Source organism: Flavobacterium sp. GNP011 (assembly GCF_056428925.1).
In genome coordinates this window covers 1-57,671 of the sequence record NZ_JBWJVJ010000017.1, presented here as the reverse complement: position 1 = coordinate 57,671, position 57,671 = coordinate 1, and the positions used below count along the sequence as shown (strand labels likewise).

General features: G+C 35.0%; 47 protein-coding genes, 1 tRNA gene and 1 pseudogene (1 of these 49 running past the window's edge). 12 read left to right on the top strand and 37 right to left on the bottom strand.

All coding sequences use genetic code 11. From position 1 onward, the window contains the following. The 10 genes from AC061E_RS13365 to AC061E_RS13320 form a co-directional block, all read right to left on the bottom strand. Positions 1 to 91: the beginning of a DUF4178 domain-containing protein gene (locus AC061E_RS13365; RefSeq protein WP_478286685.1), read on the bottom strand. It extends 1,124 nt beyond the left edge of the window; only the first 91 of its 1,215 coding nucleotides appear in the window; its start codon is at positions 89 to 91; the stop codon falls past the left edge of the window. A gap of 5 nt (positions 92 to 96) precedes the next feature. Further along, positions 97 to 459 carry an S-adenosylmethionine decarboxylase family protein gene (locus AC061E_RS13360; protein WP_158728591.1) on the bottom strand — a complete coding sequence of 121 codons (363 nt, stop codon included), beginning with the start codon at positions 457 to 459 and terminating at the stop codon, positions 97 to 99. A gap of 123 nt (positions 460 to 582) precedes the next feature. Beyond that, the gene (locus tag AC061E_RS13355; RefSeq protein WP_086453350.1) at positions 583 to 900 is read right to left on the bottom strand and encodes a 2Fe-2S iron-sulfur cluster-binding family protein; all 318 of its coding nucleotides are present in this window, start codon (positions 898 to 900) and stop codon (positions 583 to 585) included. A 167-nt stretch (positions 901 to 1,067) separates the two neighbouring features. Next, positions 1,068 to 1,307 carry a NifU family protein gene (locus AC061E_RS13350; RefSeq protein WP_073205171.1) on the bottom strand — a complete coding sequence of 80 codons (240 nt, stop codon included), beginning with the start codon at positions 1,305 to 1,307 and terminating at the stop codon, positions 1,068 to 1,070. Positions 1,308 to 1,376: 69 nt separating this feature from the next. Then, positions 1,377 to 2,504: an Mrp/NBP35 family ATP-binding protein gene (locus tag AC061E_RS13345; RefSeq protein ID WP_158728593.1), complete on the bottom strand. Its 1,128-nt coding sequence runs from the start codon at positions 2,502 to 2,504 to the stop codon at positions 1,377 to 1,379. Between the two features lie 169 nt (positions 2,505 to 2,673). Beyond that, entirely contained in the window at positions 2,674 to 3,003 is a 330-nt protein-coding gene (locus AC061E_RS13340) for an MGMT family protein (protein ID WP_478286684.1), read from the bottom strand. Between the two features lie 31 nt (positions 3,004 to 3,034). Further along, entirely contained in the window at positions 3,035 to 3,670 is a 636-nt protein-coding gene (locus AC061E_RS13335) for a LysE family transporter (protein WP_086453353.1), read from the bottom strand. A gap of 42 nt (positions 3,671 to 3,712) precedes the next feature. Next, positions 3,713 to 4,390: a tRNA (guanosine(46)-N7)-methyltransferase TrmB gene (trmB, locus tag AC061E_RS13330; protein ID WP_158728596.1), complete on the bottom strand. Its 678-nt coding sequence runs from the start codon at positions 4,388 to 4,390 to the stop codon at positions 3,713 to 3,715. 130 nt (positions 4,391 to 4,520) lie between these two features. Further along, positions 4,521 to 5,060: a nuclear transport factor 2 family protein gene (locus AC061E_RS13325; protein ID WP_478286683.1), complete on the bottom strand. Its 540-nt coding sequence runs from the start codon at positions 5,058 to 5,060 to the stop codon at positions 4,521 to 4,523. Next, positions 5,053 to 7,509, bottom strand: coding sequence for an AsmA family protein (locus tag AC061E_RS13320; protein ID WP_478286682.1), 2,457 nt, complete (start codon positions 7,507 to 7,509; stop codon positions 5,053 to 5,055). Before AC061E_RS13320 ends, AC061E_RS13325 begins: the two co-directional genes overlap by 8 nt. A 422-nt stretch (positions 7,510 to 7,931) precedes the next feature. Here AC061E_RS13320 and AC061E_RS13315 point away from each other — a divergent pair, with 422 nt between their 5' ends. Next, positions 7,932 to 9,506, top strand: a complete 1,575-nt coding sequence (locus AC061E_RS13315) for a L,D-transpeptidase family protein (RefSeq protein WP_478286681.1) — start codon at positions 7,932 to 7,934, stop codon at positions 9,504 to 9,506. Positions 9,507 to 9,602: 96 nt separating this feature from the next. Here the strand turns inward: AC061E_RS13315 and AC061E_RS13310 are convergent, their stop codons facing one another. The 11 genes from AC061E_RS13310 to AC061E_RS13260 all read right to left on the bottom strand — a co-directional run bounded on the left by AC061E_RS13310 (position 9,603) and on the right by AC061E_RS13260 (position 25,000). Then, positions 9,603 to 9,917 carry an HPF/RaiA family ribosome-associated protein gene (locus AC061E_RS13310; protein ID WP_086453357.1) on the bottom strand — a complete coding sequence of 105 codons (315 nt, stop codon included), beginning with the start codon at positions 9,915 to 9,917 and terminating at the stop codon, positions 9,603 to 9,605. A gap of 139 nt (positions 9,918 to 10,056) precedes the next feature. Further along, on the bottom strand, positions 10,057 to 13,197 hold the full coding sequence (locus tag AC061E_RS13305; RefSeq protein WP_478286680.1) for a DEAD/DEAH box helicase: 3,141 nt from the start codon (positions 13,195 to 13,197) through the stop codon (positions 10,057 to 10,059). Beyond that, on the bottom strand, positions 13,194 to 13,580 hold the full coding sequence (locus tag AC061E_RS13300) for a (deoxy)nucleoside triphosphate pyrophosphohydrolase (RefSeq protein WP_478286679.1): 387 nt from the start codon (positions 13,578 to 13,580) through the stop codon (positions 13,194 to 13,196). The genes AC061E_RS13305 and AC061E_RS13300 overlap by 4 nt, the downstream gene beginning before the upstream one ends. A gap of 326 nt (positions 13,581 to 13,906) precedes the next feature. Then, complete coding sequence (locus AC061E_RS13295) at positions 13,907 to 16,006, bottom strand: prolyl oligopeptidase family serine peptidase (RefSeq protein WP_478286706.1); 2,100 nt, start codon at positions 16,004 to 16,006, stop codon at positions 13,907 to 13,909. 150 nt (positions 16,007 to 16,156) lie between these two features. Next, positions 16,157 to 17,170, bottom strand: coding sequence for a PDDEXK nuclease domain-containing protein (locus tag AC061E_RS13290; protein WP_478286678.1), 1,014 nt, complete (start codon positions 17,168 to 17,170; stop codon positions 16,157 to 16,159). A 154-nt stretch (positions 17,171 to 17,324) separates the two neighbouring features. Beyond that, entirely contained in the window at positions 17,325 to 17,882 is a 558-nt protein-coding gene (locus AC061E_RS13285; protein ID WP_478286677.1) for a type 1 periplasmic binding fold superfamily protein, read from the bottom strand. Positions 17,883 to 17,904: 22 nt separating this feature from the next. After that, the gene (locus AC061E_RS13280) at positions 17,905 to 20,292 is read right to left on the bottom strand and encodes a TonB-dependent receptor (RefSeq protein ID WP_478286676.1); all 2,388 of its coding nucleotides are present in this window, start codon (positions 20,290 to 20,292) and stop codon (positions 17,905 to 17,907) included. Between the two features lie 74 nt (positions 20,293 to 20,366). Further along, a complete protein-coding gene (locus AC061E_RS13275; RefSeq protein ID WP_478286675.1) occupies positions 20,367 to 20,711 on the bottom strand; it encodes a hypothetical protein in 345 nt (114 codons plus the stop codon). A gap of 126 nt (positions 20,712 to 20,837) precedes the next feature. After that, complete coding sequence (locus AC061E_RS13270; RefSeq protein WP_478286674.1) at positions 20,838 to 21,827, bottom strand: aspartate-semialdehyde dehydrogenase; 990 nt, start codon at positions 21,825 to 21,827, stop codon at positions 20,838 to 20,840. A gap of 224 nt (positions 21,828 to 22,051) precedes the next feature. Beyond that, positions 22,052 to 22,465 (bottom strand): large conductance mechanosensitive channel protein MscL, encoded by a 414-nt coding sequence (mscL, locus tag AC061E_RS13265; protein WP_144891190.1) that lies wholly within the window; start codon positions 22,463 to 22,465, stop codon positions 22,052 to 22,054. A gap of 90 nt (positions 22,466 to 22,555) precedes the next feature. Further along, entirely contained in the window at positions 22,556 to 25,000 is a 2,445-nt protein-coding gene (locus AC061E_RS13260; RefSeq protein ID WP_478286673.1) for a bifunctional UDP-N-acetylmuramoyl-tripeptide:D-alanyl-D-alanine ligase/alanine racemase, read from the bottom strand. A gap of 180 nt (positions 25,001 to 25,180) precedes the next feature. Between AC061E_RS13260 and AC061E_RS13255 the strand changes: the two genes are divergently transcribed. After that, positions 25,181 to 25,786 carry a hypothetical protein gene (locus AC061E_RS13255; RefSeq protein ID WP_478286672.1) on the top strand — a complete coding sequence of 202 codons (606 nt, stop codon included), beginning with the start codon at positions 25,181 to 25,183 and terminating at the stop codon, positions 25,784 to 25,786. Here the strand turns inward: AC061E_RS13255 and AC061E_RS13250 are convergent. The 5 genes from AC061E_RS13250 to AC061E_RS13230 form a co-directional block, all read right to left on the bottom strand. Further along, positions 25,781 to 26,503 (bottom strand): porin family protein, encoded by a 723-nt coding sequence (locus AC061E_RS13250; RefSeq protein ID WP_478286671.1) that lies wholly within the window; start codon positions 26,501 to 26,503, stop codon positions 25,781 to 25,783. The genes AC061E_RS13255 and AC061E_RS13250 overlap by 6 nt on opposite strands. 926 nt (positions 26,504 to 27,429) lie before the next feature. Beyond that, positions 27,430 to 28,068 carry a hypothetical protein gene (locus tag AC061E_RS13245; RefSeq protein ID WP_478286670.1) on the bottom strand — a complete coding sequence of 213 codons (639 nt, stop codon included), beginning with the start codon at positions 28,066 to 28,068 and terminating at the stop codon, positions 27,430 to 27,432. 223 nt (positions 28,069 to 28,291) lie between these two features. Further along, on the bottom strand, positions 28,292 to 29,011 hold the full coding sequence (locus tag AC061E_RS13240; protein WP_478286669.1) for a hypothetical protein: 720 nt from the start codon (positions 29,009 to 29,011) through the stop codon (positions 28,292 to 28,294). Beyond that, entirely contained in the window at positions 29,011 to 31,461 is a 2,451-nt protein-coding gene (locus AC061E_RS13235; RefSeq protein ID WP_478286668.1) for a hypothetical protein, read from the bottom strand. Before AC061E_RS13235 ends, AC061E_RS13240 begins: the two co-directional genes overlap by 1 nt. A gap of 4 nt (positions 31,462 to 31,465) precedes the next feature. Continuing rightward, positions 31,466 to 32,581 (bottom strand): alpha-xenorhabdolysin family binary toxin subunit A, encoded by a 1,116-nt coding sequence (locus AC061E_RS13230; protein ID WP_478286667.1) that lies wholly within the window; start codon positions 32,579 to 32,581, stop codon positions 31,466 to 31,468. A 414-nt stretch (positions 32,582 to 32,995) separates the two neighbouring features. Between AC061E_RS13230 and AC061E_RS13225 the strand changes: the two are divergent. Beyond that, a pseudogene (locus AC061E_RS13225) lies at positions 32,996 to 33,736 on the top strand (IS1595 family transposase). 131 nt (positions 33,737 to 33,867) lie between these two features. Here AC061E_RS13225 and AC061E_RS13220 read toward each other — a convergent pair. From AC061E_RS13220 to AC061E_RS13200, 5 genes are all read right to left on the bottom strand, one after another. Then, positions 33,868 to 35,610, bottom strand: coding sequence for an alkaline phosphatase D family protein (locus AC061E_RS13220; protein WP_478286666.1), 1,743 nt, complete (start codon positions 35,608 to 35,610; stop codon positions 33,868 to 33,870). A 397-nt stretch (positions 35,611 to 36,007) separates the two neighbouring features. Then, positions 36,008 to 36,094, bottom strand: a tRNA-Ser gene (locus tag AC061E_RS13215). 55 nt (positions 36,095 to 36,149) lie between these two features. After that, positions 36,150 to 37,181 carry an asparaginase gene (locus AC061E_RS13210; protein ID WP_478286665.1) on the bottom strand — a complete coding sequence of 344 codons (1,032 nt, stop codon included), beginning with the start codon at positions 37,179 to 37,181 and terminating at the stop codon, positions 36,150 to 36,152. Continuing rightward, on the bottom strand, positions 37,168 to 38,304 hold the full coding sequence (locus tag AC061E_RS13205; RefSeq protein ID WP_478286664.1) for a 1-acyl-sn-glycerol-3-phosphate acyltransferase: 1,137 nt from the start codon (positions 38,302 to 38,304) through the stop codon (positions 37,168 to 37,170). The genes AC061E_RS13210 and AC061E_RS13205 overlap by 14 nt, the downstream gene beginning before the upstream one ends. A gap of 65 nt (positions 38,305 to 38,369) precedes the next feature. Next, the gene (locus AC061E_RS13200) at positions 38,370 to 39,137 is read right to left on the bottom strand and encodes a TatD family hydrolase (protein WP_478286705.1); all 768 of its coding nucleotides are present in this window, start codon (positions 39,135 to 39,137) and stop codon (positions 38,370 to 38,372) included. Positions 39,138 to 39,280: 143 nt separating this feature from the next. On the opposite strand from AC061E_RS13200, the gene AC061E_RS13195 reads away from it, so the two are divergent. Together AC061E_RS13195 and AC061E_RS13190 are read left to right on the top strand one after the other, a co-directional pair. Continuing rightward, complete coding sequence (locus tag AC061E_RS13195; RefSeq protein ID WP_478286663.1) at positions 39,281 to 39,721, top strand: retropepsin-like aspartic protease; 441 nt, start codon at positions 39,281 to 39,283, stop codon at positions 39,719 to 39,721. A 55-nt stretch (positions 39,722 to 39,776) separates the two neighbouring features. Continuing rightward, positions 39,777 to 41,285, top strand: a complete 1,509-nt coding sequence (locus AC061E_RS13190; RefSeq protein WP_478286662.1) for a T9SS type A sorting domain-containing protein — start codon at positions 39,777 to 39,779, stop codon at positions 41,283 to 41,285. Positions 41,286 to 41,365: 80 nt separating this feature from the next. On the opposite strand, the gene odhB is transcribed toward AC061E_RS13190, so the two are convergent. Together odhB and AC061E_RS13180 are read right to left on the bottom strand one after the other, a co-directional pair. Continuing rightward, positions 41,366 to 42,601: a 2-oxoglutarate dehydrogenase complex dihydrolipoyllysine-residue succinyltransferase gene (gene odhB, locus AC061E_RS13185; RefSeq protein WP_478286661.1), complete on the bottom strand. Its 1,236-nt coding sequence runs from the start codon at positions 42,599 to 42,601 to the stop codon at positions 41,366 to 41,368. Between the two features lie 83 nt (positions 42,602 to 42,684). Continuing rightward, the gene (locus tag AC061E_RS13180) at positions 42,685 to 45,456 is read right to left on the bottom strand and encodes a 2-oxoglutarate dehydrogenase E1 component (RefSeq protein ID WP_478286660.1); all 2,772 of its coding nucleotides are present in this window, start codon (positions 45,454 to 45,456) and stop codon (positions 42,685 to 42,687) included. Positions 45,457 to 45,581: 125 nt separating this feature from the next. On the opposite strand from AC061E_RS13180, the gene AC061E_RS13175 reads away from it, so the two are divergent. Further along, positions 45,582 to 46,118, top strand: coding sequence for a porin family protein (locus AC061E_RS13175; protein ID WP_478286659.1), 537 nt, complete (start codon positions 45,582 to 45,584; stop codon positions 46,116 to 46,118). Positions 46,119 to 46,150: 32 nt separating this feature from the next. Here the strand turns inward: AC061E_RS13175 and AC061E_RS13170 are convergent, their stop codons facing one another. Then, complete coding sequence (locus AC061E_RS13170; RefSeq protein WP_478286658.1) at positions 46,151 to 46,504, bottom strand: hypothetical protein; 354 nt, start codon at positions 46,502 to 46,504, stop codon at positions 46,151 to 46,153. Between the two features lie 116 nt (positions 46,505 to 46,620). After that, positions 46,621 to 47,595, bottom strand: a complete 975-nt coding sequence (locus AC061E_RS13165) for a polyprenyl synthetase family protein (RefSeq protein ID WP_478286657.1) — start codon at positions 47,593 to 47,595, stop codon at positions 46,621 to 46,623. A 255-nt stretch (positions 47,596 to 47,850) separates the two neighbouring features. On the opposite strand from AC061E_RS13165, the gene AC061E_RS13160 reads away from it, so the two are divergent. The 5 genes from AC061E_RS13160 to AC061E_RS13140 all read left to right on the top strand — a co-directional run bounded on the left by AC061E_RS13160 (position 47,851) and on the right by AC061E_RS13140 (position 54,659). Next, complete coding sequence (locus AC061E_RS13160; protein WP_478286656.1) at positions 47,851 to 48,372, top strand: YceI family protein; 522 nt, start codon at positions 47,851 to 47,853, stop codon at positions 48,370 to 48,372. Between the two features lie 62 nt (positions 48,373 to 48,434). Then, entirely contained in the window at positions 48,435 to 49,031 is a 597-nt protein-coding gene (locus AC061E_RS13155; protein WP_478286655.1) for a TetR/AcrR family transcriptional regulator, read from the top strand. Position 49,032: 1 nt separating this feature from the next. Further along, positions 49,033 to 50,373 carry a TolC family protein gene (locus tag AC061E_RS13150; protein WP_478286654.1) on the top strand — a complete coding sequence of 447 codons (1,341 nt, stop codon included), beginning with the start codon at positions 49,033 to 49,035 and terminating at the stop codon, positions 50,371 to 50,373. A 5-nt stretch (positions 50,374 to 50,378) separates the two neighbouring features. Beyond that, complete coding sequence (locus AC061E_RS13145) at positions 50,379 to 51,446, top strand: efflux RND transporter periplasmic adaptor subunit (RefSeq protein WP_478286653.1); 1,068 nt, start codon at positions 50,379 to 50,381, stop codon at positions 51,444 to 51,446. A 42-nt stretch (positions 51,447 to 51,488) separates the two neighbouring features. After that, positions 51,489 to 54,659 carry an efflux RND transporter permease subunit gene (locus tag AC061E_RS13140; RefSeq protein ID WP_478286652.1) on the top strand — a complete coding sequence of 1,057 codons (3,171 nt, stop codon included), beginning with the start codon at positions 51,489 to 51,491 and terminating at the stop codon, positions 54,657 to 54,659. A gap of 84 nt (positions 54,660 to 54,743) precedes the next feature. Here the strand turns inward: AC061E_RS13140 and AC061E_RS13135 are convergent, their stop codons facing one another. Further along, a complete protein-coding gene (locus AC061E_RS13135) occupies positions 54,744 to 55,184 on the bottom strand; it encodes a LexA family protein (RefSeq protein WP_086455031.1) in 441 nt (146 codons plus the stop codon). Further along, on the bottom strand, positions 55,175 to 56,449 hold the full coding sequence (locus AC061E_RS13130; RefSeq protein WP_478286651.1) for a Y-family DNA polymerase: 1,275 nt from the start codon (positions 56,447 to 56,449) through the stop codon (positions 55,175 to 55,177). The genes AC061E_RS13135 and AC061E_RS13130 overlap by 10 nt, the downstream gene beginning before the upstream one ends. Before the next feature lie 326 nt (positions 56,450 to 56,775). Between AC061E_RS13130 and AC061E_RS13125 the strand changes: the two genes are divergently transcribed. After that, on the top strand, positions 56,776 to 57,435 hold the full coding sequence (locus tag AC061E_RS13125; RefSeq protein WP_478286650.1) for a hypothetical protein: 660 nt from the start codon (positions 56,776 to 56,778) through the stop codon (positions 57,433 to 57,435). Positions 57,436 to 57,671 lie beyond the last annotated feature (236 nt).

The following is a 57,671-nucleotide window of genomic DNA, read 5'->3' as shown; positions in this document are numbered from 1 at the left end:
CATAAACGCAATTGGTACACGCATAGATTTTTACATCAAAGTTTAAATCTAATTGTGTGGTATGATTGCAATTTGTACAGGTAACTTCCATGCGTATTATCTGTTAATTTCGAAATCTTTTATTAGCACCCCATCAAAATAAGAAACATAGGCAGCCATTACATCTTTTACTTTTTGTGAATTGTCTTGTAAATAATTGCACAAATAGACATCTAAAGTCAGCTGGTTGTACTCAGGCCAAGTGTGAATACAAATGTGGGATTCTTTGAGGCAAAATGAAATGGTGAAACTTCTATTTTCGAAATCATGAACTACGACACCTACTTTTTCTAGCGAAAATTGAGTCAGAATTTCTTCTGTAACCTTAGTGAAACCGGCACTATCCGTTAATTTTTGAGAGTCCTGAACTTGCAAGGTAACTAGTTTATGCAATCCAGGGGAATAGGTCGTAAGGTCCATGTATTCGTAATGAAAATTTGAAATGTGATTTTTACTGTACGAATATATCTCTTTTATTTTGAATAAAAAAAAACCTCAAATAATTTTCATTATTTGAGGTTGTATGTTAGTGGTAACTTTTGCTTAATTTTCAGGAGCTAATTCTAATTCTAATCCTTCTAACTCTTCTGTAATTGGGATTTGGCATCCCAAACGGCTGTTTGATTTAACATAAAAAGCTTCTGATAACATGGCCTCTTCATCATCACCCATTTCTGGCAGGGCAACATCATTTAAAACATAGCATTGGCAAGAAGCACACATGGCCATACCGCCACAAGTTCCTTCTACAGGAAGTTCATAAGCTTTACAAAGCTCCATTATATTCATTGCCATATCTGTAGGAGCTTGTAATTCATGCACTACTCCTTCTCTATCTTTTATTTTGATTAATACATCCATGCTATTCTATTGTGTGTGTGTTACGATTATGTAGTTAGTTGCGCCCGCGTGAAGGATAGAAGCAATCCGCCAAAGCGGAGCGGATAGCCTGACCGTTTTATTGAAATAGGCTTCTCAGTTGTACTACTTGTAGCCTATTTTAATAAAAGGGTCACGCCATACTGATGTTATAAAATATTGACAACAGTTTCTATTTGAGGAGCAAATTTTTTGATGGTTGTTTCAACACCTGCTCGCAGCGTCATTTGGTTTACGCTACAACTGGTGCAAGCTCCTTCAAGACGAACCTTTACATGCTTGTCATCTTCAATGGAGATAAGTGTAATATCGCCCCCATCTGAATTCAAGAAAGGTCTTATTTCTTCGAGTGCTTTTTGAACTTCTATTGTTAATTCTTCTGTTGTCATTTTCTTTATTTAAAGATTGAAAGATTAGAAAATTGAAAGATTATAAATCATTTTCAAAGGATTCTAATATTATTTTTTTACCGCTGAGCAACCGGCCATTGTTGTTATTTTTACTGCTTCGGTGGCTGGTAAACTTTCGTTTCGAGCTACTACCTCACGCACTACATTGCGGGTTACCTCATCAAAAATGTGTTCTACTACTGAGGCCATTTGCATGGCTGCAGGACGACCGTAATCTCCTGCTTCGCGAATAGATTGTACAATTGGAATTTCCCCCAAAAAAGGTACGCCTAAATCCTCTGAAAGATTCTTAGCTCCTTCTTGACCAAAGATGTAGTATTTGTTTTCTGGTAACTCTTCGGGTGTGAAATACGCCATGTTTTCAATAATTCCTAAAACAGGAACGTTGATGGCTTCAGACAAGAACATGGATACTCCTTTTTTGGCATCAGCCAAAGCAACGGCTTGTGGTGTACTTACTACAACGGCACCGGTAATAGGCAATGATTGCACAATAGACAAGTGTATATCTCCTGTTCCTGGAGGCAAATCAATAAGCATAAAATCAAGTTCTCCCCAATCAGCATCAAAGATCATTTGGTTCAATGCTTTGGAAGCCATGGGTCCTCTCCAGATTACGGCTTGACTTGGTGCAGTAAAAAACCCAATAGATAGAATTTTTACCTCATAGCTTTCTACTGGTTTCATTTTAGACCTTCCATCAACAGTAACTGATATTGGTTTTTCATTCTCAACATCAAACATGATGGGCATAGACGGCCCGTAAATATCAGCATCTAAAATCCCTACTGAAAAACCCATTTTGGCTAGTGTAACAGCTAGGTTTGCTGTAACTGTTGATTTACCTACTCCTCCTTTTCCAGAGGCTACGGCAATAATATTTTTGATTCCTGGTATTGATTTTCCTTTAATTTCTGGCTTATCAGCTACTTCAACTTTAGTATTGATTTTAATTTTGGCTTCAGCCGAAACCAATTCAAGGATCGTTTTTTTGATATCATCTTCAGCGCGTTTTTTGATGTGCATCGCTGGTGTATGCAAGACTAAATCAACAACTACCTCATCTCCAAAAGTGATTACGTTTGTAATTGCACCACTCTCTACCATGTTTTTTCCTTCGCCAGCTATAGTAATTGTTTCTAAAGCTTTAAGAATGTCTTTTCTATCTAATTTCATTTCTCGTTAACTGTTTTCACTTGGTATTTGCACACCAGAATATTATCTTTATTTAAACTGATTTCAGATTACAAAGATAGGATGAAAAGTTAATATTTTAAAGCATTTGTATTGCATTTATTGATTTATCAATCAGTAGGAATTATAACTGATTTTCAGCTGAAAATTGTTACTCAACAGCGGTTTCGGGCTGCCAAAAATGATTCTTAAAATCAACAATTTGGTTGTCTATTACTACAATCCCCTCGTTTTCTAGAAGTTGTTGCATTAAACTAGTGCCATCAAAGTGCATTTTGCCAGTTAATAGTCCGTTTCTATTGACAACTCTGTGCGCTGGTACATCCTCAAGAGTGTGTGATGCATTCATTGCCCAACCCACCATTCTGGCTGATCGCGCTGCTCCTAGCGCTTTTGCAATAGCGCCGTATGAAGTTACTTTGCCGTAGGGTATTTGCCTTACGATATCATAAACACGTTCAAAGAAATTAGTATCAGTCATGATTGTGGAGTTCTAAAATTAGTCATTGGAACTAACCCCAATAGTATCGAACAATATTTACTAAGGTGACAAGAGATATCAAACCTGTAATACTGCCAATTATAGTATTCATGTTGCGCATGAGATAATCTGTCTTGTCTTGAATTTTTTGAAAAAAAGTGATGTAACAATAAAAGACTAAAAAAGATCCCAAAACAACCCCAGAAACAAAAATAAAGACATGGGTAGTGTCAAAATAAAATAAATTGTAGGAAGCAAGTGTAACCCCCACAAACACATAATACGGAATAGGGAAAAAATTAAGTGCAGAGAGGAGCATACCTAAGAAAAAACGTGTGGACGTACTTCGTTTCTTGATTTTGTCTTTTTTCTTAACCGGTTTTTTGGCTAAAAACAAAAAATAAATGGTGAGTAAAGCAAAAATTCCAAAACCTATTTCACGCAAGAGCACTATAACATCTGGACGTTCTTTGATGAATTGGGCGAAAAAAAGTGCCAAGGCTGCCTGAAAAAAGATCACAATTACAGCGCCTAATACAAACCAGTAGGCACTACTTTTTCCTTCCTTGATATTGACTTTGGCAGCGGTCATGTTGATTAAACCCGGAGGTGTAATCCCTACAAAAGCGGTAATAAAACCCAAAAACAAGGAAGTGATTAAATTCATAGTCAAAGTGCTAGTACAGAAATATCTGCATCAAATATAAAACTATTCTTTGATTTTGAATCGAATATATGTTATTGCTTTGTTAATTTCTAAGTATTGTTTTTCGTAAAAAGTTTGAAAAGCAGTTACTTCCTCTGGACTTCCTTCATTAACATACACATTGTGATTGGCATACAAAACCTCATGACCTTCGCCGTGTAGCAAGCCTAGCGTATATCCATGCATGAACTCACTATCGGTTTTTAAGTTAACAACACCGTCTTTTTTGAGGATTTTTTTATACAATTGCAAAAACTCTGAATTTGTCATTCGGTGTTTTGTTCGCTTGTATTTTATTTGTGGATCTGGAAAAGTGATCCAGATTTCATCTACTTCGTTTTCAGCAAAAATATGGTTGATGAGTTCAATTTGAGTTCGAATAAAAGCCACATTATATAAGCCAGTTTCAACCGCTGTTTTGGCTCCACGCCAAAAACGAGCGCCTTTGATATCAATACCTACAAAATTTTTGTTTGGATATCTTTCGGCAAGTCCCACAGAATATTCACCTTTTCCGCAACCTAGCTCCAGAACTAATGGATTGTCATTTTTAAAAAAATCTGTATTCCACTTTCCTTTCAACGGAAATAAATCGCCTACTACTTCTTCTCTCGTTGGTTGAAAAACGTTATTGAATGTCTCGTTTTCTTTGAACCTCTTTAATTTATTTTTGCTTCCCACTTTTTTTGAATATTTGGGCAAAATTAAGGAATTATATAAGATAGAATGTCAAAGTAGCAAAAAAATGAAAAATCAAGAGACAAACTCTCGATAACGAAACCTATTTTTGGATTAAAAAAAGAACTAGCTCTTAGTTTTTCATTCCTTTAGCCTTGAGCTTATCGATAATAATCGACTCGTTTGCTGCTTTCAATTCAATCACTTTGCTGGAATTTTCATTTGGAATGGTCATGGATAAAACATAATGCTGTATTTGCCATTGGTTATTCACTTTTACCAAAACACCAGATCCTCTGCAAACTTTCATTTGGGTGTCAAGCAATTCATCAAACCAAGCTGTAGTTCCGGTTTTATCAAAAAACAAATGTCGTTCCAGCGGTGTAAAACTCCAAGCTTTACCTTTATCAAAATGAGGTTTTGCATAGGCTTGAAAAGCTTTTTTATCCCAATTTTCTGTTGCATCGGTGCCAATAAAAACGGCATCATCGGTCATTAAACTAAAATAGTCTTTATAGTTTGCTTCTGCTGCGGCTTTGTGCCAATTATTGAGTACGGTATGAATGGCGTCTTTATCTTTTTGCTGTTGTGCTGTTGCAAAAGGTGCTCCACACACCAAAAAAACTACTACAAAAAGACATACAGACTTACTGAAAAAAATTGCTTTATTCATGATTTTTGTTCCATTTAATTTTAATTTTCCCATCGACATCTGCGGCTAGTAAGTGTAACACGATGCCTTTGGTACGTTTTTCTTCTCGCTCTTTATCCGTTAAAAGTAAGTGATCTTTTTTTGGATTACGCAATGGAATAGTCATAGCCAATCGAGTTCCTCTACCATACGAATATACTCCTTTTGCATCTAAATTCAGCACATTCGAACTCACTTTTAAAGCGTTTACCTGAATTTTTTCACCATTTATTTTAAAATCACCTGATAAATCACTGAAGGAAATAGTATTTACATCCCGAAAAGGAAAGGCGAACTTGGCAATGTTAGTAATAGGTTTAAAATCTATCAACGCTCCTTTTACCACTTCAAATTTTGCTACACCTGTCATGGAGTTGGTTTTAAGCTGCCCGCCAGCTTCCAACAGTCCTTGCACTGTAGCAGTTGCTGTAAGCTTCCCTTTGACATTGCGAGGTTCAAAAGATGTGATGCCAAAGTTGTTCAATCCTTCTAAAAATTGATTCAGATTTACTTTCTGTATTTTTGTTTCTGACTGCCATTTAAAATGATCTTTCTCTGGAGTCAATTGCCCTTCAAAATCTACAGTTCCTCCTGCACATTGCACGCTGCCATTATTTACACGTAAAGAATTATTTGACAATACAATTGTTGCTTTGGTTTGAGTTGCCACAAGTTTGCTGTACGTCATTTTATCTGCTTTTAGCTTTAGTACAACTTGGCATTTATCTATGACTTCATACAATTCTTTTGAGAAAGAATCCTTTGATTTTTCTTGAATAGCTGGTTTTTTACTGCTGCTTGTTAAGGCTCCTATACATTGTTTCACATCTAAAAAAGGAGCGTAAATGTCCCAATTCACAACCATTTTTTCAGGATTATCATAGTACAACGTCATGAAATTGTCTATACGACCGTCCATAAAAACCGAGTTGCGGTTGTCCTTGAAATTAATTTTTTTAATGAGCAACGCTTTCTCTGTAAAGTCAAGTTGTATATCGGTTTTAAGAAACATGAGATTTCGTGGGCCATAATTTACAATAGCATCTTTAACATAAACATTACCAGTAAACTTGGGTTTTTTAATGCGTAACTTTTGAACATCAAACTTAAAATCTAAATTCACTTTGGCTTGACCGCCAGAAAAATGCATCAATTCTTTATTGATGACTTGATTCAATTGTGTAATCGGGAAATTAGATCGAAAACTTCCAGCTGCTTCTGTTTTTTCTAAATTCAAAATGATTCCGATAGGAATTTCAAAAGGTATGGTTTTAAACTTTCCTTTCATATCGGTAATCGTAATGGCTGAATTAGCATCATTGAAACCCGCTCCTTTTTTATAATTATTGGTAAACGTAGCATCAAAGGTGCAAGCCGTAATTAGTCTATCAGGAAGTTTTAAATCATTGTTTTTTATTTTGGCTTGCACTATAATTTCCGGATCTCCAGTTTTACTCATGTCTCCATTGATGGTACATCCTACTTGAATGGGTTTTTTAAAATCAAATTGATTTACCTTTTCACTAATGTTATTGCTCAATAAACTCGAGGCTTCACGCCAAAGCAAGGTCGCGTTTAACGCAATTTTAAAAGGTGATGTATTAGGGTCTAAATTAAAACGGGCATCAACCTCAAAAAACGTATTTCCTATAGCCAGTTTCTTAGACACCACAGCAATGGAATTACTTTCGGCATTAAAATCTAAACCCAAAAGGCCTTCCACTTTTTTATTTTCTATAAAACTACCCCTTTGTGTGTTAAATGCCATGCTTCTTGCGTGTGTACTCAAATCAGCAAAGGCATGCCAATTATCTCCATTATATTGCACTTTGCTTTGCAAAGAAATGGAATCAAAATCAAACAGTTTGTGGTTTTCTTGATGCTCAGATATAAACCGAACTTGGCTTAAAATTATTTGATCAATGGATGGTGGCGATTTTTTATTCTCCTCTTTATTTTTGGGTTTAACCCGAAACAAAATAGTATTGTCTAAACCGTTTTTCCCTTTAAAAAGATGGATTTTGGCCTGCTGAATTTCAATTTTATCCATTTCGATTTGGTTTCCCAAAAGCGCTATTACATTCAATCGCAACTCGATTTTTTCAGCACGAAGCAGCGTCCTTTTGTGCGCTTGCCACATACTATCTTTTACTACAACTTGGCTTAAAGCCAATGTCATGCTAGGAAAACCCTTAAACAACTTATAATCTATGTCACCTATGACTACTGATGCAGTGCTTTTTTCATTGATTTTAGCATTTACAAGTGCTACAATTTCTTTTTTATGGCTTGTAAAATACCAGGAGAAGAGTCCAGTAACTAGACCCAATACAGCCACAAGTACCACTATAAAAACACCAACACCCTTTAAGATTTTCTTGTAAGGCAAGGCTTTGAGATGGTTTATTATATTTAAGATTTTTTTTTTCATACTACATGGTGCATTCCGTCAAAATAAAGGTACAGGATTATCAGCTTTATATCTTTGGCCACAGCCTGAAATACAAAACTATTTGGCACCAAAAAGCAATTCAATACTCACAACAGTACCAAACAACAAAATAGCGCCATAAAAACTAGATATTAGTTACAAGTATTTGCGCATTTGTTGTATAATTATTGGATTAAGCCTCTCGTTTTGTAAGCCTAATACAGTTAAACAAAACAAAAATTACTTTGCAAAACGTTTATTTACAGTAATTTACTATTTTTACTTTCTAAAAAAATAAAAAATAAAACACACAACAGTAGTCTTACCACAAGCTTGACACTATTTCATTGTGGTTGGTGAGGTTCTTATTTGCCTTAATTTTGCATCACAAAACCGCTGTTTTTAAAATATTATTTGGTCTTATGAAAAAACTGTACGTTACCGCAATCTGCCTTGTTTTTATCTTGTTGTTGACCTTTGTTTCTTGCAAGAAAAAGGAACTCGCCACAAACGCTACAAAAAGCACCCCTGTATTTGAAGCCACTTTTGATAGCACTCAAATTCAAACTTTTTTCACCAAGTTTCCCGCCTTGCAACAGTATCAAACCGAAGTGGCGCAATTGTACCGCAAACATCAGTTCAAGTACATTTGGTATGATAAAAACGGTATCAACGAGTTTGCTGGCGTTATGTACAATAAAGTCAACAACATCAGTGAAGAAGGCGTACGAGCCAAAATACCCTACAAGGAAAAACTAGACGCTTTGTTCACAAGTCCTGCCAAAACTAAAAAACCCAATATCAACACGGAGTTGCTGTGCTCTGCCATATATTTCTTTTATGTAGACAAAGTATTCCACGGTATTGATCCAGAGAAATCTAAAGAACTAGGATGGTTTCTACCAAGACAAAAACAATCCTATGTGGACTATTTGGATTCCTTATTAGTTGATCCTAAGTTGATTCATAAAAACGAAAAAGGTGCAATCAAGCAGTATTATTTATTAAAAAATGTTCTTGAAGAATATAGAAAAATAGAAAAAAAAGGCGGCTGGAAACCCATTCCTATTGACTCTACTGTTGCGTCCTACAAACCCGGAGACAGCGCAGCCACCATTCCAGCCATTCGCACCCGCTTGTTTATCACTAAAGATATTTCTACCGATTCTAAAAGTGCTGTTTATGACGATGAACTAGCTGAGGGAATACTGCACTTTAAGAAAAGAAGCGGCAATCTCTTGAACAAAACAATTTTACCAAAACACATTCGGTATATGAATGTGCCGGTTGAAAGTAGAATTAGGACCTTAATGATCAATATGGAACGCTGCAGATGGATATCAAAAGACATCACAAAATCCAAAGAACTGATTGTAGTTAACATTCCTGCCTATGAACTTACTTTTTTTAGAGACGGAAAACCCGAACTCCAGTCGAAAGTTGTTGTGGGCAAGACCCTGAATAAAACAGTGATTTTTAGCGCGCCCATGAAGTATATTGTTTTTAGACCGTACTGGAATGTACCGCAAAGCATCATTAAAAAAGAAATCTTACCCGCTATTGCCAAAAATCCCAATTACTTGGAGCAACACAATATGGAGTGGAAAGACAATCTGGTGCGACAAAAACCCGGAAATCATAATTCTCTAGGTCTTGTAAAATTTTTATTTCCCAATTCAAATTCAATTTACCTGCATGATACGCCCTCCAAAGGTTTGTTTGGCAGAGAAGACCGCGCTTTTAGCCATGGATGCATTCGGGTTGCAAAACCAAGACAACTAGCGGCAGCCATTATGAAAGACGACCCAAAATGGAATCCTGAAAAAATTAATGCCGCCATGGATACCGGCGATGAAAAATGGTACACGCTAAAAAATAAAATTCCGGTTTACATAGGTTATTTTACCGCTTGGGTAGATCCCGATGGTGTGATTCATTTTTACGAAGACGTGTATGAGCGTGATGAAGCGCTGGCCAACTTACTGTTTGATCAATAATCAGTTCCAGCAATGCTTTTACATATGCTACCAAAAAAAATGACACTATCTCCATAAGACAGTGTCATTTTTTTTAGTGTGCCAAAAGGCTATGGTTTAAAACGCTCTCTTTTTCTCGAAAGAAGTTTCTAGTACTTTTTTTATTTTATCAAGTGCGCCATGAAAAGCTTTTTCAGTAGTATCGGCGTGGTTTGTAACTGCTACAGGCTGCATGTTGATAGGTCTAGCCTCAATGGTACAGCGCTTGTCATTTACTCCGCCTTTATCACTATTTTCATCTCCTAAATGCACCTCAAGGCGAGTTACCTTTTCCTCAAAACGAGCTAAAGTAGTGGCTACCTCATCTTGAATATATGATTTTAAGCGTGCATGTCCCTCTACGTTATTGTCTGTGTTGATTTGTACTGTCATAATTTTTATTATTTAATGTTCTATTCTCAAATTTACCGATTGCTGTATGAAAAACCGAACACCTTAATAAAATATTGGGAAAATAAAGCCACGAAAATGATGAAATGAAATGGAATAGGTTAGCTGACAATCTTCTTAATTATCCTATTGACATTTTCGCAGATTCTTTCCACAAATAATTGGGTAATGGTTCATTGAGTTCCCATTTAATGCTCATCGGTTTTGAGCCTTCTGTTTCTATGAAATTTGCTTCACCGATAAAAACATAACCAAGCGTATTTCCATTTTCATCATTTGCTTTTTCTCTAACAAAAAGAAGTATTTTTTTATTCAATTCTGCATGATTTATGTATGATAAGCCTTTGACTGTTTCTGGACCATAAGCATTGTGTGATTGCCAATGAAATAATGTTTCACTGATTGCATAATCATCATACATCGTTGTTGGAGAAAAATTCTCCTCAGATTTAATTAAATTGATGAAAAGAATTTCAGTGTTTAAATTTTTATTTTCGGCCGCTCCTTCTCGGTTGGAAGATTTTTTATCAAATGTACTAAGCCCAAAAGCCACTAAGATTTGATCTCTTGTATAACGTGCATGTAACTTTAATGGTTGTTCGTAAGGAAGTTTAATGTCAATTTCTTTAAATCCAATTTTGTCAATTAAAATTTCTAATACTTCAATAATTTCATTTACTAATATTTTATTTTTTCCAATTTGATTTATACTTTGCTCTAAAGAATCAAAACCACCTGCACTTTGCCACACATCATAATGCAACATTAATAACATTATTTTTTCATTTTCATTAAAATCATTGATGTCAATATTAAAACCATTTTTTGCAATGTTCAAAATGAAATTGAAATAACTGGTAGAATTTGTAGACAACCATTTTTTTCCAATAGCTGAATAAATTTGTTTTTCATTTATCGATTCAAAATCATCTATTACACCTGCTCTTTGACATAGTCTTAACCAACTATCTTTTTTATAAATTGTTTCAATTGACAAATGATTCAAAATAATAAAATTTTCTAAAGATAATGGTAACGTCGTTTGATGTTGGAAGTTTCTGATCTTCGCAATCAGCTGATTTACATTTAAGGATGTTGCTTTCTTGATATTTTCAAGAATAGTTTCTTTTGCTTTCTTTTCTAAAATAACGGAACAACCCAATGGTAAATGCGGAAAATCATCTTCTATCTCCTTTTGTACAGATGTAGTAGTCTTGCCAATCAATGCTCTAAATTTACTTTCAAAATCATATTCAGGTCTTGAATTACCAACAAAATCTAAAACGGTTAAACAATCTTTTCCTTCTGCTAAACGTAAACCACGTCCCAATTGTTGAAGAAAAACTGTCAAACTTTCTGTTGGTCTTAAAAACAAAACAGTATCTATTTCGGGTATATCAACACCTTCGTTGAAAATATCTACGACAAATAAATAATTGAATTCTTTATTCTTGAATTGTGCTCTAATTCTATCTCTGTCACTTGAATTTTTGCTTGTCAAACATTCTGCTTTTAATCCCGCTAAATTGAATTTTTCGGTCATAAATATTGCATGTTCAACAGTTACACAAAATCCAATTGCTCGCACATCGTTTATGTCATTTGTGTACTTCTCAAGATTTGAAATTATTTGACCAACACGCACATCATTTTTTGTGTATAAACTCGTCAATTCACTGGCAACGTACTTTCCTTTTTCCCATTTAACATTTGTTAAGTCAATACTATCTGTAATTCCAAAATATTGGAACGGACTTAATAATTTCTTATTTAAAGCTTCGGGAAGTCTAATTTCAGCAGCAATACGATTACAGAAATCCTCTAAAATATCTTCACCATCCATTCTCTCTGGAGTCGCTGTTAACCCTAAGAGTACTTTTGGTTTAAAGTAATTTATTATCGGTCTATAAGTTGATGCAGATATATGATGTACTTCATCTACAATAATAAAATCGTAATACTCTGGTGAAAGTTTAATTTCTTTAAGTCGATTATTTAAAGTTTGAACCGAAGCAAAAACGTATTCATTTGAGTTTGGTTCTAATCCATCAACCCATAAATCGCCGAAATTATTGTCTTTTAAAATCCCTTGAAAAGTTGCTTTTGCTTGTTGTAAAATTTCTTTTCTATGAGCCACAAAAAGTAACTTTGATGATTGATTGTTATTTCTAAAATTTTTATAATCAAAAGCAGAAATAACTGTTTTCCCAGTTCCTGTTGCGGCAACTAAAAGATTTCTAAATCTATTGTGAACTGACCTTTCAACTTCTAATTTTTCTAATATTTCACTTTGATAATGAAACGGTTTTAAATCAAAATAAGATGTTGTAAAAGTATATTCTTTAGAAAATTTCCCTTGTTTTAAAGCTTCAACTAACTTTACAGAATGAATATTTTTATCATATAATTCAAATTCAGAATTTTGCCAATATGCCTCGAATGTTTTCTTGAATTTATCAATAATATGACCAACTTCTTTGGTTGTTATTTTTAAATTCCATTCTAATCCATCTGTTAATGCAGAACGAGAAAAATTTGAAGACCCAATATATCCAGTGTGGAAACCTGTTTTTCTTTGAAACAAATATGCTTTTGCATGTAACCTTTCATTTCCTGTGTTATAAGAAACTTTGACTTCAGTATTTTTTAAAGACGATAAAAACTCAACTGCTTTCGCATCAGTTGCGCCAATATATGTAGTTGTAATTACTCTAAGTTTTCCGCCTCGTTCGGTGAATTCTTTCAGTTCACGTTCCAGAATTCTAATTCCTTTCCATTTGATAAAAGAAACCAACAAATCAATTTCATCTGATGATAAAATTTCTTTTCTTAATTCACTTTCTAAAGTTGTTCCAGAATTCCCACCAGTAAAAAGTTCGCTATGAATTAATCTTGTGTATGGTGTAATTTCTTTTAGGTGTAAATCTAAATCTGTAAAATGACTATCAACTTTTGTAAAAACAGCTTTTAATATTTTCCCTTCTGTTTCAATTAAGTCATCTTCAAATTCTTCTTTTTTCAATTCTTCCTTCAAAAAAAGAATAATCTTATTAGCAATTTCAATTTGAGTTTCAAGAATATCTTCGCCTTTAATTAAGTTAAAAGCTTGTTTTATAGTCCTACCAATATGCTGCGATAATAATTGTGCTGCTTCTGCCTTATCAATGGAGGTTTTTTTAACTTGAAAAGTATCTTTATCTAGTTCGTTTAATTTATAGTTGATTAGTTTGGTTACTAATTCTTCGTATAATCCTTGGTTCATAATTCAAGTTTTAAAATTTCTTCAACGATAGGTAAATCTGCTTCTGCCCAATCTAAATTCAGCAGTTCTGATTTATCTAATAATTTATAATCTTTATGTTCGGATAAAATGATTTCTCCAGAAACATAATTTGCGATAAAAGGAATCAAGTTGATTTTAAAACTTCCGTAATCATAAACACTATTTGATAATTGTTTTACCACTTCTATTTCAATATTAATTTCTTCTAATATTTCTCTTTTAATGCAATCTATTTCACTTTCACTTTCTTCTAATTTACCACCAGGAAACTCCCATTTTAAAGGTAGTTTCATTTTTTCGCTTCTTTGAGTAACTAAAATTTTACCATCAAAATGTATAATTGCACACGTTACATGAATCATATTTTTAAAATTTACATTTGTACGAAAGATAGTAATATTCTATTTGATATTTTAACTTTATTTCCACAAAAAAAACGCTACTCTTTCGAATAGCGTTTTTTGAAATTTGTGTGGTTACGACTTCATTTCTCGTGAAGAAAATCGACTGAGGAGTTGAATGCCCTAGCCCTGATTACTTCACTATACTTTTATTTCCATAGGAGTTCAGTGAATTTCATTTGAAGTGAAAATCCTTTATTTCCGCCTTTTCGGCGGATATAAAGATTGTAACGGATAGCAGGATTAAGCTCCTAAAAAAGAGTAACCGCACCGTACCTCTGTTGCTTTTATTTACTTGCAGGGATGGTCATAATTCCCATGTTGTAGAGCGTAAAGGCTTGTATGTCTACGTTTTCTTGTATGGTTGCTGCTACTGATTTTCCGGCGCCGTGTCCTGCATTGATGTCAATGCGAATAAGGGTTGGGTTTGTTCCAGTTTGTTTTTCTTGCAACTCGGCAGCAAACTTAAAGCTGTGTGCCGGCACTACTCTATCATCATGATCTCCTGTTGTGACCATAGTGGCTGGGTACTGGGTTCCTATTTTTACGTTGTGTACCGGTGAATATCCTTGAATGTAGCTGAACATTTCTTTGCTGTCCTGAGCTGTTCCGTAATCATACGCCCAACCTGCTCCTGCGGTAAAGGTATGGTAGCGCAACATGTCCATCACACCTACTGCTGGCAAGGCTACCTTCATTAATTCTGGGCGTTGTGTCATGGTAGCGCCTACTAACAAACCTCCGTTTGACCCACCACGAATGGCTAAGTATTGTGAAGAGGTGTATTTTTGTGCAATTAAATATTCGGCTGCTGCAATGAAATCATCAAATACGTTTTGTTTTTGCATTTTGGTTCCTGCATCATGCCATTTTTTTCCGTATTCGCCACCACCGCGTAAGTTGGGTACGGCATACACGCCTCCGTTTTCCATCCAGATGGCATTGGCTATGCTAAAACTTGGTGTTAAACTTGCATTGAATCCGCCATATCCGTAAAGCATGGTTGGATTTGTCCCGTCAAGTTTTAATCCTTTTTTGTGTGTGATAATCATTGGGATTTTGGTACCGTCTTTTGAGGTATAAAACACTTGTTTAGACTCATACAGATCCGTATTGAAATCTACTTTTGGTTTTTCATACACGACAGAGGTTCCTGTTTGTGTATCTAAACTAAAAATAGAACCGGGTGTGATGTAATTTGTAAAGGAGAAATAAAGGTTTTTCTCTTTTTTCTTTCCGCCAAAACCGCCCGCTGTTCCTACTCCTGGAAGTTTGATTTCGCGTATCAATTTTCCTGTGTAATCATATTGTTTTACTAATGAAACGGCATCTTTCATGTAATTTGCAAAGAAATAACCCCCACCTGTTGATGGTGACAAAACGTTCTCTGTTTCTGGAATGAAGTCTTTCCAGTTTTCTGGTTTTGGATTCTTGATATCCACAGTAACGATGCGTTTGTTGGGCGCATTCAAATCAGTTTCTATGAATAATTTTCCGCCTTCATTTTCAATAATACTGTTGTCACTCTTGAAATTATCTACAATAGTCACAATAGGACTGTTGGGTTTTGTTAAATCTTTGATATACAACTCATTCCCATAGGTGGAGTTTGCCGCTGATATGACAAGGTAGCGGTCGTCCTCAGTCACGCCACCGCCTACGTAACGGCGTTTTTGGTCGGCACCAAAAATGATTTGATCGTCTTTTTGAGCTGTTCCTAATTTATGAAAATAGAGTTTGTGCTGATCTGTTTTTGCAGATAATTCACTTCCTTTTGGTTTGTCATAACTGGAATAGTAGAAACCTTCGTTTCCTCTCCAGGACACGCCGCTGAATTTCACATCGACAATGGTGTCTTCAATAATTGTATTGGTAATGGCATCCATGATGATTACTTTGCGCCAGTCGCTTCCACCTTCTGAAATGGCATAGGCTACTTTTGAACCGTCTTTGGAAAAATCTAATCCGCCAAGTGATGTGGTTCCGTCTTTAGAAAAGGTGTTGGGATCTAAGAAAACCGTTTCGGTTCCTTTGGCATCTTTTCTGTACAACACTGATTGGTTTTGCAAACCATTGTTTTTGTAGTAGTATGTGAAATTCCCTTCTTTGAAAGGCGCTCCTATTTTTTCGTAATTCCAAAGCTTTTCCATTCTTGCTTTTAACGCATCACGAAACGGAATTTGGTTGAGATATCCGTAGGTTACTTCGTTTTGAGCTTTGACCCAAGCACCGGTCTCAGCTGATTTGTCGTCTTCTAGCCATCGGTATGGATCTGGGACTTTTGCATCAAAATAAGCATCTACCGTAGTTCCTTTGTTGGTCGTTGGGTATGTTATTTTTTCGTTTTTATTTTGGCCAAAAGTTGCCATTGCAGAGGTTACAGCCATTATTAAAAAGGATTTCTTCATTAGTTAATTTTTTAGGTTGTTACAAAAATAGGGAAATAGTTAGTGTTCTAGACTTGACCAAGTCTTAAATAAAGTTAAAAAAAACGCTACTCTTTCGGGTAAAGTATTTTCTACAGTTCTATCGTTTCCTTAATTATTTTCTTTGGCTTCCTCAAAATTTTGCAATTCTATATTTACAGCTTCCAGCAACTGTTGCTCAGTAGGTAGGTATAGTTTATATTGACTGGCTACAATATTTTTCTCGTTTTCCGGCAACGTAAATTTTACAACGCCGTCATTTTTATTTGCACAAAGCAAAATACCAATAGTTGGATTTTCACGGGGCAGTTTTTCTACCCGATCGTAATAATTGACATACATTTGTAGTTGTCCTATATCCTGATGCGTAAGTTTATCTGTTTTGATTTCGATTATGACAAAGCATTGTAATATTCGATTATAAAAAACTAAGTCTGTAAAAAATTCATCGCCATCAATGTGTATTCTTTTTTGTCTTGCTACAAATGAAAATCCATTTCCTAGTTCCAATAAAAAATCTTGCAAATGAGTAATTATAGCACTTTCTAAATCTTTTTCATAGTAAGCCGCTTCCCGTTTTAGTCCCAAAAATTCAAGATACATTGGATCTTTTATGATCTCTTTAGCATCCGAAGGCAGTTTTTCATTTTTGGCAACAGCGAGTACGCTTTCTTTATCATTGCTCATTAAGAGGCGTTCGTATAAGCTACTGTTAATTTGGCGTTCGAGTTGTCTTGATGTCCAATTATTTTTTACGCTTTCTGCAATGTAAAATTCTCTTTTATACTGATTGTCAATTACCAAAAGGAATTTATATTGTGTCCAACTCAATTGCGTCCGCAGTGCGGACGCAATTGGAAACATTCTGTAAAACTGTCGGTATCTCTCTAATTGCCTAACTGAAAAACCACTCCCATATTCTGGCTGTAATTGTTGTGAAAGAAATTTAATTAAATAAGTCCCATAATCAGCACGGTCCTTTCCGTTTTGTTCCTCCTCAAAAATACGTTGCCCAATATGCCAGTACATCAAGGTTCTTTCATTGTCAACCGCCCTAATTGCTTTGTCTTTTGAAGCTGCTATAATGGCTTTAATATCAGGAATTACAGATTGGTTTTGTAGCATCGTTATTTTGGATTATAAAAATTTAACTCGATTACACATACAATAATACGAAAAAAAGAACTGAAATAGTAACCCGTACTTTTTGCACTTAAACCCAAAAAAAACGCTACTCTTTCGAATAGCGTTTTTTTGGGGGTTTAAATTGGTTTTAACCTTATTTAACTTGAACTGGGAAAGTCACCTGAGCATCTGTGGCACCGCCCGCATTAGTGATTGATCCAGTAGCTACACCTGCAGCGTCTTTGTTTGGTTCGTGTCTAAGTACTACTGTTAAGGTTCCAGTTGCTGGAGCTGCTGCTGTTCTTAATGAAAAAGTTAACCCAACAGGTTTTCCGTTTTTGTCCGCATCTGTATACGTGAAAACTCCTATTGTTGCAGGCGCTTGATAGAACAATTGGTGCTCATAACCCTCTTCTTTAACCTCGGCAGTGATGTTGTCTACTGGCGTAACCGACTCATTTAAGAACGTGGTACTTCCTGTATAAGTAGTATTCACAAGTAAATCGCCTGATACGGTTACAACGGGTGCATTTGGCCCATCGCCATCAAGATCTTTTGAGGTTAATGTTACCGTTTGATTTCCAGCCACAAGTGTTGTGGTCACTGTAGTTATTAATTCTTCCTCATTTACTGCAATAGGATCATCTTTTTCACAAGAGGTAAAAGAAAAAAGAGCTATTAATGCTACTGCTGCGAATTTTGAATTTTTCATGATTTGTTATTTTTTTAATTTTTTAATAATTGAATTTTAATTGAATTTGGAAGTTTCTACCCATTTCGTCAGCAAAAAAACGCTGTCTGTTTAAGTAGTCCCTGTACGTGGTGTTTGTTATATTTTGAACAGAAAACGCTAAGGTTGTCTGGGTTTTACCAATGCTTTTGAACTTAATTTCGGAGTAAAAATGAAACAATTGAAAACCATCTGGCGGCGTACTGATATCTACCTGAACCGGAAACAACTCATTGTTTACAATAATATTTGTTTCAAAATTATTATTAGGAAATCTGTTCTGCCTTAGGAGTGCTTCATACTTTAGCTCCAATTTTAGGTTCATCCAACTTGGTTTTGAAAACTGCACTTTTTGAGTCATGGCAAATGGCGGAATGTCTATCAAGGCTTCTCTATTTGAGATGTCTTTGCCGTTTACATAAGACATTGTAAAATCATGTTGCCAGTGGTTGTTTATTTTCCAATGCGTTTGCACATCAAAACCTGCTAATTGTGCATTAGTTTGCTGGTAATCCCACACCGGAAACGCACCACGAATGGTATTCTCAAAACCCACTGGACGCAAGAACATAAAATTACGAATGTAATTGATATATGGGTTTACCTCAACAGAAAAAGCGGTCCATTTTTTTTGCAGCGTTGTAGAAAACTTAGTAGATTGTTCTTTTCTTAATGCTAAGTCTCCTATCTCTATAACTCCAGTAGAATGATGCAAACCATCACTAAAAAACTCCGATGGGTTTGGATTTCTTGTAGCCAAACTAACATTGGCATACCAATTTAAATCTTTCTCAAACTCTTTGTGAAATCCTAAACTGCTTGATAAATTGTGAAAAGCAAAGCTGGGTTTTACGAGCCATTTATCTCCATCTTCACCAGTTATAAAACGAGAAAACTGCGATTGATAACCACGTTCATTCCATCTTGATTTTGAATAAAACTTGGCAGCGTCTACTTGAGAATAATCATACCGAAGTCCCGCATCAAAGACCAAACTTTCAGAAACGTCATAGGTTGCAATACCGTATGTTCCCCAATCTATTTTGTTGTATGTTGGGATCAAAGGGTTAACATTTGTAGTGACTACATTCGCAAAATTATTTTGAAATGCAGCTACCGTTCCCGTCTTTAATGTCCAGTCATGCAGTACTTTTTTATAATCAACATTAATGGCATGAGTTGCTAACTCAAGATCAAGTGCTGGCCGGTTTCTGTTTTCGCCTCTGCGCACGTCAAATTCGAACCTTTTGTTAAACTGAAAAGAATACTGTACCCCCAATGAAGCCGTTTCATTGAAAAAATAGTTATAATTCAGCTTTGCCAAGTGATGTTGTACTTCTTGCTTAGGATTTTTAATAGAATAGGTAAAATCATTGACCACAGAAGGAACTTTATTCGTTATTGCGTTGTACAAATCATTAACATTACCAATGTGTGAAGCGCTCAAAATCCCAATAGTAGTATTGTAATAGCTATAAAAACCAGCAAAGTCATACTTTTTACCTGTGAATTTTAAATCGCCAGAGAAATTTGTTTCCCTATTTCCTGTATTTGATAATACATAATCTGGAGCTTCTCTATCACCAACATATTTAAATGTCCCTAATACGTTCCAACTCCATCCCTTTTCGTTGCCTTTGTGCAAACTAGAACTAATAGAACCACCTCTACCATTTGAGGCTAGATTCACTATTGATTTCCCATAAAGTGTGTCTTTTTTTACCTGAATAGGCTCAATAATAACTAAGCCACCCACGGCATCACCACCATATTGCAAACCCGATGCGCCCTTGATTACCGTAATTTTTCCTGCAGCATTCACGTCAAAATTAGGAGCGTGTTCAGTACCCCATTCTTGGTCTTGCAAACGTACGTTGTTATTAATTACAGGAACGCGACTCCCAAACAACCCATTAATCATTGGTTTTACAACATTACTTCCTGTTTTTAAACTTGAAACACCCGCTACCTCTTTAAGTAAATCTCCTAGTGTTTGATTGCTATATTTTTCAATAGTTTCTGTTTTAATTTTTTGCTCCAATAAGGATTTATTGAGCGTATTTATTTTTTGCCTTACAATCACTTCTTGAAGATCATCGGCTTTTTCTTTTAAAACAAAATCAAATACTTGGTCACCTGACACCGTAACAAGCGTATCCACAGATTGAAAACCTATGTAAGAAACAAATATTTTTTGGCTACCCAAAGGCAGTTTTTTAATGACATAATTGCCCGCAGCATCTGAGGACACTGTCTTTTTACCAATATGTATGTGACTTCCAGAAAGTGGTATTCCAGCTGTAGTAGTTATTTTTCCGCGTACAGTGCTTTGCGCAAAACCTATCGTGCAAAACAAAGAGATACAGAAAAACAGAAAGTTTTTTGTTTGCATTTTTTTTGTTCAAAATATATAAACATCCCTTGCATTTCCAAGATATGAAAATGCTATTGTTGTGTGTACTAATTTTAAACTAAAGGGGGTGCTCTAAGCCCGAAAAGGCTTCCTTTAAAGTAGGAAATAGATACAATAGACTCCGCATCTATTGTGTTTTTAAAGTTGTCAAAATGAAAAGTGTCAAGAGATAAAAAATCTTGCGAAATAAAACCGCTTAATTTATAATCACACACGCCACACAATTCAAAACTGTGGTGCTGGTGTGTAATTTCGGGACCTTCTCCTTTTTCATGAACACATTCTACTTGTGCAAGTTGTTGTGCTATATGCTCATACTTGTGCAACGATTGAAACAGCATGGATACCAATACTGAAATCGTAAAAAGCAAACGCAATATAGAAAGTTTCTTTTTCATGAATCGCAAATATAACAATCCTTCACTAAAAAATCCATTTGTTTCAAAAAATTTACATTTTTAAAAACAAATGGATTATAAATTTTTGCACATTACAAAAGGTGCTTAGTAAATTCCTTAACAGGATTATACCAAATTATTAGCAACTAAATATTCAGCAATTTGAACGGTGTTTGTAGCAGCTCCTTTACGCAAGTTATCTGCAACGATCCACATGTTCAGAGTGTTTTCTTGACTTTCATCACGACGAATTCTACCCACAAAAACAGCGTCTTTCCCTTCGGCATAAAGTGGCATTGGATAAGTAAAAGCATCAATGTTATCTTGAAGAACAACTCCATCAGTGTGGTGTAAAATAGATCTCACCTCACTCACATCAAAGTCGTTTGTGAACTCCACATTCACAGCCTCACTGTGTCCACCTACAACAGGAACACGTACAGCGGTAGCCGTTACAGCAATAGTTCTGTCATCTAATATTTTTTGTGTTTCGCGAACCAATTTCATTTCTTCTTTGGTATAACCGTTTTCCTCAAAAGAGTCACATTGTGGAATCGCATTGCGGTGAATAGGATACTTGTAGGCCATTTCCCCTTGTACGCCTGCATATTCGTTTTCTAATTGTTGCACTGCCTTAACTCCCGTTCCAGTGATGGATTGGTACGTTGAAACAACCACACGTTTGATATTGTATTTACGGTGCAATGGCGCTAATACCAACACCATTTGAATAGTCGAACAGTTTGGATTGGCTATAATTTTATCAGCAGCAGTTAGCGCATCAGCATTAATCTCTGGAACAATCAATTTTTTGGTAGGATCCATTCTCCAAGCCGATGAGTTATCAATAACCGTAGTTCCCGCAGCAGCAAATTTTGGAGCCCACTCCAGAGAAGTTTCTCCTCCAGCTGAAAATAAAGCAATATCTGCTTTCATGTCAACAGCAGTTTGCAAGCCCACAACAGTATATTTTTGACCTTTAAAATCAATCTCTTTCCCTACAGAACGTTCTGATGCTACTGGAATTAATTCTGTTACTGGGAAGTTTCTTTCGGCTAAAACTTTCAACATGATCTCGCCTACCATTCCTGTGGCTCCTACAACTGCTATTTTCATCGTATGTGTTTTTTTCTAGGTTTACATTTGAAGAACAAAAGTAATTAATATTAAAAACATTTCAACACCGTTCACAAAAAATAACAAAATGTTACAAAACAAACTTTTTATTAAACGAGCTCCATTTGGCTAATGCCAAAACTTAGACACAGAATGAAATATACACAAAGAAAAACCGCCACAATTACGTGGCGGTTTAGTTAGAATATATAATGTAGCGGAAATTACTTTTTTAATAAATCTCTAATTTGAGTTAACAACTCTTCTTGAGTAGGACCAGCTGGAGCAGCTGCAACTTCTTCTTTCTTTTTAGCTTTTTCAGCAGCTCTTAACACTACAAAAATAAAGAAAGCAATAATTACAAAATTGATGATTGCTTGTACCAAATTACCATATGTAATTACGGCAGCACCAGCAGCTTTTGCAGCAGCTAAATCTGGATAAGAATTACCATTTAAAGCTACAAATTTTTGTGTAAAATCTATTCCACCTGTTACTAAACCAACTATTGGCATAATGACATCATCTACCGCTGAACCAATAATTTTACCAAAAGCACCACCCATTACAACAGCAGTAGCTAAACTTATCACATCGCCCTTCATCAAAGAAGCTTTGAAATCACTAAAAAATCCCATAATAATTTAAATTTAAGTTAATATTTGTTTGTGAGTACGAACTTAAATAAATTTTTAATGCAAATAAGCAAAAAATTAACAAAATTATAACTATTCTCTATAAAAGACACGTTTTACCCGTTGAGATACATTCGTTAATATTTCATACGGTATCGTATTGAGTTTTTCTGCAATTTCATTCACTCTGAGCTGCTCTCCAAAAAGCACCACTACATCTCCTTCTTTACAATCAATTCCAGTCACATCAACCATCAACATATCCATACACACACTACCCACAATGGCCGCTTTAGTATTTCGCACTAGTACATGACCTATACCATTGCCCAATCCTCTTGAAATTCCATCTGCGTAGCCAATAGGTATCGTGGCAATTACCGTGTCTTTTGAAGCAACAAATCGCCTGCCATACCCTACACTTTCTCCTGTTTTAATAGTACGTAATTGTGAAATTATGGATTTAAGTGTCCCAACATTTTCAAGTTTATGTTGTTCGTCACTATCATTTGAAACTCCATACAAACCAATTCCCAACCGAACCATGTCATATTGAGAATCCATAAAATTACTAATTCCAGATGTGTTCAAGATGTGTCGCAATGGAACATTCGGTAATTGAGCCATCAGTTTCGAAGATAATTGCTCAAAAAGTGTTATTTGTGATCGGGCAAAATCATGTTGAGAAGGATCATCACTGGTTGCTAAATGTGATAAAATACTTTTGACTTGCACTGTTTTGTTTCCTTGTAAAGCCAAAATCAATTCGTCTATTGTAGCCGCTTCAAAACCCAATCGATGCATTCCAGTATCCATCTTAATATGAATGGGGAAATTCTCCAATCCTTTTTGGTTGGCAATTTTTAAAAAGGCGTAAAGACCTTTTAAACTGTAAATCTCTGGTTCTAATTTATGTTTGATAATTGCTGAAAAACTGGTGCTTTCTGGATTAAGAACCATAATAGGAACTTTAATCCCACCTTTTTTCAATGCTATTCCCTCATCTGCAAAGGCCACACCTAGGTAGTTTACTTTATTAAACTCTAACAATTTTGCAATTTCAAGACCGCCATTACCATATCCAAAAGCCTTGACCATTACCATAATTTTTACATTTGGCTTAAGCTTAGCTTTGAAAAAATTTAGGTTGTGCGTGATGGCATTCAAATTGATTTCTAAAACAGTTTCATGTGTTTTCTCTTCGAGTAAATACACTATTTCTTCAAATTGAAATGCTCTAGCTCCTTTTATTAAAATGGTTTCATTATTAAAATCTAGTTGTACTTTATCGGCAATAAACTCGGCTGTCGTTTTGTAAAAAAGAGCATTGGTAAACTTATCTTGAAATCTACTAATAGTTTCACCAATTGCGATTACTCGATCAATATTATTGACCTTGATGAGGTGTGAAACTTTATCATACAACTCCTCAAGAGACAAACCGCTTTGAAAAATATCCGATAAAATCAAAGTCTTTTTCTTAGACTGTTTTTGATTTTCAAGAAAGTCCAATGCAATTTTCAATGACTGGAAATCACTACTATAACTATCATCAATAATATTGCAGTTGTTGATGCCATTTTTTAATTTCAGGCGCATTTCAACCGGATACAATTGCGATATACGCTCCTGAATAGTACTGAGCTCAACATGTAAAAACAACAAAACTAAAATACAAGAAATGGCATTTTCTATTGAAGCTTCATCAAAAAAAGGAATTTTAACATCGAAAACCACTTCTCCATAATGAATGTGCAAAATAGTATTGGAATCCTTCACTTCTTTAGTAACAAGTACGGTTGCTAAGGGATCTAAAAAACTCCAAGAGAATTTTTGTATGTCTGGCTGTAAGTGCTCTTCAACAGTTTCTTTTTTATTATAAATTAGTACTTCAGCATTTTGAAATAATAATAGTTTCTCTTTAATTTTTTCAATTGTATTAGTAAATCCTTCGTCATGAGCAGTACCTATATTGGTGAGCACTCCTATGGTAGGCTTGATGATTTTTTCTAAATTTTGCATTTCGCCACGAGTTGAAATACCAGCCTCAAAAATACCTAAATTGTGCTTTTCATTGATTGCCATTACAGACAAAGGCACGCCAACTTGTGAGTTATAACTTTTTGGACTGCGAATAATATTATAATCTGGGGCCAATAAAAAATTGAGCCACTCCTTAACAATAGTCTTTCCGTTGCTACCGGTTAACCCAATAACTGGAATTTGAAAAAGCGCTCTGTAATATGCTGCAAATTCTTGCAAGGCCGTCATCGTATTCGAAACGACATAAAAATTAGCTTTTCCTTCGCACTCTTTTGGGACAAAAGTGACTACAAAGTTTTGAACTCCCGATACAATAAGATCATCTATGTAGTCATGCGCGTCATGCTGCACGCCAACCAAAGCAAAAAAAAGTGTTTGAACTCCGTTTTGTAACGAACGACTATCAATAGAAACTGCATCTAAGTCATCATTATCAAAATCGCCATGACGCACGGATTGAATTGTTTGCAAACTTGCTAGAATTTTTTGACTCATAGTTATCCTTATTATCTTGCTTAAAATTGCAATTAAGCTTTAATTTTCATCAAAAATACACAAAAATAATACGCTCTTTCTAGGATAAAGCTTCTAGAATTCAAAAAACAGGAAGCAAAAGAAAAAGGGTATTTTTTACACTTATAAGATTCATTATATTTGTTTTCAAAAAAAATTGTCTTGAAAAAAATTCTTCCTGTTTTCTCTTATATATTTCACCCTATTTTTATACCAACTATAGCAGCTTTACTATATATGTGGTATAGTGGAAACACGTTTCAGTTTCAAGAAAAATTATTTGTGCTTTTTCAAGTGGTTTTATTAACCTTATGTATTCCTATATTGGGCTTTTTTATCCTAAAGGTTTCAGGACAAATTGACTCTGTGATGGTTTATAAAATTTCACAACGAAAGATTCCGTTATTATTGCATTGTTTTTTGATTATTTTGCTAGTCAAAAACACAATCGTGATTAATCGTTATCCTGAATTGCATTTCTTTTTAATTGGGGGACTTTTTAGTAGTTTAATGGCATTACTCTTGCTTTTTATGAACATTAAAGCAAGCTTACACCTACTAAGCATAAGCTCTTTAACCGTTTTTATTATAGGTTTAAGCATGCATTTGCAATTGCAAAATACAATTACCGTTGCATTACTCATTTTATTGAACGGACTTATAGCATCGTCCCGATTGGTAATGAACGCTCACACTTATAAAGAACTCGTTATTGGTTTTGCACTAGGCGCTGCGCCGCAATTATTTTTATTGTTTTTGTGGTTATAAAATGTAAAAGATAATTCCCAAATTAAACGCTCTCATGTTTACAGAAGCTCCATTTAATGTTGCTTTTTGAAACAAAGGATTTAAACCATAATATAGGTACAAATTTACAGTATTGTAGCCCGTAGCAAGATACGCTCCGTACTGAAGTGCATTAAAATCGGCATTGTTTTGGACTACAATACGCTCTGGACTTCCGTTAAAAAGGGAACGATCATATAACAAATAACTAAATTTTAAACCCGTATATATGCGCCAAAACTTATGACTTTCATAAGTAGATGTGCGCCATCTTAATTCTATAGGCACATCCACTGAGAGTTGAGAAAACTTGTTTTTATCTACACGAACATCGGCAGAAATGAGCTGGTAATTCACTACACCATTTTGCTCATTCACTATAAGATTTTGATTAAAATTGTTATATGTAAATCCTAGTCCTGTGGCTACCGCCCAAGTTCTATCAGAATTAATAGGCATGTCTCTTAAAAAACCTAATGACACACCCGAAGAAAATTTATTTTGAAACACTCCTATAGGCCTATTTACCAATGAGTTATATGATATAGCAAAATAAAATTGGTCTTCTCTGTATAGCGAATCTACCTTAACAATTGCCTTTTCCTCAAGAGCTTCATTCTCTTGACCAAAAGCAGACATACTAATAAAAATACATCCTAAAAGAAAACTGTTTCTATATTTTTTTAGAACTTTTATCATTCCGTCTTACTTAATTTAATGTATTATACATCTTAGATTACGTTATAGCCTTAGAAACAAAGATAACATTTCCTTAGTATGAAGAGCACATTTATTGCTGTATTAAAATAATTCACTTCATAAACTAGCTGCTACTCTATTGCATGTAAAAAAACACCTAAGTTTACATTTGATACTGCAAATTTAAATATTGTAAAGATAATATGTTGATTGGTAAATGACTGAACACGGATTTAGTAAGTAGCAATTGCAAACGCTACGACTTTTTTTTAAAAAGCAAGTAGACACTCGATGAAAACGAGCTCCACTAAGATATTCATCTAGTCTATCAGCTTATTTTTTTTTAATTTAGCTTCGTTTTTCAACCAAATGGATTTAGATTTTCCCAGAAATTAACCGTTTTAATCCCTTCTAGTCAGACTAGGTTTGGAGCTTTATTGATGCCTTTTTTATGTGAGATCTATCGAAAAATCTTCAGTTTCTGCACTACATTCTTTCTGAACAACTTGTAAAGACACTGACATATCCATGCCAAACAATTCTATTGCGCCAGGATTTCCACCTTTATCTCAAAGCCAAACGTAGAACAATTCAAAAACCCTCTTTTTAACTTTCTACCAATTCAGGTGAAGAACCAGTTTGTTTTCTAATATTGTTTTTATTTCCAAAAAAAGTATAAAAATAAATACATAAGCATCGTATTTACAACACCTCTGTTAATTGAGCTGTGTTCTAAACACTCTGATTTATTTTTATATATAGTACTAGTTTATAAATTTGAGGTGTAAAAGCCACAAAATGGCTTTTATTCGATATTTGAATCTTTCATTCCGAAGTACTGTTGAGACTTTTAAAAATGCTAAAATCTGTAATTCAAAAACTATTTTTTTCGATTTAATCAAGATAGTTTAAATTATTTTCTTACACTATTGATTCAATTGCAAAACCACTTGTTCCAAAATACTACTATCTATACTAATATTAACCTCAGCCAATTGCCTTTGCACCGATTCTATACTGTTGTCCACACCACTAAACTGTATGTGAGATTGCAAAGAGGATTTAATAGCGATAAACCATTGTGCATTTATGTCAAAAGTTTCACCTATGCTTCTCACTCTAAAGCCTGTGTGACCACCTTGACAATCAGGAGTGGCATTTAAACTTATAAATTTATTGTTAAATCCTTTTAATTGTGCCACAGTAATGCTTAGTGGGTGAAAATTAATAACCTCATCTCGAGCCGCAGCTATTATCCAATCTGCTGAAAAGGGTGCTTGTACTTGAACATAATAATTGTAATCGTCTCTCACGCTTGCATAAATGGTTTTGGAAATACAACTATTTACAGGCGAAAGTGAAATGTGCTGGTCATCCACTTTGCTAAATTGCCATAAGAATGTAGAGTTATCATTGGGATCACAATTGAGTGCAGAGTACATCCAGTTACAAGTAACTCTTAACTTCCCTTTGCCTGTGAGTGAGATTATTTCGGCTTGCATAAAAGGTCCAGTGTTGGCTGCTGTAAGTAAATCTTTGAGACTTCCGTTATTAATTATTGTCATGATTGTATTGTTTAAAGGTTGATGGTGATTAATTTTTTATCCTTGCTGATAGTCTTAAAAGAAAGATTACAAGAGCTTAAATGGTTTATGCTTTAGCCCCTGTTAAAATAAGTATCCTTTTTAAAATGCCTTACTCCATATGGTGGTTTGGCATTTTAAAAAGATACTGCGCAAAACGGGAACAGAGATATCAAGAATGCCCTGGTGTTTTGCTACTAAATGATTAGAAAGGCTTTGTCCAATAATTTTCCTGTCCAGTGGTCATACTTGGAAAAGCACTGGCTTCGGCTTGTACATTTTGCCAAGAAATTATAGCGGCATCAATGTTTAAGGACTCAATAAATGGCATATCAACTGTAATGGGCGATGCTAGAGTGTTCTTCAAATCATCTGTAATAGCCCTCCAAACACCTGTTACATGTCCTGCAGAAGCTTCAAGTCTATTAATATTATCTCCTATTGGGGCCCAAAAGGACCCTAAAATAGCTTTGAATTTTACAGCCTGTGCATCTACTGTAATGTTATTGTTTAAAAAACTGAGTACTTGTTGCGATAGTTCATCAGAAGTATTAGCAAGTGGTATGGTATCATTGTTCAGTTTTTGCAATAAAACTAACGTTTGCTGCTGCAAAGCATCGGGTATGGCGGTATTGCCTGATTGTATGATTTGTTTTACCTGAGTGTTCAAATTTCCAAAATTGACAATAGCTTCATTAGCATAACTCGTTAATGCTTGTGACTGGCTTATTAAACCATAAAAAGTGTTGTTTTTCCAAAGCAAAGAACTGCTCATTAAGCTGGGGTATGCTGGTAACATTGAGGTGATATAATCTTGAATATTGACCGTCAATAAAACTTCGCCTACACGTTGATTTATGACAGTCCAGTCACTATTGGGTACGGTAAACATGTCACTGACTGAAGAAGATGCTAATGTAATCATTATATGGTTTTTCTTTTGGCACTTAAACTCGCCTGCCCAATGGCCGACCCTTCAAAATACATCGTTATTTTACTTATTTTGGAATAATCAAGGTTTGGATTGTTTGATGTTAACGAAATAGTCCATTCGCTGAAAGGGGTAGGTTGAAAATAAGCATATGCTACCTCTTGATCTACCGATCCATCAACTTGCACAAACCCATAACTGTCATTCTCAAATTTCCAATTTGGATTTTGTCCTTTACTAGCTATCATATATTTGAATGCTCTTGTCAATGGTTTGCTACCAAATTGATAATTTTGATTTTGATATCTATCCAAATAATTTCCTGCAGTTGTAATGTTTACATAAATAGAATCCGATTTGTTATTTACAACAGCACCTTCAAGCCATACTCTTATTTTTGAAAGTCGTACCCTATTGAGTCCTTGAAATTCGACTTCATTTAATGGTAATATCCAAGTAGTTTGTCCCGTTGTTTGCAAGGTATTAATTATCGAAGTATCGGTTATTTCAAAAAGGATATTGCTCATTGATTGTGGTGGCGGATTGAATTGCTCCAACGCATTGGCAGTATCCATCGCTATGGCTGTTATATTCTGAATACCAGCGTTCAAATCATTGACCGAATCTACAATTTTAGGATGTACACCAGAATTAGTCAATGCCCAATAGTAATAAGATGCTTGATATGATTTTAATGCTGAAAACAAAGAACTTTTACGATCAATATATTTTTGATATAACTGTTGTTGTGTTTCTACTAGCAAAGTATCTCCAACCTGTAAGTTATTGACCAGTTGTTGCAAATTGGCCTGTTTGGCTTGTGCATAATGCAATTGAAATGTAATCGAAGCCATCTCTTGACCTGCCTTAATCACCGCCAATTGCGATGCCGAAAGCGACTGCCCATAAACTACGAGAATATCCAGTTCTTGCTTGTAATCTGCAGCATAGCCAATGCCTTTGTCAATAGGGTCTTGCAACACACTATCAGCTTGTATTTTAAATATCGCCCAACCGTCGGCAGCACTCAAATCGGCGCCATCAGTAGTGTCAGACATAGCTTGTATAGTCTGGGTTTGATTTTTAGCATCGCTAATGTTACTGGCTACTTCTTTGACTGCTTTGGCTAGTTCATAAACTTTTTGAAGTGCTTCTACTAATTTTTTCAAATTGGACATCGCATCGGCTAGGCTACTGGCTGTTTTTGCAACATCGGCAGCGGTGTCTGCGGCAGTAGCTACTGTTTTGGCAGTATTCACTGCAGCACCTGCGGCGGCAGGTGCAGCAGCGGGATCGCCTACTGCCATCAAGGCAATTGCCCCACCAAAAGTTATTACAGCAGTCACTAAACTAAATACCGCTTTGATGATTTGCTCTCTCTGATAATCAGGAATTCCTATTTGTTCAAATTGAGCAGAAACGCCACTCACTTTTATTTGTTGTTTCAAAAAGTTTAACTGCGCCTTGTTAGTCGCTGCAACCGCATTGTTGTAGTTATCGTTAGCCTGTTTTAGCAAGGCGTTTACAAAATCTATTTCGCTTTGCATATTGGCCACCATTGTTTTTGCAATAGCTATATTTTGTGCCGTCAGGACTTCCTGTGTAGTCACCGCCATATAATCACTCTCATACTTAGCAGCATCTTTGGCAAAGGCATTGGCCAGCATGGTGTAAATACTCGAAGTCAAATAAGGTACAAATACAGCTCCTGTTGCAGTAGCATTAATTTGTGAACTGAGTAAAGTAACCAGTGAGGTACTTCTATAAAACAACTCTTCTAGTTCTGGGGCTTGTGCGGCCCACCCTTTAGTCCATATAAACATGGACAATGCTAAATCTTGGTTTTGATCGTATAATAATGACCCGTAAATAAAAGCATTATTCAGGTACAATTGCATGTCTTTTGACAATTGAAAGCCAATTCCTTGGCTCAAACTTAAAGGCTGGCTACTCACATTGCCCTCTAGATTGTTAATCGTAATACCCGGTGTTACATTATCCTGACTAATATTAAACAACTGGGGTTGTTCTTGACTACTCTTTGAAGCAGATACAGTAAGAGTCCCAATCATTTCCGAAGCAAATATAACAACTTGTGCCATTGCATCGTTTTGATAATCCAATATAATGGTAGCACTACCCGAAACTTCAATCCTACGGGCATAAATAACCATGCCTGTAGAGGCTAGCAATACATTGGTAAAATCACTTATATTGAGTACATCAGCATAAATGGTAATCATAGCTGGAGTAAATCCTGAGGTACGAATATTATCTTTGATTGTTGCCAAATCAAGATATAAGTCACGAAAAATAGCACTGTTCTTATTGATTATAGCTGCAGAAGCATTAGGAACATTTCCTTTTTTTTGCAAATCGCTATAGTAAGAAGACCAGTCTGTAGAAGTTACAGACTGATTTGTAATGGTGTTAAGAGAGTCCATAATCTTATTGTTGACCTGTTACAGTTACATAAGCATTCAAACGGTAGGCTTGTGCCAGACCACCCACAGCTGTCCATTCGTTGATAGCGGTTTCCACCCCTAGATTCATAATAATTGGCAAAGCTTGCTCAATATTCAGATTGATGGTATTGATAATATTACCCAAATCATCAGAAATAGCACCCCAAACTCCTTGAATTTTTTGAATCACAGGCAAAGCCGCTTGCAACGGCCCTAAGATATTGCTTATACTTGATTCGGCTGTATTGATGCTCACCATCAACTGAGCATCAGCAGCTAATTTTGCATTTAATGTATTTATTTGTTGTTGTGCTGCTTTGGCTCTTTCTAAAGCTTTTACGGCTTTGTCGCCATAAACACCTGCTACAACAGCTGCTGCAATAGTCCCTAATGGTACTATCCAAGCATAAGTAGGTGTGGTAGCAGCCACAATTACATCATGATCATACTCTGCATTAGCTGCATCCAAAACAATTTTTTGGGCTGCAATCTCTTTAGTTAATTCTGTTACCTCTGTACTAGTAGCACCGTATTTATCATTGTACGTTTTTTGCAAACCTCCTTTTCCATCAGTACCACTCAATACGATTTTATCCGCTAGGGTATCATTAGCAAATTGTTGAATTTTTGTAGCCACTTTTTCGGCTTTATCATGATACGTTGTTGCACTACCCTTCAACACCCCTAGTATAGCAATCAAAGCATCTTTAGACTGCTGATCATTAGGATTGACGCTTAATTTCTGAGCTAGTGGCAAGATCGGGTTATAATAAGTAGGTGCCTGCTGTGCATAGTTATAAATATCCGAAGCCAGCGATACACTTTCAGGGAAAGTATCATTTTGCCAACCCTTAACATGGGTATTTAAATTAGCATAGGCAGTAATTAAAGGCGTAAAATCAGACAAATCACTAGGTGCTCCTGAACCTAGTAATGTTCTAAATGCTGGCTCGGTAATAGGCAAAGCAAGTCCATTGATGACATAGGTTTGAATGGCTAACCATTCGCTTGCTGAAAGAATAAATGCAGGACCTCCTGCTACTGATGCCTGAGCAATAGCTCCAGGTCCCAGATCGATGGTTTGAGTGTCTGTTAACATGGTGTAAGTTTTAAAAGTTAGAGTTGCTAAATTACTCATAGCAATTAATATCTATATGCGTAGTTATACTTGGATTTATACTTAAATTCAAAAAAATGCTCTAAGAATGAACTTATATTCTTTAAAAAATGATTAAGCTTTGTTATCTAATTATTAAACCCTATGTGATATTCTCTATCTTTTGTTCATTTGTATTTAATACAAATTCTTTAACAGCTTCAAAAAGAGCGTTAATAATTACTCCTGTTGCAAATATTATATTTTACTCATTTAGTTCTTAAAATGTTGCTCTTGCTTTAGCCCATATTAAAAACTAAAAAATTGTCCCCACTTAGTTTACATTTTTTTGTGAACTCTTTAATGCGAAATCCTCTTCGACCAACAAATGTTTTATGGAGATTTTTGAATGAACCAATATGTTTAAAAAACTACACCAAATTTTACAAATTTCTTTTCTCCTTGTTTATTAATTTCAAAACGGAAAAAGACAAAATTGGATTAGAATACAATTATGATTGCAAAGAATTTTTCAGGGTAAAAAGTAGGTGGAGTTATGCATGCAAGAAATGTAGAAAAGTATTTTCCTTTCTACTTGGAACAATAATATAAAGTTTTAATTTATCGTTTTTGGTTTGGTACAAAACAATATTTTTATTGACCACAACAAAAAAGGATTTTAACTATAAAAATTCAAAATCAACTTAGATTGAAACATTACAAATTGTTTGGGCTTAAGTTCATAATCTACGAAAGGGTATGGAAAATTAGGATTCTCATTAAATATTGAAAAGAATGATAGAATTTGATGAGAGCTATTTCACAATTGAATCTCCTGAAAAAGAACAAGAATTCAAGAATCTTTTCAGATAAAAATGCTGTTTTTTCTTCGACAAAAGTAAATCCTTTGTATATTTCTTGTTAAGTAGAAATAAACATTACTGAAAAAATTAGATAAGCAAACAACAACAGCTACTTTACGTTGGGTTCCTATTGCAATTAGCAACGGCAAACGAAATTTTATTAGAAATCGTCATAAAATAAAAGGAAAAAATTTACCGTTGTGCATAAATGAGTATAGTTGTAAGCTTCATAGAAAAATATTTTAGAAAAAAACTCTTCAATAGGCAAGTAATAGCAGGTATTACAGGGTTATGATTAAAAATGATAATCAGAAAATATTAAAATCAAAACACATCATTAAAAATAGCCTTCAATAAAAAAAGCCATAAACAATTTTATTTAAAAAATTATTTATGGCTTAAAAGGAAAGAGAAAAATAGAACTTCTTAACTCTTAGTAATCGTTTTTTCTAAATTTACGGTTGCACCTTCCTCAAAAACGCTAGTTGCAAAAAACCATTCCGCTTTTACATCTGATGCAGAGAAGGTAGCTTTCAAATACCCTCTTTTTGACAAATTAGAATATTCTAAATCATCAATTAACGAATTTAAAGCTTGTTCAAATTGTGCTAATTGAGTTCCACCTAATCCCAAATAAGTTTCTAAACCTGGTGAAGTAACAGATGAAGTTGCTAGTTCTAAACCTACCACTTTATTTGATGACGATTTTAATTCGCCTTGCCATGCATTGTGCGTATCTCCTGCTAAAGTAACCATCTTTTTTCCGTTCAAAAGAGCAAATAACTTTTCTCTTTCTACCGGATAACCATCCCAAGCATCTAAATTATAAGGTAAAACTGTAGACAATCGCAATTTATCAGCTGCACTTACGGTAGGATCATTCGCTAATATTCTTGATTTTATGGTCACTAAACCTCCTACTGATGCTTGAAACGCTTGCAAAGTAGCTGGTTGTGCGCTTCCCAGCGCATCAATTTCGCCATTAATTTGAGCCATTAGCATTAAAAGTTCTGACGGAAGCATCATTTTAGTCATTAAAACCTGTTGACCAAGTACCTGCCATTTTGAAGTACTCGATGCAATTTTAGACCCCAACCAGCCTAGTTGTTCTGCACCTAAAAGCTGCCTACTTGGATTTAACAAATCAGTTTGAAAAGCAGTTGCATTAAAAGAACCATTAGAAGAAAAGTAAGTAGCATATTCTAATTGCTTATCTCGCGCAATAACACGAGTATCTAGCATATACAAAGAGAGTAAATTTCCAAAATGGAAATCTCTATATATTCGGCTATCATTTCCTGTTTTAAGCGGAATATACTCGCTGTAAGCTTTTAGAGCTGCTAATTTTCTTGCTGAGAAGTCTCCTTCATTTGGTTGATGATTTTGCGCTCCATCTTTATAAGTATCATTAGTGATTTCATGATCATCCCAAACTGCAATAAAAGGTTTCTTTTGATGTGCTAATTTTAACTTTTCATCTTTTCTGTATTGCTTATAACGTGCTCTATAATCATCTAAAGTAATAATTTCTTTAGCAGGAACATGCGTTCTACCTAAACTACTTGTATATTGATTTGTACCATATTCACCAGCACCATATTCATAAATATAATCCCCTAAATGCACAATTACATCAACATCTGATTTTGCCATAGCTTCGTAAACATTAAAAAGTCCAGCCGCAAAATTAGCACAGGAACAAACTGCCATTCTTACCTGCGAAATAGTATCAGATGAGGAAGGCAAAGTAATCGTTTCCCCTATTACCGAAACTTCTTTGGTCATCACGTTATAAAATCTATAATAAAAAGATTTATTCGAAGGCAATCCTTGCACATCAACAGCTATTGTAAAATCTCGAGTTTCATCTGTTACTACCTTTCCTTGTCTTAAAACTTGACTAAATTTAGCATCAGTACTGATTTCCCAAGATAAATTAACGCTTCCACTTTTACTGGCCGTGTATCGAGTCCAAAGAATAATGCTGGTAGCTGTTGGATCAAAACTGGCAACCCCTTCATTAAAATTAGATAGTTTTAAATCAGATGGTGCTTGATTGATTGGTTCATTATCTTTAGAACAACTAATAAAATTGGGAGCTAATAAAACTCCTCCTGAAAACAACAAAGAGTTTTTAAGAAAAGCACGACGGCTAAAATTGGATTTCATGGTGTAGTTTTGTAAATTTTAACAAATACACCAATGCTATGCAAGCATAGTATTTACTAATCTTTAACAATATATTACCAATAGTTGACGCTAATGTTACCAACATTAACAAAATATAAATTAATTCAAAACATCTTTTAAGAAAAAGGCGTCCAAATAAATGAATTCGTATTCTCTTTAAACTTGATCTGATTTTCATAAAATTGCTTATAAATATTCTCAGTTCTTACAAGCTAAATTCTCTAATGAAATTCCTTTTGGATATTCTAAACTAATCAAATTACAAGTTAAATCGTAGCGTTTGCACTAGCTTAAGATAGCCTTGAAATGCAACCCATTTAAGTTATATGAGCTTTAAAACAAAAAATGCTCTCCTTGTGGAAAGCATTTTTTTTTGCAGAGAGGAAGGGATTCGAACCCTCGATACAGTTACCCATATACTAGCTTTCCAGGCTAGCTCCTTCAACCACTCGGACACCTCTCTATTGGGGATTGCAAATAACTTAAAAAAAACTGACTTAGAAAAGCAAAATCTTACTTTAAATCATTTCGCCACGCAATGGAGTTTCAAAAAAATCTTTAAAATCCTTGTTAGCAATATTTTGACCTAATACATACATGAGTTTTGTAATTGCAGCCTCGGTGGTGATGTCTTTCCCTGAAATCACTCCTATTTCTTTCATTCCTGTGCTGGTTTCATAATGTCCCATACTTACACTTCCGCCAGAACACTGCGTTACATTCACAATATGCAATCCTGCTTTTATTGCTTTTTGTAATAAATCAAGAAACCAGTCTTCGGTAGGTGCGTTTCCTGATCCATAGGTTTCTAGAACAATTCCTTTTAAGTTTGGGATATCAAAAATAGCTGCTAACACAGCTTCACTAATACCCGGAAACATTTTTATGATAGCAACATTATTATCTAATTTCTTATGAACTTGAAACGTTTTATTGGCACTTTTTGGCAAAAACATTTCTGGATTAATTTTTAAATGCACACCAGACTCTACCAGCTCAGGATAATTAGGAGAGGTAAAAGCTTTAAAATGTTCGGCATTTATCTTTGTGGTGCGGTTTCCTCTGTACAACTTGTACTCAAAATAAAGGCAAACTTCTTGTATCAAAGGTCCGTTTTGATCTGGTAACGAAGCTATTTGTATGGCAGTAATTAAATTCTCTTTGGCATCAGTTCGTAAATCACCTATTGGCAATTGAGAACCCGTAAAAATAACTGGTTTATCTAAATTTTCGAGCATGAAACTCAATGCCGATGCAGAGTATGACATGGTATCTGATCCATGAAGTACTACAAAACCGTCATAGGTGCTGTAATTTTGCTCAATTAGGGTTGCCATTTTTGACCATTCTGCTGGATTCATATTAGAGGAGTCAATTGGCACCTCAAATGAAACCGTTTCAATATCACAATCTAATTGTTTTAGCTCTGGGATATTTTGCAATAACTTACTAAAATTAAAGGCTTTGAGTGCTCCCGTCTCAAAATCTTTGCGCATACCAATGGTTCCGCCGGTATAAATTAAAAGTATTTTAGCTTTATACAATGTCATGGTATTTTAATTTATTGACAACAGGATTAGCATACATGGCTAAAAATCCATCTAGTGCCACAGGATTATCATGATCTATACGCATTTCTAATCGGCGTTCAAACAATGATTTTTCGTTTTCACTATACAAATGGGCGTATCGTTCTGTTTTATGAACAATATCATACGCTATAAAATTAGTAGGCCACAATTTGTAATTACTCAATATCGTATCGTCAATTTCTTGCGCCAGTGCTGTGACTTGTTTATTTGAATTATCGTTATCCGCTTTTACACGATCAATCTCAGTATCCAAAACAGTGCCTACATGAATATGAATTCGTTTCTTTTGACCTAAAGCACCGCTAAGGATAGTCATGAAATCTTCATTTTTCTCCTTTACATACACTTCATTATTAGCTTCGGCCATTAATTGAGGCATTTTTAAGGCATCAGTAGGGTCATATTCATAAGAAATAGAAACAGGAACTATTTTTATTTTCTTAAAATAGTCCATCACATTTTTCTCATCAGATGCCATTCCAATCATTTTTAAAACACCTGGATTTGTCTCGTCATTACCATCTTTTGTTCTTCCTTCGCGTTGTGCAATCCACACCGAACGATTTTCATGCAAAAGTAAATTACCCATAAACTCAGATAATAATTTAGAGCTTTGCAACATTTCCCTTGGCGTTAAACCCCTTTGGACTAAGAAATTCCTGTTGAGTTTTGCTAATGTTTTTAAAAATGATTTTTTAACTAAATTATCACCTATTGCCGATGCTGTCATTACTAAACCATGTTCAAACAAAGCTGTATTCAACAAGGTTGTATCTAATAATATATCCCTATGGTTTGAAATAAACATGTAAGAAGTATTAGCCTCTAAGTTTTCAAATCCCGAAGTTGTGATGCCGTCAGAGCTTTTCTCTAGCACTCTTTGTACAGATTGATATATAAAATTACATTGAAAATCACGAATAGAATGCGTTTTTTTCAGTTGCTCTTTCCATACCTCATCTGCCACATCTGGAAATGTAAAATTCATCAATGCCTTCATCATAGGGTGATTTACCACATCATGAAGTGCTTCATTTATTTCCGAATCATAAAAGGGCCTAATAGCGTCAAATTTCTGCATTTTGGTTCTCAATTTTTGTGTGGGCAAATGAACAAAAAAAATATTAAAATAAGGTAAAATCTAGTTTAAATCCCAAAAACAGCTTTTGAATTTGCGGTAGTTATCGTAGCAATTTCATGCGTCGAAAGGCCATAAAGTTGAGATAACTTTTCTACAACGCTTACAATATAACTGCTCTCATTCCTTTTTCCTCTATACGGCACGGGTGCTAAATAAGGAGAATCGGTTTCTAGAACAATATGCTCAAGGTTTATTTGATTTAAAAACTGATCTATTTTACCGTTCTTGAAAGTAGCTACACCGCCAATTCCTAGTTTCATGTTGTATGAAATAGCTTGAAGCGCTTGCTCATAGGTTCCCGAAAAACAATGAAAAATACCAAATAATTCGAAAGATTTTTCTTGTTCTAAAATTTCGAATATTTCGTCAAAAGCTTCGCGACAATGAATCACAATAGGGAGTTTGTACTCTTTTGCAAGTTGTATTTGTTTTCTAAAAGCAATTTGCTGCTGTAGCAAATGAGTTTTATCCCAATACAAATCAATCCCTATTTCACCAATAGCATAAAACTTTCGCTTTGAGAGCTCGTCTGCAACATGTTGTAATTCTTGCTCATAATTTTCTTTAACATAAGTAGGATGCAATCCCATCATTAAAAAAATATGATCCGGGTAATTCTGTTCTAAATCATACATAGATTGCGTACAAGTAGAATCTATCGCAGGAATAAAAAAACGCGAAACACCAGCATCAATGGCTCGTTGAATCATTTGGTCTCTATCTTGATCAAAATCTTCGGCATAAAGGTGTGTATGTGTGTCAGTGATGACTATATTTGTTTCCAAGTGTATTTTTTCAGGTTTGAGATGCAAAATTACGATTATTAGACGTAGTTTCCCATACCTATAAACTATCAAGATGTTAATTTTAACGACTTTTTATCGCAAAATAAACATTCAAAATCCCAACAGAAACTATGAAAAATTTAGATAAAATTCTCAAGAAAGTAAACTACAAGAAAATCCCATTCAAGATTATGAAAACGCAGCACTTGTTGATAAAAGCTAAAATTAACGGGATAAAAGGGAATTTTATTTTAGATACTGGCGCCTCAAACAGCTGCATAGGTTTTGAAAGCATAGAAGTATTTCAATTACAACCTAAGAACTCAGAGACTAAAGCCTCTGGTGCTGGTGCCACAGGCATGGAAACCCAACTGGCATTAAAAAACAAACTTCAATTAGGCACTTGGAAAGACAACCATTTCAATCTCGTAATTTTTGATTTATCACACGTAAACACGGCTTTATTGGTCCACAAAGCTAAACCCGTTCACGGAATAATAGGTGCTGATATCTTGATGAAAGGAAAAGGAATCATTGACTACTTTAACAATTGCTTATATTTGTTAAAGTAATGTACCTAAAAAATTCGATAACTGTTTTTTTTATACGCCTAATACCTACTCAACTATGAAGAAAATTTTACTTTCCTTTTTTTTATTCACGTCATTGAGTTTTTACGCTCAAGTTGCTAATTTGACCAATTGCGCAGGCACTAAAATTTTTAATTTAACACAAAACTACTCTTTACTGGTTGGGAATTTAAACCCTACTCAAACTACAGTAACGTATCATCTTACAGCCGCAGATGCCTTAAGTGGTGCCAATACAATCTCTAACCCTACTAATTTTACCATTACTGCTACTCCAGCTAATGGCGTGACATCGCAAACTATTTATGCAAGAATTAATAACCTTGGAAACATTACTACAAATTATTTTAATTTGATAGTAAACTCCACTATTATTCCTACTGCGATCATTAAACAAATAGATTGCATAAACAATGGCTCTGTAACCGTTACTGCGATAGGAGGCACTGCTCCATACACCTATTCTAAAAACGGAAGTTCATTTACACCAAATAATGTTTTTGATAACTTACTTCCTGGTAGCTACTCTTTCGACGTAAAAGATGCCCTTGGCTGCTTGAATATTTTTAATATGGTTATAACTATTAATCAACTACCACCTCTTGTAATTACCGCTGCTAGTACATCCGTAAATTGTAGTGGTAATGCGGATGGCTCTATTACCGTCATTACAGCAGGAGGTACTTTACCTTACAAGTATTCATTAAATAACGGACCTAGCCAAGCCAGTACTATATTTACAGGCTTACCAGCTGGAACACATATTATCACCGTAACAGATTCTAGCAATTGCCTGGCTACTGCAACAGCAACCATAACCGAACCTCTTGCTTTAACAGCCACAACTGTGATCAGCAATCAATCTGTAATAGTAAATGCATCAGGCGGGGTATCTCCTTATTCATATTCAGTAGATAATGGACAGGTTTTCCAAGTTAATAACACCTTTAATAATCTAGTTCCAGGAAATTACGTAGTTACTACAAGAGATAATAATGGATGTATAACCCAAAATCCAATTGTTGTAAATACGCCATCTCCGCTGATAAATGGACAACCCAAATTGACCATAGAATTCAAGGCCGGTCAAACATTGGCCGATCTTGTCGTTGAAGGTCAAAATATTAAATGGTATTTGAATCAGAATCCATTGGCTGGAAAAACAAATAAAACAAGCCAAGTTCCTTTGCCATTAACCACTGTTATTGTGGATGGAACCACGTATTATGCATCACAAACGATAAACGGAATTGAAAGTGTGCAAAGACTAGCGGTAACTGTAAAATCTAGCACGTTGGGCATAGATGAATTGGCATTCAAAAACTTTTCTTATTATCCAAATCCCGTGAAAAACGTTATTTCAATTTCAAATGATACTGTTATTGATGAAGTAAAATTTATTTCAATCAAAGGAGAAATAATTTTAAACCAGAAGCCAAATAGTTTGAGTGCTGAAATTGATTTATCTAATTTCTCTGCAGGTATTTATTTTTTAAAAGTAACATCAGATGGAGTTAAAAAAACAGTAAAAATTATAAAAAACTAAGTAAATATAAACCATCAAAAAACCCGACTTGTTGAGTACAGGTCGGGTTTTTTTATTTCGAAAAATTATATTCTTTCTGATTACAATTCCAAAGCTTTTTTAGGATTGTTATCCATCAATAATTCCATTGGGTTTTCTAAAGCTTCTTTTACTGCTACTAAGAAACCTACAGACTCACGACCATCAATAATTCTGTGGTCATAAGAAAGTGCCACATACATCATTGGGTGAATTTCCACTTTACCGTTTACAGCAATAGGACGTTCAATTATGTTGTGCATTCCTAAAATTCCTGATTGTGGAGGATTGATGATTGGAGTTGACAACATAGAACCAAACACACCACCGTTAGTAATTGTGAACGTTCCACCAGTCATATCATCTACTTTAATTTGACCGTCACGTGCTCTTAAAGCCAAACGTTTAATCTCAGCCTCAACACCACGGAAAGTTAAGTTTTCAGCATTACGAACCACAGGAACCATAAGACCTTTTGGTCCAGATACAGCAATAGAAATATCACAGAAATCGTAAGCTACTTTGTAATCCCCATCCATCATAGAGTTAACATCTGGATATAACTGTAATGCTCTTGTTACTGCTTTTGTAAAAAACGACATGTAACCTAATCCTACCCCACCATGTTTAGCTTTGAAAGCGTCTTTATATTCATTACGAATCAAGTTGATTGGCGTCATGTTTACTTCATTAAAAGTAGTCAACATGGCTGTTTCGTTTTTAGCAGCAACTAATCTTTCTGCTACCTTACGACGCAACATAGATAACTTCGTACGCTCTGTACCACGAGATCCTCCAGTAGGAGTTCCCATTGATGGCACTGCATTTACAGCATCTTCTTTTGTAATTCTTCCGCCTTTACCTGTACCAGAGACAGTAGTTGGCGCTATATTTTTTTCGTCTAATATTTTTCTTGCTGCTGGAGATGCATGTCCTTCAGCTGCTGATGGTGGTGTTTGTACCACTGGTTCCGCTTTTGGAGCTACAGTTTCTACAACTGCTTTTGGTCCCGAAGTCTCGGGATCAACTGCAGCCGCTGGTGCATCACCTGATGGTTTAGCTACACTAGTGTCTATCAAGCAAACTACGGCTCCTACTGCAACAGCATCACCTTCTTCAGCTTTTAATGTAATGATTCCGCTTGCTTCAGCTGGTAATTCAAGTGTTGCTTTATCTGAATCAACCTCAGCAATTGCTTGGTCTTTTTCTACATAATCTCCATCTTTTACTAACCAAGTTGCAATTTCAACTTCTTTTATAGATTCCCCTGGCGAAGGGACTTTCATTTCTAAAATCATCTTTGTTATTGTTTAAGGTGTGAATTGTTTAAAGTTCAAAGTCACCCAAGAGTAGCTTTAAACCTTAAACTTTAAACTATTTTTTATCTAAATAAATTTTTGTCAAATACCATTCTAATTGCATCAGCGTGACGTCTTTTTGCTCTGGTGTAACTTCCTGCTGCTGGTGCCGCATAAGCTTTTAGAGATGCTAATCTCCATTTTACCAAATCAAAGTTCATCAACATATAACTATAAGCTCCCATGTTCTTAGGTTCTTCTTGTGCCCAAACATAATCATCTGCATTAGGATACTGCGCAATTATCGCTTTCAATTGTTCAACCGGTAATGGGAACAATTGCTCCACACGAACTACTGCAACATCATTACGACCGTTGTTGGTTCTTTCGGCTACAATATCATAGTAAAATTTACCCGTACAGAATACTAGGGTTTTAACTTCTGCTTTGTTTACTGTAGCGTCATCTATCGTTTCTTGAAATTCTCCATTGGCTAATTCCTCAACTGTAGAAACACATCTTGGATCACGCAATAAACTTTTTGGTGAAAACACAACTAGCGGCTTACGGAAATTGGTTTTCATTTGTCTTCTCAACAAGTGAAAAAAGTTAGCTGGCGTAGTACAATCAGCTACATACATGTTGTGACGTGCGCAAAGTTGTAAATAACGTTCCATTCTTGCCGATGAGTGCTCTGCCCCTTGCCCTTCATACCCATGAGGCAACAATAAAACAATACCGTTCTGGTTGTTCCACTTGTCTTCGCCACATGAAATGTATTGGTCAATCATGATTTGAGCTCCATTGGAGAAATCCCCAAATTGTGCTTCCCAGATGGTAAGTGCATTAGGATTTGCTAGTGCATACCCGTAATCAAAACCAAGTACCCCGTATTCCGAAAGGAAGGAATTAAAAATACGGAAGTTTCCTTTTTTGTTTTGGATGTGATCCAATAAAATTACTTCTTCCTCTGAATCCTCCACTTTTACTACTGCATGACGGTGTGAAAAAGTACCTCGCTCAACGTCTTGCCCTGAAATTCGAATATCATAACCCTCTGTCAATAATGATCCATATGCAAGAGTCTCTGCAGTTCCCCAGTCAATGGTATTGTTATCATAAACTGTTTTTCTATCAGTAACAATTTTTGTGATTTTGTTAAGGAATTTTTTATCTGTTGGCAAACTTGATACCGTTGTAATAATAGAGTCTAAAGTTGTTTTATCAACCTTTGTATCCACTTTTTCGAGCATCACATCATTTGACACCTGCTTAAAACCATCCCATTCGTTTTGCATGAAGGGAGTGATAATTGTTAAATCTTTTTTACGAGAAGCTTCTAAGTTTTGATCCAGATCGTCTTTGTATTCTTTTTCTAATGTTTTTACTAAATCAGCAGTAATAACTCCTTCTGATAGTAATTTTTCAGCGTATAAATCTCTAGGATTTCTGTGCTTTGCAATAATTTTATATAAAACGGGTTGTGTAAAACGAGGTTCGTCACCTTCATTGTGTCCGTATTTTCTATATCCTAATAAATCAATGAATACATCACACCCAAACTGCATACGGAAATCTAATGCAAACTGCATAGCATGCACAACAGACTCAGCATCATCAGCATTTACATGCAATACTGGTGAGAGTGTAACCTTTGCTACATCGGTACAATACGTAGAAGAACGGGCATCAAGATAATTTGTGGTAAAACCTACTTGATTGTTAATAACAATATGAATGGTTCCGCCTGTTTTGTATCCGTCCAGTTGTGCCATTTGAACAATTTCATATAAAATTCCTTGTCCTGCAATGGCTGCATCACCGTGAACAGCAATAGGCAGTACTTTAGAGAAATCTTCTGGAAAATATTTATCTTGTTTGGCACGCGTAATTCCTTCAATAACTGCTCCTACAGTCTCTAAGTGAGAAGGATTTGGAGCTAAATTGATATTTATTTTTTTCCCTGATCTGGTAACTTTATCAGCAGTTAAACCTAAATGGTATTTAACATCTCCATCAAAATACTCTTGTTCATAATCCTTACCGTCAAATTCACTAAAGATATCTTGAGTAGATTTTCCAAAAATATTAGCCAAGACATTCAATCTACCTCGGTGAGCCATTCCCATTACAAACTGCTCAACACCTTTCTCTGCTGCTCTCTCGATAAGCGCATCAAGTGCTGGTATAACTGATTCTCCACCCTCAAGTGAAAAACGTTTTTGCCCCACATATTTTGTGTGCAAAAAGTTTTCAAAAGAAACAGCTTGATTTAATTTATTTAAAATTACTTTTTTCTCCTCTGCAGAAAACTTAGGTTGATTATCATTAACCCCTAGTTTTTTCTGGATCCACTCTACCACTTCAGGTTTACGAATGTACATATACTCAATACCTATGTGCTGGCAGTAAATAGTATCTAAGTGTGTTACAATTTCTTGAAGCGTACACGGCTGAATATTGATTGCTTTTGCAGCATCAAAAACAGTATTTAAATCTGCAACTGACAAGCCAAAATTAGTAATATCAAGTGTAGGCGATGCAGTACGTCTTTCTCTTACTGGATTTGTTTTTGTAAACAAGTGACCTCTGGTGCGGTATCCATCTATCAGTTTAAGAACATTAAATTCTTTTTGTAGTTTATCCGAAACTAAACTTACATCAGTATTTGTCGAGGCAAAATTTGCCAACTGTGCTACTGGATTTTCCTCATTGTAAGTTGTCATTCCAAAGTCAAAACCTTGAAAAAAACTTCTCCAACTTGGCTCCACGCTATCTGGATTCTCTAAATATTGATCGTATAACTGTGCAAAAAATTCGGTATGTGCTGCGTTTAAAAATGAAAACCTATCCATAATATGTAGTGAATATACTTTTTTGTTAAAATAGTTTGGCAAAAGTACGATAATACAATAAATTTATAATTTATTTTAAGATACTTTTACATTGAATATTGTTAAAAAACTAAAAACTTATAGCCATGAAATGTTTTTTCAATCGTTTTAGAAACCTTTTTGTATTATTTGCCTTGTTTTTTTTAAATGAGGTGAAGGCACAGCAAGACAATACATCTACTCCAAAAGAGCAACAATTTTGGGATAAAGTACAATTTGGCGGCGGAATAGGTCTTGGTTTTGGGTCTGGGTATACAGATATTTCTTTGGCACCCAGCGCCATTTATAATGTAAATGAATATGGATCTGTAGGATTTGGCTTGCAGTATAAATACTTAAAACAACAAAACAATTTTGCCTCACACTTGTATGGTGGGAGTGTTATTGGACTTTTAAATCCATTACCGCAAATTCAATTATCGGCAGAATTAGAACAACTCAGAGTAAACGTTAATTTAGACGGATCTAACAGCAATTCTCAAAGTTTCTGGAACACGGGTCTATTCTTGGGAGCGGGTTATCGCTCTGGATTTGCAACTATTGGAGTTCGGTATAATGTGCTAGGCGATGAAAACAATATTTATGGAAGCCGTTTCACACCTTTTGTGAGGTTGTATTTTTAGTTTGAATTTGCTAAAACAGCTGCTTCGAAAGCTTATTTGTATTTGTTTTTAAACCATACTTTTTGCCATTCTCTTTTTAGAATTAAGAAAGCAACTTGTTCTGCTAGGATTACCAAATCAGATCCATCTAGTTTTTTAATTTCATCTTCGGAGACATCAATGATATAAAGTAAATTGAGGTATTCAGCGAATTTATATTGAATGAGCCGGTAGATTTTTTCATGCAATTGCAGCTTCAATTCATTAGGAGAAATACTCAAAGGAAAATCAACCGCTTCATTCGCTAAATTGAAATCCTTATTAATTTGTTCAATTAACTTTAAATACAAACTATCTCCTTCTGCTTCAGAAAGTAGTAAATCGGTGTTTTTAGGGGCTACAAACATATATTTAAAAATTTCAATGTCAATTTTAAAATCAGTATTAATCCTAGTCAACCAAACTTAAAGTCAATTTTTCAAAAGTATTTTTTAAATTTTGATTCGCTATTTACGTTGGTTTTTTAAACCTTTCTACCCATCAGGTTTTCACCAAAAGCTTTCAGCATTTCCTTTTTCTCAATATTGATGTTCATTTTATCAAGAGTTTGAAACGCCTTAAACGTAAATTCTTGTATCGCATCCTGAGTAGCTTTAGACGCACCAGAACTATTAAAAAGGGCCTTAACGCGTTCAATTTTATCGGTATTATCTTCAGGCTGAATCGAAAATAAACTTTTCAATTCCTGCGCTTCTTCATCATTTGAAAATGCAACTGCTTTAAGATACAAATAGGTTTTCTTGTTCTCAATAATATCTCCACCTACTTGTTTTCCAAAGGTTTCCGGGTTACCAAAAGCGTCTAAAAAGTCATCCTGCAACTGAAAAGCTAAACCAAGATTGAGACCAAAATCATAAATTAAATTTGCATTTTCAACTGAAGTTTCAGCAATAATAGCACCCATTTTCATGGCTGCTGCCACTAAAACAGCTGTTTTATACTGAATCATTTTTAAATATTCTGGAATTGTAACATCTGTGCGATCTTCAAAATCAACATCCCATTGTTGCCCTTCGCAAACTTCAAGAGCTGTTTTGCTAAATAACTTGGCTAAATCTCTAAAAATCAACGGCTCGTATTGCTCAAAATACTGATAGGCAAGAATTAACATTGCATCACCAGATAAGATTCCCGTATTGATATTCCATTTTTCATGCACCGTTTCATGACCTCTTCTCAAAGGAGCATCATCCATAATATCATCATGAACCAATGAAAAATTATGAAAAACCTCCACTGCTAAAGCTGCTGGAAGTGCTTTTTTATAATCAGCATCAAAAATCTCAGCACTCATCAAAGTAAGCACCGGACGCATTCTTTTACCTCCAAGATCTAAAATATAATGTATAGGCTCATATAAGTTTTTAGGCTCTTTGGTTTCATATTGAGATTGTAAATAAGCAGAAAGGAACTCTTGATATTGAACGATATTGTGCATTGTTGTTTTTTATTTTAAGAAATTTAAAGTTTGTTTTTGCCTTGATTACAAAACTTTTGAATACAAAGAAACTCAAAAAACTTGAAAATTCCGCCAATGTTAAAGTTCCTCAAATGTTAAATAAATGTAAATACTAAGGAAACTTATTTGGTATTCAAAGTTTCCTGTCTATATTTGCAACGAAAATTAGCTACCACAAAAGTTAATTTAGAATAAATCATTTCTATAGATTACACATAATTAAAGTACCACCTCATGAAAACAACTTGGAGACTTGACGGAGCGCAGTCAGATGTTTTAATAAAAATGAAACACAATGTTATAGCCTATCTGGCTGGAGGAACCAATACATTTGACGGCTATATTGACATTGAAAATAACACTATTGAAGATGCATCAATAGCTTTTTTACTTGATGTAAACAATAAAAATAAACCACTACATCAGGTGAAAAAACATCAAAATATGAATGATTTATTTGATGTTAATCAATACCCAATGATCCGTTTTCAATCAACATCATTTGAAAAAGTAACAAACAATATCAATTTCTTAAAAGGAAATTTAACTATACAAAATGTTACAAAAGCGGTAGAACTTGACGCCGAGTTTATAGGATTTAATGCCAACAATGGTCATAAGAAAGCAGCTTTTGAAATTACTGGCAAAATAAACAGAAAAGATTTCAATATTTCTGAAAACCCATTTAGTTCTTATGGAGTAGCCTATAACAACCAAGAGTTAAAATTAATTGCAAACTTCGAATTCACAGTTTAAAAAATAAAAAAAACGGGAAAATGAATCCCAATGCGAATGGCGCAATACAAAAAGTTAAAAAAATGAAGGAAAAAATTATATCAAAAGCTAAGGAAATGTTTTTGAAACTCGGTTTCAAAAGTATCACTATGGATGATATTGCCGGAGAAATGTGCATTTCAAAAAAAACAATTTACAAGTATTTTGCTAATAAAGAATTACTTATAGAAGAGAGCGTTCAAGTAATTCATATAGAAGTAAACACAATTATAAACACTATAACCTCACAAGATTTTAATGCCATTGAAGAGAATTTTGAAATCAGACGGATGTTTGAAAACATGTTTAAGTCAACTGACACTTCACCGGTGTATCAATTAAAAAAGCACTACCCTGAGGTGTATCAAAAAGTGTTATCCGATCAAGTAGAAATGTGCGAGTCCTGTTTTAGGAAAAACATTGAAAAAGGAATAGCTCAAGGTTTATACCGTGACAATCTAAATGTTGATGCATACGTTAAGTTTTATTACATGTTAATTTTTTCAATTAACGAAAATATCAGGTCAGAACGGGAAGCCTTTGCACTTGAAATGGAAGCGTTAGAATACCACACAAGAGCCATGGCAACAGACAAGGGCATACTAGAATTAGAGAAAAATTTAATCAAATCAAGCTTATAAAATGAGAAAAACAATTATACTAATGACCGTGCTGCTTTCCTTAAGCATTCATGCACAAGAACTAAAAAGCCTTACCTTAAAAGATGCTATCTCGTACGCACTGGAGAATAAAGCCGATGCGAAAAAAGCAAGATTACAAGTAGAAAGAGGGGAATACGAAATTCAAGAAGTGCGTTCAAGAGCCTTGCCTCAAATTGCAGCAAATGGAAGCTTAAACTACAACCCTATTTTACAGACTACCGTAATTGACGGAGCAGGTTTTGGTGCACCAGGAACTACAATTCAAGCGGCATTTGGTCAAAAATGGAATTCAACAGCAGGTATATCACTTAATCAAGCCTTGTATGATCAAGCTGTTTTTATAGGTTTGAAAGCGGCAAAATCAACTCGTGAATTCTACCAAATAAACGCAAAATTAACGGAAGAGCAAGTCATAGAGCGCGTAGCCAATGGTTACTACCAAGTTTATGTAACGCGTCAAAACTTAACTGTACTGGATAACAATCTTAAAAACACTAAAAAAGTTAAAGACATTATTCAAGGACAATACGATAATGGACTGGCCAAAAAAATTGATTTAGACAGAACCCTAGTTCGTATATCAAATATAAATACTTTACGCCAGCAAACCCTTAACGCAGTTACGCTACAAGAAAATGCATTGAAATTTTTCATGGGTTTGCCAATGGATACTCGTATTTCTATTCCAGAAAAAGAATTCGAAATAACTCCTAATGCACTTTCACTGGCTCCAGATACAACAACAAGAACCGAATATTTATTGCTTAAAAAGAATGAGCAATTACTGGAGTACCAAAAAAAATCTATTGAAGCAGCCTATTACCCAAGTTTATCACTTACTGGAGGTTATAACTTCATTGGTCAAGGACCCGAGATGCCTTGGTTCAAAAAACCATCAGATGGCGTATACTGGTCTGATTTTGCTTCAGTAGGACTAAATTTACACATCCCAATCTTTTCTGGATTTGGAACAAAAGCAAGAGTAAGCCAAGCTAGTAACAAACTTGCTTCAATAAAAGTAGACTTGGAGGAAACTAAATTGGCATTGGATTTAGAATACAGCAATGCAAAAACTCAAATCGAGAATAGTATTGTATCGATCAACAATCAAAAAGAAAACGCAAAACTAGCGCAAGAGGTTTTGACTAACACCAACAACAACTACACTCAAGGCCTAGCATCATTAACGGATCTACTTGAAGCAGAAAGCGAACTTGTTGTTGCCCAAAACAATTATACATCAGCCCTATTAGATTACAAATTAGCCGAAATACAATTAATAAAAGCAAAAGGAGAACTAAAAACATTAACCAATAAATAATCAAAATGAAAAAAATTATCATAACTGTAGTCGTAATTGCTGCCTCTTTAGGGATTATTGCTTACATACTTACCAATAACAAAAAAGAGAACGAGGCTAAAACTGCGGTAGTGGCTGAGAAAAATGCAACAGTATCTGTACGTACAGATGTTGTTAAAACAGAAGATGTATCTCTTGACTTTGTTTCTAACGGAAATTTTGAACCGGTTCAAGAATTAAAATTCTCAGCAGAAAAGTCAGGCAAAATAACTAAAATACTAGCTAAAGAAGGTGATTACGTGAGCGTAGGACAAACTCTTGCTATTGTACGTAGTGATGTGGTGAATGTAAGTGCTCAAAACGCAAACGCTATTTATCAAAACGCAGTGGCTGATTATAACCGATTTGAAAATGCCTTTAAAACAGGTGGTGTGACTAAACAACAATTAGACCAAGCCAAATTACAAATGGTTAATGCTAAGTCGCAACTGACACAAGCCAACATCAATGTAGGTGATACTAGAATTAAGGCACCGATAAGCGGTTTCATCAATAAAAAACACATTGAAGTAGGTTCTATCATTACAGGAATGCCTGCAACACAATTATTTGATATCGTAAACGTGTCAAAGTTAAAACTGAAAGTTAACGTAAATGAAAGTCAAGTAGCTGGATTAAGAGTAGGAAATGCTACTACAGTTGTTGCTAGTGTATATCCAGACAAAACTTTTTCAGGAAAAATAACTTTCATTGCAGCAAAAGCAGATGAAACTTTAAACTTCCCTGTAGAAATAGAAATTACAAACAATGCCAACAAAGACCTAAAAGCAGGAATGTATGGTACGGCTGCTTTTGCATCTAACCAGCAAAAACAAGCTTTGAAAATTGTTCCAAGAAATGCTTTTGTAGGTAGTGTGAGTAGTAACCAAATATTTGTAATTGAAAACGGAACTGCCAAGTTAAAAACAGTTACTGCTGGTAGAATTCTAGGTGATAAAGTAGAGATCTTAAACGGCCTTGAAGATGGCGAGCAAGTAATTGTAACCGGACAAATCAATTTGCAAGACGGAAGCAAAGTGGAGGTTATTAAATAAGTCTTAAAGTCGAAAGTCTTAAAGCCATAAAGAAAAAAACGTATGAAATTAGCAGAAATATCCATAAAACGTCCGTCGTTAGTTATTGTATTATTTACAATACTTACCCTTGGAGGACTGTTCAGTTACAGCAATTTGGGGTATGAATTGATCCCGAAATTTGAAACGAATGTAATTACCGTTGCCACTATTTATCCAGGTGCATCACCTAGTGAAGTAGAAAATACGGTTACCAAAAAAATTGAGGATGCGATTGCATCTCTTGAAAACATCAAAAAAATTGATTCTAAGTCTTACGAAAGTTTATCTACAGTCTCTATTACCCTGACTTCATCAGCCGATGTTAATGTTTCGATGAACGATGCACAACGTAAAATAAATGCAATTCTAGGAGATCTTCCAGATGATGTAGAGACCCCATCGTTATCTAAATTCTCTTTGAGTGATTTACCAATTATGACCATTGGTGCCAATGGGAAAATGGACGAAGTAGCTTTTTACGATCTTATTGACAAAAAATTAGCTCCAGTTATTTCACGTGTTGAAGGTGTAGCACAAGTAAACATTATTGGCGGACAAGAACGTGAAATTCAGGTAAATCTTGATGCCGTAAAAATGCAAGCCTACGGACTTTCTATTCCTCAGGTACAACAGAATATTTTGTCTTCAAATTTAGATTTCCCTACCGGAAACATTCAAACTCGCGAACAGAAAATATTAATTCGTTTAGCCGGAAAATATAAAAATGTTGACGAATTAAGAAACCTAATTGTTTCTTCTAGAAATGGTATCCAAGTACGTCTTAGCGATATTGCTGATGTACAAGATGCCCAAAAGATTACGGAAAAAGTAGCACGTGTAAATAGAAAAAGTGCTATCATACTGCAAATTATCAAACAATCGGATGCAAATGCGGTTGCTGTAAGTGAAGAATTAGTTAAAACATTAGCACTCTTAGAAACAGATTATAAACCAGTAGGTCTGCAACTTGAGGTAGCCAAAGACAGTACTATTTTTACTCTTGAAGCGGCTGATGCAGTGGTACATGATTTGCTTATTGCGGTACTTCTTGTGGCACTTGTAATGTTGTTTTTCTTGCACAGTATTAGAAACTCATTAATTGTAATGGTATCTATTCCGGCATCCTTAATTGCTACATTTATTGGTATTTACTTAATGGGGTATACCTTAAACTTAATGAGTTTATTAGGATTGTCTCTTGTTGTAGGTATTCTGGTCGATGATGCCATTGTGGTACTCGAGAATATTTATAGGCACATGGAAATGGGCAAGAACAAAGTAAGAGCTGCTTATGATGGTACTGCCGAAATTGGTGGAACCGTTGTATCAATCACCTTAGTAATTGTGGTGGTATTTTTACCTATTGCCATGAGTACGGGATTAGTTTCAAACATTATCACACAATTTTGTGTTACGGTAATTATCTCAACTTTATTGTCATTAGTTGCCTCATTTACAATCATTCCGTGGTTGTCTTCCAGATACGGAAAATTAGAACACATCACTGGCAAAAACCTTTTCGGTAGAGTTATTCTTGGGTTTGAAAGCTATTTAACTCGTTTTACAAATTGGGTTTCAAGATTGTTAGAATGGTGTTTGGATCATTATTTCAAAACACTGATAATCGTTTTAGTTATCTTTTTTGGATCGATGATAAGTTTATTTGGCGGTGGATTTATTGGTGGTGAATTCTTTGCTGCATCAGATAGTGGTGAGTTCTTGGTTCAAATAGAAATGCCAAAAGATGCTTCCTTGGAACAAACCAATTTCATGACTCAAAAAGCCGAAGATTTCTTGGCTAAAGAAGAGTATGTTTTTAGTCAGATTACAACTATTGGTCAAACGAGTGAAGGTCTTGGAGCTTCTCAAGCCACTGCATACAAATCAGAGATCAACGTGAAAATGGTAGGTCTAGACAAGCGTGATGAACCGGCTAATGTGTATGCGGCCAAAACAAAACGTAAACTAGAGAAAATACTAGTGGGTGCCAAAGTAAAAACAGTTCCCGTGGGTATTTTAGGTACTGCTGAGGACGCTACGCTTGGATTAATTGTTACTGGTCCAAATGTAGAAAGCGCTATGCAATTTGCAAAAGCAGCCGAAAAAGAATTGCGTACTATTCCTGGAGCAACCGAAATTGAATTGTCTGTAGAAGACGGAAATCCAGAAGTAAACGTAAAAGTAGATAGAGATAAAATGGCTGCTCTTGGTTTGAGTTTACAAACAGTAGGTATTACGATGCAAACAGCATTCAGCGGAAATACCGACGGACGCTTTAGAGCGGGTGAATACGAGTACGACATCAACATCAAATACAACGCTTTTGACAGAAAAAGTATTGCCGATGTGAGCAACTTGATCTTCATAAACGATATGGGGCAACAAATAAAATTGAATCAATTTGCTACCGTAACGGAAGGTTCTGGACCAAGTGAATTAGAACGTAGAGACAAATCAGCATCGGTAACGGTAAAAGGTCAAAACGTAGGGGTTGCCTCTGGAACTATTGTTTCGCAATGGCAAGAAAAAATTGACAAGCTTAAAAAACCTGTTGGGGTAAACTACATTTGGGGTGGTGATCAAGAAAACCAGTCCGAAGGATTTGGAACGCTAGGAATTGCATTATTAGCGGCTATTATTTTGGTTTACCTAGTAATGGTTTCGTTATACGACAGTTTTGTGCATCCATTTGTAGTATTGTTTGCCATACCACTTTCGTTTATTGGAGCGATGTTAGCTTTGGCTTTGACCAATAATACGTTGAACATATTTACCATTTTGGGTATCATCATGCTTATTGGTCTGGTTTGTAAAAATGCGATCATGTTGGTAGATTACACCAATCAAAGACGTAAAGCTGGTGAAACGGTAAGAACGGCTTTAATTCAAGCCAACCATGCTAGGCTACGTCCTATTTTGATGACCACAATTGCCATGGTTTTTGGTATGTTCCCTATTGCATTAGCATCAGGAGCTGGAGCCGAATGGAAAAACGGTTTGGCTTGGGTAATTATTGGTGGATTAATATCGTCTTTATTCTTAACTTTAGTAGTAGTTCCTGTAATTTATCAAATTATGGAGAAAATCATAAACAGAGTTTCTAAAGGTGAAAAAGTAGATTACGAAGCCGAAATGGTTGCCGATTACGAACACAGAGAATTAAATGAGGACGGAGTTACTCCAAAACATTAATACCTTCCCACATTATAACAAACGACCTGCTCTTTATAGATGCAGGTCGTTTTTTTATATCAAAAAGTTAAAAATGTATCGTAACTACAGCTTTTTAATCACATAGGTAACAATCCCCCAAATGATGAGTTCGTTTTCCTCGGTGACTTTTATGGGTGGATAATTTGGGTTTTCTGGCATGAGATACAAACAATCTTTTTCTACCTTCATTCGCTTTACGGTGAACTCTCCATCAATAAAACAAATGGCTATTTTATTATTTTGTGGCTCTAAGCTTCGGTCAACAACAAGTACATCCTTGTCATCAATACCTGCATCAATCATAGAGTTTCCTTTGACCTTAATATAAAAAGTAGCTAGTGGGTTTTCACTCAATTGTTTGTTCAAATCAATACTCATTTCCATAAAATCAGCGGCTGGCGATGGAAATCCTGCTGAAACCCCTTCGTTTATAAAAGGAATGCGCAATTCACTTTCAAAATCAGGAAAGTAAAAAGTAAGTTTAGATGTTTTGTTTACTGGCATTTTATTTCAAGTATATCTTTAAAACTGGTGGTGTATCTAGGTGACAAATGGTTTTGTTTCATATTCCAGGTCAAACTTAAATTCTGCGATGCTAGTTTTATTTTCTTGTCGCCTATTTTAGCATTCAACCCATCAATTACTTTCATTAGTTGCAAGTGTTTGGGATTTTCTTCCTCAAAAAGATCAAACTGTTTTTTATTTTCATCAATAAGTTCAGTAACAATTACACCTGCTTTTTTAAATTTTAAATGCTCATTTCCCGCATGAAGTTTTTTAAGTAAGGCTATCGCAGCATTGGCAATGGTCAATGTAGAATTAGACCCATAAGGCAATGTTACGGCGCAATTAAAATAATATTTAGATGTTTGTATGCTGTGTTTGTCTACAACTAGCATGACTATTATGGTGTGACAACATGATTTTTGCTTGCGTAATTTCTCGGCACATTGCGCCGCAAAAGTCGCTACACGCTCTCGTAATAAATCAAACTCCGCAATTTGTTTAGGAAAACTTCTGGTAGTAGCAATACTCTTTTTATGGGTAGCAATAGGCTCTAGGTCTAATACTGATTTACCTTCTAGTTCATACTTTAAACGCATTCCCAGTACACCCATTTCTTTCTTTATCCAAGCCTCATGTTGTGGTGCGGTAAAGTCAAGAGCGGTTGCTATATTTCTAGTTTTCATTTTCTTATTCAGTCGATGTCCTATGCCCCAAACATCTTCAATCTTAGTCCATTTAAGCGCTTTTACTCGTTTCTCTTCGCTGTCAATAACGTAAACACCTTTCGTTCTATCTTGGAATTTTTTAGCAATTTTATTGGCTACTTTTGATAATGCTTTGGTTTCGGCAAAGCCAATGCAAACCGGAATACCCACCCATTTGTGTACTCGGTTCTTCATTTGAATCCCATACTGGTGATAGTCCTTGATTGACAATCCGTCAAAGTTTAAAAAAGCTTCATCAATACTATAAATCTCTAAATTTGGTGTAAACTGCTCTAAAATCTTCATTACTCGGCTACTCAAATCACCATATAATGCATAATTTGACGAAAATAATTGCACATCATACTGTTTTACAATTTCTTTTATTTGAAAAGCGGGCGCTCCCATTCCTATTCCTACCGCCTTCGCTTCATTACTACGTGAAATGACACAACCGTCATTATTAGACAAGATTGCAACAGGTTTTCCATTGAATTTCGGCTGAAAAACACGTTCGCATGAGGCATAAAAATTGTTACAATCTACTAGTGCATACATGCTACAAAATTACTCAATATCAGTTGAAGCGTGTTCCTAACAGAAGTTAATTTTAAGCACTGTTGATAAGTAGTTTGATTGTCTTCTCTTAAAAAATTAAAAATAACGACTCTTTTAAAAATATTTTTGGCCTAAAATTAATTTTACACACTATTGATATACTGTATTTTACAATACATAAAAACTACAACAGTAGCATTTAAAATACTAATTCTATATCTCAGCTAGTTTTTTTTGGCACACTACTTGAATATCCCTATTCAACTAAACAGTTAAAGCGAAAGCCGAAAAGCTCAAGAGTAGGCAAAATTCAAAATAGAAGTATCATGAAAAAAATTACCCTTTTATTTGCTAGTATCTTCGTATTTGGAGGTAGTGTTGCCAACGCAACAGAGAAAAAAGATTTCTCTGAAATTATAAAATCGTCTTCTCTTTTTGACAATGACGAACCTGTAGAATTCATAGAAAGAGGCATTGCCTTTTATGTATTTCCTGATGGTCAACTGGATTTTAATACCAGACCAACAACTCGCGGTGAAATGTATTACAAAGCAAACTCAAACAGTAGAGTCAATAGAACGTATGGAACACCTAACAGAAATCGTCCTATCAATTATGGAGTGAGAATTGAGCATGATAATCTAGGTCGTGTGAGACAAGTAGGTAATGTATTTATCAATTACGATGCTAATGACCGAGTGAAGCGAATAGGATCTGTTTACATGACTTACAATAGATTTGCTCTAGAGCGTGTGGGCGGATTAGAAATCATCTACAATCGCAGAGGACAGGTCATAGATATGATAGGTACCGTAAAAGGAGGAAAATCATACTATTATGAGCAAAATTCAAACTCTGTAGGCTATGGAAACAATCAAGACACTTCTGATGAGGATTCTTATTATTACAGATCTACTAATTCAAAAAATAAAATTGAAGATCAAAAATCTAACAATGCTCCTATAGTAATCAATAGAAAGAATTAGAACTTATAAACTAAAACCATAGGAGAAATTATCCTATGGTTTTTTATAATTTTTCAACCATCAAAAAAGGCTATCTAAATATATGGATAGCCTTTTTTGATCTTTATTATTTTGAAAACATTTATTGCATCGATACAATAATAAACTCGCTTCTTCTATTAGCTTGGTGTTGCTCCGCTGTACAGTTTGACTTGTTCGTTGGCTCACATCCACAATCGTTTACAAGCTGTGATTCT

Coding starts and splice junctions, on each gene's coding strand:
- AC061E_RS13300 (WP_478286679.1), bottom strand. CDS start 13,580: ATGATTCATGTAACGTGTGCAATTATACATTTTGATGGTAAAATTTTA.
- AC061E_RS13160 (WP_478286656.1), top strand. CDS start 47,851: ATGAAAACAACTTGGAGACTTGACGGAGCGCAGTCAGATGTTTTAATA.
- AC061E_RS13345 (WP_158728593.1), bottom strand. CDS start 2,504: ATGAAATTAGATAGAAAAGACATTCTTAAAGCTTTAGAAACAATTACT.
- AC061E_RS13270 (WP_478286674.1), bottom strand. CDS start 21,827: ATGAAAATAGCAGTTGTAGGAGCCACAGGAATGGTAGGCGAGATCATG.
- AC061E_RS13350 (WP_073205171.1), bottom strand. CDS start 1,307: ATGACAACAGAAGAATTAACAATAGAAGTTCAAAAAGCACTCGAAGAA.
- AC061E_RS13220 (WP_478286666.1), bottom strand. CDS start 35,610: ATGAAATCCAATTTTAGCCGTCGTGCTTTTCTTAAAAACTCTTTGTTG.
- AC061E_RS13260 (WP_478286673.1), bottom strand. CDS start 25,000: ATGAGTCAAAAAATTCTAGCAAGTTTGCAAACAATTCAATCCGTGCGT.
- AC061E_RS13180 (WP_478286660.1), bottom strand. CDS start 45,456: ATGGATAGGTTTTCATTTTTAAACGCAGCACATACCGAATTTTTTGCA.
- AC061E_RS13210 (WP_478286665.1), bottom strand. CDS start 37,181: ATGACATTGTATAAAGCTAAAATACTTTTAATTTATACCGGCGGAACC.
- odhB (WP_478286661.1), bottom strand. CDS start 42,601: ATGATTTTAGAAATGAAAGTCCCTTCGCCAGGGGAATCTATAAAAGAA.
- AC061E_RS13285 (WP_478286677.1), bottom strand. CDS start 17,882: ATGAAAAATTCAAAATTCGCAGCAGTAGCATTAATAGCTCTTTTTTCT.
- AC061E_RS13355 (WP_086453350.1), bottom strand. CDS start 900: ATGGATGTATTAATCAAAATAAAAGATAGAGAAGGAGTAGTGCATGAA.
- AC061E_RS13250 (WP_478286671.1), bottom strand. CDS start 26,503: ATGATAAAAGTTCTAAAAAAATATAGAAACAGTTTTCTTTTAGGATGT.
- AC061E_RS13125 (WP_478286650.1), top strand. CDS start 56,776: ATGAAAAAAATTACCCTTTTATTTGCTAGTATCTTCGTATTTGGAGGT.
- AC061E_RS13155 (WP_478286655.1), top strand. CDS start 48,435: ATGAAGGAAAAAATTATATCAAAAGCTAAGGAAATGTTTTTGAAACTC.
- AC061E_RS13190 (WP_478286662.1), top strand. CDS start 39,777: ATGAAGAAAATTTTACTTTCCTTTTTTTTATTCACGTCATTGAGTTTT.
- AC061E_RS13315 (WP_478286681.1), top strand. CDS start 7,932: ATGAAAAAACTGTACGTTACCGCAATCTGCCTTGTTTTTATCTTGTTG.
- AC061E_RS13290 (WP_478286678.1), bottom strand. CDS start 17,170: ATGCTACAAAACCAATCTGTAATTCCTGATATTAAAGCCATTATAGCA.
- AC061E_RS13275 (WP_478286675.1), bottom strand. CDS start 20,711: ATGAAAAAGAAACTTTCTATATTGCGTTTGCTTTTTACGATTTCAGTA.
- AC061E_RS13295 (WP_478286706.1), bottom strand. CDS start 16,006: ATGGCTGTAACCTCTGCAATGGCAACTTTTGGCCAAAATAAAAACGAA.
- AC061E_RS13195 (WP_478286663.1), top strand. CDS start 39,281: ATGAAAAATTTAGATAAAATTCTCAAGAAAGTAAACTACAAGAAAATC.
- AC061E_RS13360 (WP_158728591.1), bottom strand. CDS start 459: ATGGACCTTACGACCTATTCCCCTGGATTGCATAAACTAGTTACCTTG.
- mscL (WP_144891190.1), bottom strand. CDS start 22,465: ATGGGATTTTTTAGTGATTTCAAAGCTTCTTTGATGAAGGGCGATGTG.
- AC061E_RS13340 (WP_478286684.1), bottom strand. CDS start 3,003: ATGACTGATACTAATTTCTTTGAACGTGTTTATGATATCGTAAGGCAA.
- AC061E_RS13245 (WP_478286670.1), bottom strand. CDS start 28,068: ATGACAATAATTAATAACGGAAGTCTCAAAGATTTACTTACAGCAGCC.
- AC061E_RS13175 (WP_478286659.1), top strand. CDS start 45,582: ATGAAATGTTTTTTCAATCGTTTTAGAAACCTTTTTGTATTATTTGCC.
- AC061E_RS13205 (WP_478286664.1), bottom strand. CDS start 38,304: ATGCAGAAATTTGACGCTATTAGGCCCTTTTATGATTCGGAAATAAAT.
- AC061E_RS13135 (WP_086455031.1), bottom strand. CDS start 55,184: ATGCCAGTAAACAAAACATCTAAACTTACTTTTTACTTTCCTGATTTT.
- AC061E_RS13240 (WP_478286669.1), bottom strand. CDS start 29,011: ATGATTACATTAGCATCTTCTTCAGTCAGTGACATGTTTACCGTACCC.
- AC061E_RS13325 (WP_478286683.1), bottom strand. CDS start 5,060: ATGAATAAAGCAATTTTTTTCAGTAAGTCTGTATGTCTTTTTGTAGTA.
- AC061E_RS13170 (WP_478286658.1), bottom strand. CDS start 46,504: ATGTTTGTAGCCCCTAAAAACACCGATTTACTACTTTCTGAAGCAGAA.
- AC061E_RS13230 (WP_478286667.1), bottom strand. CDS start 32,581: ATGTTAACAGACACTCAAACCATCGATCTGGGACCTGGAGCTATTGCT.
- AC061E_RS13235 (WP_478286668.1), bottom strand. CDS start 31,461: ATGGACTCTCTTAACACCATTACAAATCAGTCTGTAACTTCTACAGAC.
- AC061E_RS13280 (WP_478286676.1), bottom strand. CDS start 20,292: ATGCAAACAAAAAACTTTCTGTTTTTCTGTATCTCTTTGTTTTGCACG.
- AC061E_RS13305 (WP_478286680.1), bottom strand. CDS start 13,197: ATGAACCAAGGATTATACGAAGAATTAGTAACCAAACTAATCAACTAT.
- AC061E_RS13145 (WP_478286653.1), top strand. CDS start 50,379: ATGAAAAAAATTATCATAACTGTAGTCGTAATTGCTGCCTCTTTAGGG.
- AC061E_RS13310 (WP_086453357.1), bottom strand. CDS start 9,917: ATGACAGTACAAATCAACACAGACAATAACGTAGAGGGACATGCACGC.
- AC061E_RS13320 (WP_478286682.1), bottom strand. CDS start 7,509: ATGAAAAAAAAAATCTTAAATATAATAAACCATCTCAAAGCCTTGCCT.
- AC061E_RS13165 (WP_478286657.1), bottom strand. CDS start 47,595: ATGCACAATATCGTTCAATATCAAGAGTTCCTTTCTGCTTATTTACAA.
- AC061E_RS13130 (WP_478286651.1), bottom strand. CDS start 56,449: ATGTATGCACTAGTAGATTGTAACAATTTTTATGCCTCATGCGAACGT.
- AC061E_RS13335 (WP_086453353.1), bottom strand. CDS start 3,670: ATGAATTTAATCACTTCCTTGTTTTTGGGTTTTATTACCGCTTTTGTA.
- AC061E_RS13150 (WP_478286654.1), top strand. CDS start 49,033: ATGAGAAAAACAATTATACTAATGACCGTGCTGCTTTCCTTAAGCATT.
- AC061E_RS13140 (WP_478286652.1), top strand. CDS start 51,489: ATGAAATTAGCAGAAATATCCATAAAACGTCCGTCGTTAGTTATTGTA.